Raw genomic sequence first — 57,671 nt, 5'->3', positions numbered from 1 at the left:
GATAACTCCTGGTCAAAGTTTGTGTGAATATAATGAAGGACGGATTCTAACATAGAAACCAGTTTTTAGTTCATATGACAAGTAATACTTATACATTTCCTGTGTTATCCATTATCCGGGCTTTTGCCATTGTTGCAATTATCAATTCTGCATTTAACTTTACTTATTCAAATATACAAACCAACTGCTATCCTTTCTCACCTTATTCCATGAAGCTAAAGTTTATCTTACTCTTTACTCTTACTATTATTTTCTGTCAGCTGGTTGCAGCTCAGTCTAAATTAAAAGCCATCAAAGCTGGAAAAGTCATTGATGTAGTCAGTGGTACGGTATTAAACCAACAGGTTATCCTGATTGATAGTAATACGATTGTCAATATAGGTACGGGACTGGCTATTCCTGCCAATGCTGAGGTTATTGATCTAAGCAATGCTACAGTGTTACCCGGTTTGATTGACTGTCATACCCACATTACTTCTCAACCGAGTGGTGACTATTATGGCGATATTTTTCGCAAAACGCCTATGGACTATGCTATAACAGCCCATATCTATGCCAAACGCACATTACAGGCAGGATTTACGACCTGCCGCGATGTGGGTGCTGCAGCCTTTATAGATGTAGCCCTGCGTAATGCTATCAATTCAGGTGAAATTGAAGGTCCCCGGTTGCAGGTTGCCACTTTATTTATTGGCTCTACAGGAAGTCATGGTGACTTAAATGGATTCTCTCCTTTCCTGAGTTTTCAGTTACCCAAAGAAATGATGGGAGTAGCCGATGGTGTTGATGCGCTTCGCAAACAAGTACGGTACAATATCAAATACGGCGCGGATGTAATTAAGTTTGGGGCTGGAGCTGGCGTGTTATCTGAAGAAGAAAGTGTGGGTGCACCTCAGTTTTCACTGGAGGAAATGAAAGCCATTGTAGAAGAAGCAAAAATGTGGGGACGGAAAACCTGTGCTCATGCTCATGGCACAGATGCTATCAAACAGGCTATCCGGGCAGGAGTAGCCTCTGTAGAACATGGCAGCTTTCTGGATGCTGAAGCAATACAGCTTATGAAACAGCAAGGTACTTATCTGGTTGCCGACATTTACAACGATGATTACATTATGAGTGAATACAAACGCTTGGGCTATCCGCAAAAGATTCTGGACAAAGAACAACTGGTAGGACGTACGCAACGCGAAAGTTTTGCCAAAGCAGTAAAAGGAGGTGTTAAAATAGCCTATGGAACAGATGCAGGTGTATACCCTCATGGCTGGAATGGAAAACAGTTTTATTACATGGTAAAGTATGGTCTTACTCCTATTCAGGCTATTCAGGCAGCGACTATCAATGCAGCAGATCTATTAGGATGGAAAGAACGTATAGGCTCAATTACCAAAGGCAAATGGGCTGATATTATTGCGATAGAAGGAAATCCGCTGGATGATGTTACTCTATTGGAGAAAGTTAAATTTGTAATGAAAGATGGTAAAGTTTATAAGAACGAACTAAAAAAATAACCATACTTCCTAAATACAGCAAAGGCAAAGAAGACTGACATTCATAGACTATTCAGTATTTCTTTACCTTTGTTTTTTATTTAATTCTAACCAGACATTGTATGGAATGGCATCTGATAGCAATGGCAATACTTTATATTATAGCGGGAATCCTTCACTTTGTGAAACCCCGTATGTATGAATCGATCATGCCCCCCTACATTCCGGCTCATCGTGCTATGGTGCTGCTCAGTGGATTTGCAGAATCTGCCTTAGGTATTGGTTTATTATTTTCACCAACCCGGGTTTGGTCTGCGTGGGGCATTGTACTTTTGCTGATTGCTATATTTCCTGCCAATATCTATATGGCTACCAGCCAAAAATTCCATCGCATTCCGTCCTGGCTACTATGGGCTCGCCTCCCACTACAGGCGGTCTTGATCGCATGGGCTTTACGATATACCTAACCGTATAAACCTGATAGGAATTATAATTTTTTCTCAGGCCCCTCTTTCTGATATCCTTTCCCATCTATAACAACTTTTTCTATAGTTCCGTCTGCACTGAGTATAAAATTGACAGTATCTTTTCCATACCATTTTTTTTCATACCACCCCCTAAACGTATTATAATGCCAATGTTCTACCGTAATCTTAACGAACTTATTGATTGTGACAGCTAATTGATTATTTGCAAGAGTAATCACTACATCTCCATACAAAGGATCTGAATACTTGCCAGTATAGGCTTCCAGAGGTAATGAAGGTTGTGTATTTAGTTTTCGGCTGCTTTCGAATTCTTTCTCTGCCGTTTTTGCTGCTTCAGCCAGACTCTGATATAGTGTCAAAAACTCAGCACTCCAATCACGGTTCCCTCCCAGAGTAAACAAGTCAAATGCCTTAAACATCAATGCATGACGTATCTCTGCATGATCATAGTTACCCAGAATATAGATACCTAACTTAGCCTCGGGCAATTGGCCATGAATAGCAATAGTACCTGGTAAGCTACCTGTATGAAAATTAACTTTCTTACCTTTATAGTCCTGTTGAAACCATCCTAGTCCATATGTTGTCCAGTTAGGTTGGGTCAGTCGCATGGTAGGATAAAACTGAGAGGGTGGCACCATTACCTGAGGTTTAAATAATTCCGCCCACGTTTGCGGATTTACTAACCTTCCACCTGTATACTTGCTACTATCGAGCATACAGGCAACCCATTTTGCCATATCATCCACACAAGACCAGATACTACCAGCCGGTCCAATAGCATCTGCTTTTAAATCTTCAATAGCAACGATAGTATTCTCTACTTTGAAATGGGGACGTGATCGATTGACATCCGTTACTTCTTTAAAGTAGGGTTTGGTACGGGTCATTCCCAGAGGCTGAAAAATACGTTGTTTCATAAATTCTCCCCAATTCATACCACTCACTTTCTCAATTACCTTCCCAGCTACCAGATAAAAAATATTCTGGTAAATAAAGCTTGCCCGAAACGAATAAGAAGGTTTGACCATTGCCATCTTTTGAAGAACCTCCTCTGAAGACCAATCCGTATCACCCCATAGAAAATCTGTATTACCTACACCTGAATTATGGGTAAACAGGTCCCGTATGGTCAGTTCTTTCGTTACATATGGATCATACAGATGAAAATCTGGCAGGTATTTAATTACAGGGTCATTCCAGTTTACCTTACCTGCATCTACCAACATTCCCATGCCTGTTGCTGTCAGTGCCTTAGTGGTAGAAGCACAGGCAAATAGTGTATGGGCATCTACAGGTTGAGCTGTTCCAATTTCACGTGTTCCATAGCCTTTCTTTACAATTACCTTTCCATCTTTTACAACAGCAATAGCAAGACCAGGAATTTGCCACTCCTTAACAGATTTTTGAATGTAGGCGTCAAATTCATTGAGTTGCTTAGTCGTTTGAGCAAACAGTAAGGGAGAAAGCAGATAAAGCAAAAATGGTAGTATTTTCTTCATAAAGGTTTGTATGGTTCAGGTTAGTGTTAGTATACATCTTCAAAAGATTTTTTTAAACAATTACTTAGCCCTATTTCTCATTTTTCACAATTTTCCCTCCTATCATCACAAATTTTACACGCTCCAGTTCTGTAATGTCTTTTAGTGGATCTCCCTTTACAGCTATAATATCAGCCAGCTTTCCAACCTCAACTGTACCTATTTCTTTCTCTTTTTTTAAAATCTCTGCATTTACTTTGGTAGCACACATAATAGCCTGCATAGGAGTAAACCCTAGTTTGAGGTACTCAGTAAACTCCTTAGCTGAAAAAGCAGATGGCCAGTCAATAAAGTCAGTCCCCAAACCAAACTTTACTCCTTTTTTTACAGCCAGCTGAAAATTTGTATAAGTGCCTTCTTTGGTTTTATTAGTTAGTGTTACTGCTTTTTGAAGAGCTTTTTGATCTGCAATTTCTTCTGTGTGATATAAGTGAATAGCTAATGTCGGAATCAAGTAGGTATTATGTTTCACCATCAGATCAATAGCATCATTTTCAAGAAAAGATCCGTGTTCAATGGTACGCACACCTGCTTCAACAGCCATCTTAATTCCTTCATTGCTATGGGCATGAGCCATGACAGGTACATCACGCCGAGCAGCTTCTTCCACAACAACTTTTAATTCTTCCGGACTAAAATGTACATTATTCGGATTGTCACCTGAACTCATGAAAGCCCCTGTAACCAGGATTTTAATCCAGTCACTGCCATATTTGATTTCATTACGAACAGCTTTTCGCAGTTGATCAGGTCCATCGGCGACAAGTCCATCAGCAATAACAGGTTGTTCATATGAAACAAAATTAATATCACCGCCGCCACCTGTTACCGAGAGATAATGTGCGGCTCCATATATTCGGGGACCACTAAACAATCCTTCATTTATGGCTTTGCGGATTTCCATATTAGCATAACCTACATCGCCATCTCCGGCAACACGGAGTGTTGTCCATCCGGCAGACAATAGATCCTGTACTCTGTGTAACCCAGCTAATGCTTTGTAAGCAGAAGATGTTTTTACATGATATACCTGGTAACCTTCTACACTCAGATTTGGATGTACATGCAGATCAATCAAGCCTGGAAGTAAAGTGTAGTCTCCCAGATCTGTAACAATACTATTTTTAGGTAGCTTATCTCTGGTAGTAATACCGACTATTTTATCCCTTTCAATAAGTATGGCAGGATTTGGAATAACTTTCCCTGTTCCATCAATAAGATTTTTTGCCAGTAAGACAGATTTTTGAGCAAAACAGGAAAGGTGTATAGACAGTAGAATGGCAATGAGTAAAGTTTGCTTCATAGAAAAGTGGTTTGTATAGCTAGGAGAAAGCGTAGAATCAGATTCTCACTTGACTAAAAATACAAAGTTTATGAGGAATACCAAACATACTCCCAAACCACAACTATGAATAATCCCATCTGTCTATAGAATTGGTAATCAACTATGTTGCCAATGCATAAATACCCCAACCTAAAAGTACGTAAAAGCTTATAGTACCAATTGAGACAGCAGAAACAACTATTGTGTGTACTAACTTTACTTTTTTCTGCTTTTTAAGGAAATCATCCTTTATGGGAGATGTTGTTTCAACGCTTTTCAGAGTAGTTACTATTTGTTTATCATAGTATAAAGATTGATACAATTTCTTTTTTAAATCAGGCGCAGCCTCCACCAATTCAAAAAAGTTCTGAGGATGCTGTTTGCTGAGAGCATGAGCAGCAGCATCAAAATAATTCTTTTCTTCATAACCAGATAATTCTCTGAACTTATCTTTCAGCTTGTCAGCAGATAAAATAGTAGCACTATCCAGTATACTTTGCATACTATTGACATTCTTAGCTTCTTTGGCTTCAATACTATCTCGTATTTGTTTCAATTTATTCATTGCAAATACCTGAAAGCTTTTGTGTGGCCCCCCTACATTTATAGATGCGGTCTCACTCTTGGTGAATGCCTGCCAATAACTAAAGGCATCAACTGGACCAATAGTAATCCAGGGATTTTTGAGATGTAGAGTATCATTCAGTTGTGAAAACCGGCTATACCAATAACCTTCATTCACCATATAATTGGCATTTTGGTTACTTATTGAATCTACTTTGATCTTTATAGATTTTTGTGGTCTACTTTTATCTACCAGATGTACCCTATTTTTAGAGTCTTTACCAAATTGAAACTTTTTACCAATGTACAAATCATCCTCTGATTTTGGTTGAAGTATAACTGTATCTTCAGCAATAAGCACATCTAAGACAACATGGAAGGAATGTTGTTCTAGTTTATAAACGAACCCTGAGTCATTTTTAATCTCAATGATGTAACGAAACTTGTGGCGTTTGGCAAAAAGAAAGGCACTGGAGTCAGTCTGAGCCCAGGTTGCTTGCAAACCATAAAAGAATACCAATAAAAGAAGTGGTTTTTTCATAGTTGTATTGAGAAACTTTAAACATAATTACTAAATATACAACAATACCAGCACTCCAAAAATGTTACTAAACTAGAATAGAAGTGTTTATCAGATAGTAAGGCTTCCTAAGTATTCTTCCCACTATCATAAATCAAAAATCCCATCTGCTTGTTGGCACAGATGGGATTTTATATTAGCAATTTGAATCTCATTATTGGGTGACACTATCCATCAGGGTAGCCTTGATTGCAAAGTCGGGAGATACCGGCAACTGAAAACCTATTACCAACATATCATCCATTTGCGATTCATGGCCTTTCCAATCATGTATGGTCTGTGTCAGTATCTGTTTTTGTTCTGTGGCTGGTTTAGCATGAATATCTACCAATAACTGACGGAAACGTTTTGCCATAAACTTCCGGTTGTCAGGTCCACCAAACTGATCTTCATATCCATCTGTAAACAGATAACAATGCGTATTAGCACTCACTGTAAAGGTATGATTGGTAAACAATCGTTCAGCTTCTTTCTGAACCCCACCAATTCCAAATTTATTGGCTTTTGTTTCAATCAGTTCGCCATTTTCAACAATATATAGTGAGTTATTAGCTCCTGCATACTGCAATAACAATGTACGTTTATTGAAAGTACAAAGTGCGATATCCATACCATCCTGCCTTTCACTATTATCCTCCTCCTGTTTCAACGCTTTACGCACTCCCTTGTGTAATAAATTCAGAATTTTCGCTGGCTCGGTAATGCCCTTCTCATTGACAATCTGGTTTAACAATGTATTACCAATCATGGACATAAATGCCCCTGGTACGCCATGTCCGGTACAGTCAACTGCCGCAATAATAACAACCTCTTCTTTTTCTGAGAACCAATAGAAGTCACCACTTACAGTATCCCGTGGCTGGAAAAATACAAACGATTCTGGCAATGCTTTTTCAATCTGGGACTCTAATGGTAAGATAGCATGTTGGATCTTCTGAGCATAATTGATACTTCCAGTAATGTGTTTGTTCTTTTTGGAAATATCTGTGTATGCCAGCTCCAGTTCATGCTTTTGCAATTCAATATCGTTTTTCTGAAGTTCAATCTGCTCTTTTTGCAAGCGTATTTCCAGTGTACGTTCTTCTACACGTTGCTCCAGAATGCGATTGGCTTGTTCCAAACGATAGGTACGGAAACGAACAAAGAATACAACGCCAGCAGCAATGGCAATCAGGACTATTCCCTGGAACCACCAGGTTTTCCAGAACGGAGGACGCACTACAAAGTCAAATTCGCTGACTTCACTTACTGTTCCTTGTGCATCACGGGCTCTTACCTGTAAAGTAAATGAACCATCAGGTAAAATAGGAAAACGAAATACAGGTGCTGTTTGCCATTCAGACCATTCATTGCCAATACCTGACACACGATACTGATATTGAATGGCTGCTTCCTGACCAAACTGACGAGGAGACACTACAAACTGAAGTGCATTCTGATCATATGGTACACTAACATCATCAATAGGCAGATTCTTACCCTTTTTGTCAGCTACTCGTTCAAGATATACATGCAATGCAGGAAGTGTACCAAAGTTAGGCTCCCCATTAATCTGATAAATCTGATTGGCAGCATCTACCACCCAGATGTTTTGTTTGCTGTCAATGTACACATCCCGCAAATCTGAAAACAGATTCAATAAAGCTGTACGTTGCTGATCTATTTTTTGTGTGCTGCTGATTTCTTGCCATCTTCCCTCCAAACGCATCCAGGTAAGATCCTTCTGTCCATAGACAGGAGCACGCAGATCTATTCCTTTCTTAGTCCAATCTCCATCAATCTCCAGCTTATTTTCAGAACTGTTAAAGCGATATAATTTATTGTCTATAATAAAGGAAGGCTTGCCTTCTGCCAGGAATACAGGAATAAGGTCAGAATAAGGAAGTCCGGTAGTATAAGGATGTGCCTTATGAACTTTGCCTTGTGTATTCAGTTCCAGCTTCCATACCTGATTCAGGCTACCCAGCCATACGGTATTTCCTTCCTGACACATAGAATGAACAGGTGTTGATACCTGACGGGTATAATTTTCGGGTTCCCACTTGTCTCCACGCAAATTCAGAGCATATAACCCGTTTTGAGCTCCAACCAGAATTCGTTTGTTAGTAGAAGCATATAAGGACTGTACATATACACCTGTCAACAATGGGGTTGAAGAGGTTCCACTAATCTGATATACACCATTACTTCCTGCTGCCAGTATCCGGCCTTCAAACAAAGAAAGCTGACGACACTTTCCAGCAAACCCTTCTATTTTCTTGAACAGATAAGGGATAGACTGTAATGCGTAGATTTCTTGTTGGCGATTGACATTCGTTGGTTTGTCTTCCAGTTCAATAACTTCTTTTTTCTGGTCTACCTTTACATCATCTTTCCCTCCAAATAGCTTTCCAAGCAAACCTTTGCGATTTTCTTTGATGGTAATGGTTTTTGTGATGCGTTCAATCTGACGTTTTTGCTTTACAAATCCGGAAACTTCCTGAAAAGAGTCGGATTTATCCAGATAGAAAATACCTTCTGTTGTTGCTACATACAGCATATTCTTATGTGAAAGAACCTGCGTAACATTACCAATCAATCCCGGATAAGTAGAGAAGTTGGATACCAAAAAATGAAAATCAGCACGGCTTACTCCCATGGAATGACTGATCCACAAGTTTCCTTGTCCATCTTTACTTACCGCCTGAATCTCATCTTCAGGTAATCCGGTCTGGAAGTTTACAACGTGACGTATCTTTCCTGTTTGCTTTTCAATAATAACACATCCACCCGAAACAGTAGCAAGGGCATACATAGAGGCTGATAAGTCTGTGCCACTTGATAACTGATTCGCATCCAGATAACTTTGTGCTTCAATAGATAAAGGAGACAACTGCTGACCGTTAAAGATCCACAGACGATTGTTGGATGTTCCCAGAATCTGCTTCTGTTCCGATAAAGGAATAGTCGCTACAATACGGGATTGTCCCAAAACCTCTGTTCCTGCAACGGTAGTCAATTGCTTCCCATTAATACGTTGCAAACCTTTTCCTGCTACGTTTATAAATACCTGATTATTCTGAACAAACAAATCCTGAAAGGTTGCAGAACCGGAGGCTTTCCATACATTACTTAACTGGTCTTCTTTTACATCCCACTCATATACAGCTGACTTATTTAACAGATATACATGATTTCCATTACTTTTTATCTGTGTAATAGCTCCTGTAATCTTTTGTTCCTTCCCATAACCAACAAACTGATTCTCTCCATTGGCGTTTGTCTGAACATAGCCAAATCCTTCCTGACACCCTACATATACACGCTCTGAATAATCAGGGTGTGTAGTCAATGATAAAGGTGTGGTAGCAGTCCGAACCAATATCCATTCTGATCCATTGTAAAATAAGACACCTTTGGTATTGGTTACATAAATATGCTGATCACCTCCAGACAGAATAGAAGTAAATGTGCGGGGTAAGTCATACCCTGGCAGATTAGCAGGTGTAATCGTATAATTGGTGATATAGGGATTACCTTGTTGGGCGTTGGCAACGAAGCTTCTTCCCAATAAGACAAATAGTAAGATAGATACTCTTAAAATATATGTAATTCGTGACATGATACTGAGAATAGTAGCGTTTTCTTTTACTTTTCAGTAAAAATACCTCCGCTATTTCAAAGGTTACATATCACTGGTAGAATGCTGTCTCTCAAATCAGTAAGGTTGTTCCGATTTGATAGTATGCATACATAGGATATCACATAAGCCAGCCAAACATTACAGGAATTCTTGTATGGAAGAATAATAGCAATCTGCTTTTTTATTATGTTACCGCTCCCATATCTATCAATATCAGAGAAAGTTACCAAACAAGTATGCAAAAACAATCTAGTATCAGAAACTATACTGTATCTATTTTTAGTACACAGTAAGCCCGGATAGGGTTTTATGAAAAAAAGTCTTTCACAACAAAAGCCCTTTTAGGATTCAACCAGGAATAGAATGCCTTATAACTATAAAATAGTCAGACAGGTGCAGAGTTTGCAGATGAAGTCAGGATAGGAATATTTCGTTGAGCCTGCACTATATGTCTTTCATTGTGTGCAATCAAAAACTGTAACACATCTCCTAGTTTTAGACGTATCCATTGCAGGATTGAGATAGGAATACGAATACAATTTAAGTCTACATGACGAGCCTGACGGATATAAGCCAATAGAGTCTCCTGTTGCTGGATAAATTCGGCTACTACAGCATAGGGGTTCAGGTTTTGATCAGGAATATGCCCTTTAAAAGCTTTGTATTTTCTCGTTCCTGTCTGTGGGTCCATCATTCTGGTAAAATACCTTCCTAACCAGGTACTACGAAAAGTTTCTACATTAGGCTTTAACTGCACCTTGGTCAATCCTTTCTGAATTTGAGGTAGATAATACTTGCCATAACTATTCAAATGCTCCAGACACTGTGCAATACTCCATCCTCCATTGGTAGCAGGAGCTAATAAAATGTCCTCACTAAGATTCTGAAACTGTTCAACACACTGCCGAAGATGTTTTTCCACTTGTTCTTCCAATGAATCTAATAGCTGGTCTTTTAATACAGGTTTCATTTCGTTAGTAATTAACAGCTAAAGTTCTTTTATGTAGAAACAACAAAATAATAGATATCCCAAACAGGATTGATTCAATGCATAACCATTGTGTCCCAAATGCGCCAAGGCTTCCTTCAGAAAAGATGGTTATCAAACGGGATAATGCATAAAACCCCCAAAGCATTGACAGGAAAATCAATCCCAGTTGTACATCTTTTCGCATAAGATAAAGCAGGCTAATAAAAATAGTCAATCCAACACCTCCATATACGCCTCGTATAGAACTAAATGCATCTGTATTAGGTAGATTAACCTGTACCAGATCCATGACAGATTGCGGGTTGACAAATGCCATCAAACTGACAGACAACAAGCTTAAAGCTGAAAAGAGGATAAAACCTCTTGAGAGGATAGTTACTAAATTAGTTTTCATAGTGTTATGTAATAAGATATACAAAGATGAATGTATTTATACACAACACTCTTGGTATTTACCAAGATTTCAGATTTTCACTTTGTTTATCAGCTTGCTAAAATTAGTTGGATCAATACCCAGATAATTAGCCAGGTATTTATGAGGCACCCGCTGCAAAATGTGCGGACTCCGTTGCAAAAGCTTTCTAAACTTTTCTTCTGACGAGTAGCATTGCAACTCAGCCAGTCTCTCCAGTACTCCGGCCAAAGCCTGCACAAGACCTTGTCTTACCAATAATTCTATTGCACGACTCTGCTCAGTTAATGCCAGCAAATCAGTTGCTGAGGCCCGTAAAAATACTGATGGAGTCAGAGTTTCATAAAAATAGCGGGATGGTTGTTGCAGAAGTAATGCATCCAGCACTCCACCAAAAGAAGGTGAATAGGTAAATACTAATGTGGCTTCTCTGTCCTGATCGTCAAAGTAATATACCCGCTGCACGCCATCTACTACAAAATACAGATACTTTTCCTTTTCACCTGCATGGGTAAGTACCTCTTTTCGTTTAGCCGAAAAAGATGTCCATATCTTTGAAAAAATTTCCCAATCCTTATCAGGAAGTGGATAGCTGTAATCAATGAGTTGTTTTAAAAGATCAATAGGTGGTATCATAACAAAGTAATGTTCTATCTATTTTAAACATTACTTCAGGCAAGTTACCTCTTCCGTGTTATCAATCAAACATTTAGGTATCATGCTTGCAGGATAAGGGGTAGAGTCACCATAAACTGACCATCCTGCTCTTCAATTCTGGGAGAAGCCTGCCCCAGCATTCTGTATTTGGTCAGAATATTATTTAATCCAACTCCATTGCTAAGCACTCTTACTTTTTTGCGTTGCAAATTATTACTTACCAGCAGTTCTCCATTTTCATCGGTTCGAATTTGTACAACCAGTTCCTGATCTGGTAGAATAATATTGTGTTTTACTGCATTCTCAACCAAAAGTTGTAGTGTCAGAGGAGGAATTTGGTGTTGATGAAATGATGGATCTATATCCATTACCAATTGCAAAGAACTCCCATGCCGGGTATGCAAGAGATTAAAGTACGATTGGATAAATTGAATTTCGGTATGTAACTCTACCAGATCCTGATCATTGGTGCGCAGAAGGTAACGATATACCGAAGAGAGTTCATCCAGAAAACGACTGGCTTGTTTGGGATCTTCCTCAATCAAAGAGCCCAAAGAGTTTAGACTATTGAATAAAAAGTGAGGATTGACCTGGTTCTTAAGAACCTCTAACTGACTTTGTAGTTGTGCTTTCTTTAACGATTCTGACTCAATAAAATATTTTTTCCACTGCTCCAATGCATTCGTCCCTTCATAAATACTGGCAACCAGAATAACTACTCCCAACACAAATCCAAATGCCCATACTTGCCTTTCATATACAAGTGTATAACCCACCAACTTGTATAGCTGAAAAATAACAAAAGTTATAGTCGAGGAACTACAGCTTACCAGGATATATGAAACCAAAGCACGTAAGGCAAATTGGTGGTAAGAAGGATAGAGACGATGAATCCATAATGCAATGGCATTATTAGTAAACCAGTGAAAGTAATAGATAAAGGAAGAGATAGCTGTTGTAATAATAAATAGCCTCCAGTCATGCCAGTATATACTTTCCAGCAGTATAGAATTAAGAATAAGTACAAATATAGGTAAAACTATTCCCCGAATCAGGTGATCTTGCCGAGTATAAGCAAATCTGTTCACAACGTCTGGAAGTTCTTTAACGACTAAATACAATACTATAAGATGAATAGCTTACTAGCTATAACATAGCTCTTAAAGTCATAAAAATATTTAGCACAAAGAAAAGGTAGGCTCACTAGTAACAACTTATCTGATTAAACATATTTCCCATTATCGAACAAACAACGTTCAGTCCCGGACGCTATGTTTTTTGAATTTGCAGCGAGCCTGCTAAAAAATACACATTTGGGCTCTGGCACTTCATTTGTATCGAAACTACTATACCAGAGCAGTGCGAAGATATACAATAATCAGTTATATATCAATCCATTATTGCTATTCAAATAGAATATATCCTGTTGCAGAAACAGGAAGTTTACACTGAATAAACTGTCTGAATTATGACTACAACTACCAGCACTCAAAAAAGTAAAGGTCAACTGTTGCCTGGCCTACTTATAGTGTTCTTTATAGCAGTACTTTTTGCAGTAGGACAATCGTTAAAAGAACGATTTAAACCTGATAGTATCTATTTCGTTATTAAGCCACAAATCTCTCATGAGACATTAACAACCATTGCCAAAAAATTGAAAGACAGAGGTATTCAGGTTACCTATCATGATATGGTGTTTGAAAACAATCGATTAACATCCATAAATGTATCTATTCAGGTATCGGTTCCAGGCAGGTCCACTACCTCTTTTACATTACAGGAGAACGGAAAATCACATGAATTTGAACCACTTATCTTTTACTATGAAGATGGAGGGGAGAAAGTTGGCTTTGTCAAACAAACACCGGATGAATTGTCAGAAACCGGTAAGAAAATAGTCAATGAAAATCTTATAGGTTTACTTATTCAGCAAAGAAACAGTAAAGAAACAATCGGTAGCTGGCATGTCGATTGAACCGACCTTCAGGCTCAAAAGCGTTTTTCTTAATCTTCTGAGCCTGTATGCCTTTTCATGAAAAGAGCTTATTTTGCCCGGGCAGTCTCTACATTATGTTTTTGATTTCGAAGAATGTTCTCCAACGTCCATTCGAAACGATTTTCAAAAGAATGTTTGCGTACCTGGCAATCATCTTTTGTACAGATACTACATGAAAAGTCTTCACATGCATCCATATGTACAAACATCTCGACACTTTCACCGAAGTTATCTCTAACCAGTTTCTCCAATGCAGCTACTTCTTTATGAGCCTCCAGTACAGTAAGATACCAGGGTACAGTAAGATGGCAATCCAGATGCAGCCGGCTTCCATATTTAATGATACGGAGATTGTGCATATCAATCCAGTTTTCTCTACGGGATTTTTGTAACAGGGCAACTACCTTGTTTAGCAATTCCTCATCAGCTTCATCCATTATACCCGCCAGTGACCCTCTGATAATCTTATACCCTGTATACAAAATTAATCCGGCAAACACCAGTGCAACAACACTATCTAACCAGGCTAGCCTGGTTAGGTATAACAAAATCAGTCCAACTACAATACCAATGGTAGAATAGGTATCTGACTGCAAATGCTTTCCACTGGCTATTAAAGCCAGCGAATTATTCTTCTTTCCTCTCTGAACAGCCACATACCCCACTCCATAATTAACTAATGCAGTAATACTAACCAGCAATATACCATAATCCAGCTTCCCTACCGGATGAGGTTCTGTGAGATTAATAATAGCCTCATAGATAATGACAAGTCCTGCCACAAAAATCAAAGTTCCTTCAACAGCTGCTGATATAAACTCTATCTTCCCATGTCCATATGGATGATTCCGATCCCGCGGTTGTGCTGAAATATATAAGCTATACAATCCAATGAATCCACTGATTACATTGATGGTACTCTCCAGCGCATCTGTAAGAATAGCTACTGAGTTAGTCAAATACCAGGCAACTATTTTAAATGCAAATAGTACAACCCCAACAATGGCTATAATCTTTTGATAATTAAGATTTTCTTTAGCTTCGGTCATATATATTCAATATTCTCCTGAAATTCTTTTGCATAATAATCTTCCATGCAAAAGAAACAGTTTGTCTCAACACCCGTTTAGCAGGTAAAGTTCTCTTCTATTCATAAGATTCTTTGTTGGCTTTCTTATTTTTTTACTTTTGTAAAAACTAAAACCATAGTACAAATGAAGAAACTTTTCCTGCTTGCAGCAACTACACTTCTAACTTCTGCGGTATTTGCTCAGAAAGATGACAAAAAAATCACAGATGCTACAGTCAATAAGGCAAAGATAGAATCCCATATTTATTTTCTGGCGTCAGACGAACTCAAGGGACGGCAAACGCCTTCTCCTGAACAACTCATTGCAGCCCGCTATCTGACGACACAGCTACAAAGTTATGGAGTGAAACCTCTTCCAGCCTATCCGGATTATCTACAGCCAGTAGCTATGCGCACAGTATCTGCTCCTAGTGAAGTAACTGTTGCCTACAACAATACTACTTTCCTACTTAAAGAAAGTACGCTGAAACTGGATGGAGAGAATGTTTCTTTAGATGCAGAAGGTATCTTTCTGAACTATGGAACAGAAGAAGATTTTAAAAGTGCGGATGTAAAAGGCAAAGTTATTATTGTAAAAGCAGGTCTGCCTCAACAAACCAATCCCCGGGCATGGATGTCTGCCAGACAGGAGAAAGCCAAAAGAGCAACAGAAAAAGGAGCTGTGGGAATTATAGAACTATATGCCAATCAACAACTGCCATGGAAACTATTAACAAGTTATTTCAAAGGAGGCTCTGTTGAGTTGGATGAATCCACTACTAAGGCAAAACCATCACTTACACATATCTGGCTGCATGATCCGGAAGGTAAAGAAGCCGTTTACTGGACAGATAGTAAAAAAGCCAAAGTACAGATCAAAATCAGCGGCATCGCAGAGAAAAAGTTTAACACCTATAATATTGTGGGGTATGTAGAAGGAACGGATGCTAAATTAAAGAACGAATACATTGCCTACTCTGCCCACTATGACCATATCGGTGTGGGCAATCCCAACGAAAAAGGCGATACCATTTACAATGGTGCTCGTGATAATGCAGTTGGCTCTGTAACTGTTCTCTCAGCAGCTGAAAACCTCGCGAAATATCCAACCAAAAGATCTGCCTTATTTATTCTTTTCACAGGTGAAGAAAAAGGCTTACTGGGAAGCAGATGGTTTGTGGAACATTCACCGCTGGAACTGAATAAGATTGTATACTGCTTTAACAGTGACAATGCTGGTTATAATGATACATCAATTGCCACAATTATTGGTCTGGGACGTACCACAGCAGAGGGATTCATAAAAAAAGCATGTGAGACATATGGACTGAAGGCTACCGATGATCCGGCACCTGAGCAGGGGTTGTTTGACCGTTCAGATAACGTAAACTTTGCCAAGAAAGGGATTCCTGCTCCTACTTTTAGTATGGGCTTTACTTCTTTTAGTGGAGACGTTACCAAATTCTATCATCAGGCTTCTGACGAACCCAGTACACTGGATTATAACTATCTGTACAAATTCTTCTCTGCCTATGTTTACTCCTGTCGTATGATAGGCAATGCTCCGGCACGTCCATTTTGGAAAACAGGAGATAAATACTTTGATGCAGGTACACAACTTTATAAATAAGCATTTTCACTTATATAAGAACAGGAGGTTTGAATCCTCCTGTTTAACTTTCTTTTGTTACTCCACCTGAGCCTGTAGAACGTTTGTTTATTGATTTAGGATTACCTTTGTATCGGACATCTCCACTGCCACTTGTGTGCACTTTCAGACTTTCCTGAACATTTACTCTACAGTTTCCACTACCAGTGATAGAAGCATCTACATTTCCTGCTACTAAGTCAAATGCATTTGCATTTCCTGAACCAGAAATATGTACATCAAGGGCATTACAGTTACCTCCCAGTGTCATATTACCAGAACCCGAGATAGATGATTTTACCTGATCTGCCTCACGAATCTTCAGTTGCATGTTCCCGGAACCGGATATTTTGCTCTCAAAATCTTCATGCCGCAAATCCCATACAGATTCACTTTTGACAGAAGAAGAGCCAGAGATATGTACGGATGTCAGCATTGCAGTAGTAACATACACCTTCACTGGCTCGTGTTTACGAACATTGATCCGTCCATAGTGAATCTTCAATCTTTTTCCCTCTACTTCTGTCTTAAGAACATCAAGAATATTCTGCTGCCCTTCAACCCGTATAGACGGAGAAGAGCCTTGTGTAATATAAACATCGGCATCATTTGACACATCAATAGCATCAAAGGCCTGAGTTGAACGATTTTGGGTAATTACGGGGCCTTCTCCTTTTACTCCAAGTAAACTATTTTGCGCGTAAGCAAATCCAACAGATGAACAAATAAACAAAACTATCAGATGTAGCGTTTTCATAGTATAATCATTAAATGAATGGTTCATATCTTTTTGATTGAGTTGTAATTCTGGTTATTAGATACAAATAATCCTGAGCAGGTTGCATTCTGTTCAGGATTATTTTCTAAAAGACCTATTACTCTGCATTGATTACTTTTCCAGATCCGGAAATATTTGTTCGGATAGTTGGATGGCCTTTATATCGGACAGTTCCACTTCCACTGATATGTGCTTCCAGCTGGCTTTGTACAGTTAGTTCACAATTCCCGCTTCCGCTTATATGTACATTCGCATCTTTACTGATTAGATCAAAAGCATGTACATCCCCAGAACCTGATATCTCAATATCATGCTCTCTACAATCTCCTTGTAAATAAATATTACCGGAACCAGAGATATCTGTTTCTACTTCATCTGCATCCAGTAGTGTCATTTCCATTTTTCCTGAGCCAGATACCGACAAATCAAAATCATTGACAGTCCAGTTAGTCATACCTTCCACATAGGCAGATCCACTAACATGTATTTCTTCCAGTTGAGGAGTAGTAATATAAATACGTACAGGCTCATGTGATCGTACAGTGACACCACGCTGATATTGAATAACCAGCTTATTGTTTCTGACATAAGTTTCCAGTACATTTAGAATGTTGTCTTGTCCTTCTACATGTAATGGTTGTCCAGGTCCCTGTGTCAGATATACTTCAATATCGCTGCTTACATCTATTTGATTAAATGTTCCAACAGATCGGGTTTCTGTGATAACAGCTCCACTACCTCTTACAACTTCCCATGGTTCACAAGCAGTGAATGACAGTAAGACGAACAAGCAAATGCTATAAATTAAAGACTTCGTTTTCATAGTTGAAATGGATAAATTGCGTATTTAATGTGTTAACTCAATGAGTTTCTTTTTCTTTGTCTTTCTGATAAACAGCTCCAGGACGGCCAAAAAGATACACCCAGGCTTCTTTTAGTGATTGTGCCTTGCGAAGGTCCTGGTACAGACTGATATATTCATGAAATACCAGGTATACAGGATTTGAAGATTCTACTGGATGGGTAATACCATATTCAGGCTCTTCGTCTTCTATCTGAAATGTTCCAAACAGGCGGTCCCAGATAATCAGGCAGGCACCATAGTTTTTATCAATGTAGCGAGGGTTTTTGCCATGATGTACCCGATGATGGGAAGGAGTTACAAGCACATATTCAATCAGGGGATGTAGCTTGCCTACCATACCCGCATGTGTCCAGAACTGATACAATAAGGAAACCTGACTGGTTAGATAGAAGATTGCAGGATGAAAACCACAAACCAACACAGGTACAAAAAATACCAGTTTCAGTTGCTGCACCCATGATTGTCGGAACGATACCGCCAGGTTAAAGCTTTCAGCTGAGTGATGCGTTACGTGTGTAGCCCACCAAAATCGTTGTTCATGGGCGATCCGATGTGCCCAGTAGCTGCAAAAGTCAAAAGTAACCAGACAAGTTACCAATGACCAGGCTGTGGCAGGAATGTGCCAGGGTATCCAGTTATATACAAATAAAAAGAAAGCGAATAAAGCTACTTTCGTTAAAGCACTAGATCCTAAATTACCGATTCCGATAGCTAGAGAAGTCCAGAAATCTTTCTTGTTGTATAACTCTCTGTTTTCTTTGATACTAAGCCCCCACTCAAGTGCTACCAATGCAAAGATCATAGGTGCGGCATACAATACAATAGGCGGCAAGGCCGATGGATGAACCGGAATGCTCAGAAGTCTCATAGTTGTAGAAGTGTAACAGTGTTAGTTGTAAGTTGTAGTAGCAAAATCAGTGTGAAGCCATAATCCGGGTGGAATGAGTCTCAGTAGGAATGGTTTCCTTTGCTGGGCTTTCTATGCGGTTAAACTCGATTGTTTTGCCCAGCAGTGGAGTACCAATATACACCCGTACTTTCATTATGGAAGGGTTGTGGAGTGTGCAGCGGCAGTCATACCAGCTATTGGTTCTGGGATAAAAGATCCGGCCTTCTTCCCAGCTGTTTTTTTGTGTATAGAGCAGTCCTTCCAATACATGAGAACCTAATCGGGCAATGCTCTCGTCTTTCAGCCAGACAATACGTGCATTGTAGGTATTGCATTTTTTGTATACCTGTATTCGAACCGTTTTTTTCTCATCCAACCATTCTCCCAGAATAGCATCTGCATTTTTTTCTGAGTAGGACGTGTTGGCTACACGTGTGACAGGCTGGCCTTTTAGATGAGTATTTTGGGCTCCTGCCGAAAAAATCGGGCAAAGCAGTAGCCAGCCAAGGATAATTAAAGCCTTCATAGTTGTAGTTGTAAGTAAGTGTTTGTATTGAGTGTAAAGGTGTTGTGCTAGAAACGAATACCAACGTTAAAGCCTGGCCACATTACAACATTGGTATTACCGTGTGTTTCATCATATACTTTCCAGGGAGTGAGTGGAATGCCATAGCGTTCCTTCTCCGCATCGTATAACCTCGAAACATATACATTAAAGGTAGGTCCGGCAAAGATTTGTGTTCTTCTACCTACCCGAAAACTCATATTGGCACGAAACTGATTCAGCATATTTAATTCATCAGTCCAGGTACTACCTTCGTTTATCTGCCATGCTATCAAATCCAGGTTTAATGCCAGACGATTGCTGGCAGTTATTTCTGTACCCATACCATAACCATACGCAATGTAGTTTTTACTTCCTTCGGATCTGTATCCAACTGCAAAGATACTGTGCAGTTGACGGGTCCCCATTTTAAAAGCTGCGTTGGCATACATGGTTTCACTGCCCCAAACTTCTACTCTATAGTACCCATGCTTGGCAATATTCAAAAATCCTATTTGCACTCCGTCTACACTATCTGCAATATTGATAAAACCTATCTGCACGCCATGTACTTTACGTGCCACATTCAGAAATCCACCAATCTGTGCACCATGAAGATTTCTAGCCACATTTGTAAATCCGGCGATTTGGGGTCCTCTGGCATCTCCTTTGATAACATTGGCGAATCCGGCAGCCTGTGCGCCATGTATATCGCCTTGAGCCACATTGATAAAACCGGCAGCCTGCATCGAGGAGACAGATCCTTTTGATACATTAATAAATCCAGCAAACTGTCCCCCCTTAGTCACACTTCCTTTTGTCACATTGGCAATACCGGCAAACTGGACTCCTTCTACAGGCTCTTTCACAATATTCGTAATTCCGGCAAACTGTGCACCTGTTACTGCCCCACCTACAATATTAGTAATGCCTGCAAACTGAACACCTTTCACATAGGATTTCTCAAGGTTGGCAATTCCACCAAACTCAACCCCTTCTAGTCCACCTGCATAGCCTGAGAGTATGTTAAAAGAGACTTTGTTCACATATTTGTACCCTTGAGCGCCGTTGGTACTAAGAGGATACACAAACGAAATCTGGAATGGACGATGTTCTAACTCTTCTGAATCTGTTTCTGTACTATCTGTTTTAGTCATCACAGAATCCTGAGTTATTTCTTCTTTTTTGTTGGCTGAAGCAACCGAGTCTTTTGTATTAAGTGTGTCGTTTCCGGCCCCTTCCGCATTTTCCACTCTCACAGACCCATCTAGTGGTATATTGGACGGAGGAGGTATATTAGCGTCTTTAGTCAGCTTCTGTAAATTTTTATCAATATTTTTTGCGGCCTGAGTTGTTTTATCTGCCACTTTCCGGGCTGCATCGCTTACTTTATCTGATACTTCTTTCAGTGCTTCCTGGTTTCTACGTCTCCGCTCTGCCTTATAATCAGTTTGTGGTACAGGTATAGGTTCCATCTTGATTTCCCGAACCGGTGCTACTGTTGTGACAGATGCTACAGGAGGTGTACTAATTTGAATACGGGATACAGGTGGATATACGGGCCGTTTACCGGATAAATCCTCGGTTTGCTTAGTGGGATCACTGCTTAAAACAATATGATCTCCCACAACTTTATATTTTATAGAGGCATCTTTCAATAACTGATCCAGTACAGATCTTAAAGGTTGGTTCTTTACAGAGATATTTATCTTTCTGTCCAGTTGGATCTGACTATTTGAATAGGAAAAATGGAATCCATATCGTTGTTTCAATAGTTTCAGTGCTTGCTCCAGTGTTTGATCCTTCAACTCCAGATTCACTTTTTTCTCCAATATTGTGGTTTGTGCTCCTGCAATATTCAGGCAAAAGAATAGCAGGGCAATTATAATTAATTGTCTCATTTTCAAAATAGTATTATAAAACCGTTAATTTTCCATACATCCACCGCCGAAGAGAACATAGCGGTCAGATTGCTTCTCGTATCTATATTGCAGGTTCGTTGCTTCCGCCAGCACTTTAAGAATATTTTCAAGAGCAGGTTTCTCGAAATCTCCTGTATAGCGGCAGTTCCACAACTGAGGGTTTTGTACTTCAATTGTCACACCAAAATAAGCTTCCATGGCTGGTACCACCGATGAAAGTCTTGTATTATCAAAGACCAGCTTATCTACCTGCCAGGCCCGAAAATTCAGGTCTTCTATTCGGGCAGTGGACAATCCTTGTTTGGTGTTAAGAATCCCTCTGAATCCAGGTCTCAGATACAATCGTGTTGTATCAGCAGGCTTGAGACTGGAGAAAGCCACTTTTCCGGTTACTACATCCACCTCTGTGATTTGCTTTGCTGTGTCTTCCCGCACTGTAAATGAAGTGCCCAATACTTCTACCCGCGACTGTGAAGTATAAATGACAAAAGGTCGTTTAGGGTTGCGTTTAACATCAAAAAAAGCTTCTCCCTTGAGATGAATAACCCGTTGGTCACCCTTTAATTCTTTTTCATAGCTAATACTACTATATCTGTTCAGAAAAACGTGACTGCCATCTGGTAGATAGAAGTCTTTCTTCTCATTATCAGCAGACTTTGCTATTACCTGAACTTCTTTAGAAGAATTGACTATATACATTCCATACCCAATTCCTATCAGCACCAGGAATACGGCAGCTACCCGCATCCATAGTGAAAAGATTTTTGTTTCTGGTTTGCTAGTAAGAGGAAGTGTTTTAGCTTCCTTTTGTACGGTTTCTTCCTTTACCGTTTGAGACTCATTCATTGTCTTTTGCAAACGCTGCCAGGCATTATCCACATTCGGCTGAAAAGCGTCGCGAGCCTTACCAGTTAACTGCCACAAATGAGATGCTCTGAAAAATACCTCCTTGTTCTCGGGTTCCTGCTCAACCCATTCAAACAGGGCAGTTTTTTCCTCTTCTGAAATTTCATCTTTCAGATATCTGGCTACCAGCTCCCAATATCTTTCGTTCCTCTCATCCATGGATTTTTGTGACTTTCTATAACTAAGACAGGCATACCCCTAAAGTACCCCTATACGATTTTGAAAAAAAAATAAAATATTTTTTATATTCACTCTATCACTTAACTAACACATTCATGAAATTAACATCAACCAAGATTGCCTGGGCAGTAATTGCCATGGGAAGTGCCTTTATATTTTACGCTTGCTTTACTAAGTTAGGAGCAGAGCCTGAATATGAAGCTTGTAGTCAAAACAACAGTACCATCATATTCCGGACATAAATACTCAGGTAGTCCCTCATAAGTTTGAGGGCTTTACCCATCTGGTTTTCGATGGTCTTAGGTGAAAGCTGCAAAGATTCCGCAATTTCACGGTAACTCATGTCTTCATAACGGCTTAAAACAAAAATAGCCTTACAGGCAGGGGGAAGGTTGTTAAGGGCATCCTGGATGTGTGTTTCCACTTCCTTTAGATTAAACGTTTCTTCCACATCCGAATGAGAAGGCTCTGGCATAGAATCTGATTCTAATGTCACAGTCTTCTTACTTTTTTCCAGATAATTCAAGGCTGAATTAATGGCAGAGCGGTACAGGTATGCCTTGATAGAGAAGTTAAACTGAAGGTTTTCCCTATTGTTCCAGATCTTGATAAAAACTTCCTGAACAATGTCTTCTGTAGCATCCTGGTCATTCAACATGCGGTTCACTGTACGGCCCAGAGGAACATAAAAACGCTTAAAAACCACTTCCATAAACTTCGATTGGTCTGTTTGCCAGAGGTGAAGCCAGGTAGCTTCTTCCTCAGAAAGAGACTTTGGTGATATATCTGGCGTAGTTTCCAAGTTAGGTTAGCATGGTTTCTGCAAAAATAGGAGGAATATTTTGAATCTGCCGCTAATATTTATTTTTTCAGCTTTTTTAACAAAGAAGTTGTAACAAACGGGCATTCAAAGGGATAAAAGGTTAAACTCTTTTAACACTTTTATCCCTGACTACATAAAAATGAAGAATGTAGCTGTATTTATTACATTACTTATGCCTCTTTATTGCCAACAATCAGTCAGGCATTGGTAAGGTTTGCAGAAGAAACAGCTTTTACCAGTTTCTCACGCTGGGGTTTCAATCCAAATAGAACTCTGGTCAATTTCCAGCGTCTTATACCAAACTCATAAATCAACGCAGTAATTACAAACATACCTACTGCAATCAGAAAGAACTTAGGTATTACACTCATATTCCATTGAATGATATAATACCCAATAATTAACATCACAGTCTGATGCAGAATATAGAAAGGATAAACAGCCTCATTGGCATAGGTCAAAAACCGGTTTGAAAAATTCAGAGAATGTAATGCATATCCTATAATAGCTAGTATCCAGAACCATAAGTTAAAACTCTTCAAAGTAAAATAAACCAGAAAGGATGCATCGTATGGTTCAATAGGGAATTTAGGTATGAAAGTTATATAGTCCCGGTAAGGCATAAATACAAAGACCAGCATAGTCAGAAAAGACACAATACCACCAATCAGAGAGACTTTACGAATGTTTTTGATAGACTCCAGTAAAGCAGGTTGTAAAGCCAGAATATATCCATATACAAACATCGTAAAGGAAAAAGCATGATTAAACCAATCATCTGTCAATCCATGTGTAATCTCAAATTTTGGATAGAGAGTAATGTAATACACCTCAATAGGAACTGCTAATAGAAAAAGGCTCAATGGATATTTTTGGACAAACGAAGTAACTTTCGCCATCAGCCGTTGACCATCTGGTTTGCGCAGGTATAAAAATAAAGGTAGTCCAATCAGACAATAGAAAAACAGGTAGACAATAAACCATAGATGATGCCAGCTAAGACTGCCTCCTTCTGGATAAGGAACAAAATTAAATACAGAAGGATAAAAATCCAGATACGAACCTGTAAACTCATGTTTATACAACCGCTCCATATAAATCTGCGGAGGCACAACAACCAGCATACCAAATACTATAGGAATAAAAAGACGTACAAAGCGTTCTTTGGTAAATTGCCAGCCACTTCGTTTTTTCAATGCAAAGCTTACTCCTGCGCCTGAAATCAGAAATAACAAAGGGAGTCGCCATTGATTCATAAACAACATCCACAGTTCCATGCTTTTGCTAGTGTCTGGATTCTTAAAGTGGAAATCCCAGGTAACAAAGAACATTCCTGTATGATAAAAGATAAGAAGTGAAAAAGCACTAACCCGGACCCAGTCTAGTCCATATTGCCGTGTTGATGTTTTTGCAAGTGTTTCCATGCGATTTTTGTAGTAGTGAATGATTACACAAAACTAGACGGACCCTATGCAACAGAAGACAATTCCGATAATTCAGGCGTTCGGAATTATCGGAACGAACGTTTTAAGCCACTTTTTCGGAGGTATCGTTGATCGGTGAGGTAGATTTTCGGAACTGGGATGGGGTTAGGCCTGTCATTTTTTTAAAGGCCGTATTAAAAACGGATTTGGAATTGAAGCCGCTCTCAAAGGCTAGTTCTTCAATCTTAATATGCATACTGGCTGGGTCTTGCAAACGCTTCTTCAATTCTTCTACCCGATATTCATTTATAAAATCAGAGAAGTTCTTTCCAATCTGTTCATTGACCAGTTGTGAAAGGTGATGTGTAGAAAGCTTTAATTTATCAGCCAGTTCATTTAATGTCAGATCACCATTCAGATAAGGTCGTTCTGTTACCATAAAGGACAGGAGTTTTTGTACAAGTACAGGAGTTTCTTTATCATCCAGACTCGACTTCTCATATTTTCTCTTCTCTCCTTCATGAATCAAACTTTGCGCAGCAAACATTCGTGAATCTTGGATGACCCAGAAACTGATAAAGTAATAACTGAGTGAAGCAATATCTGCAATATAAATATCTCCCAGATCATCTACTGAGATTAGAGAGATAACACCCACAATGATATGAACGACACCAATAAATATAATCAAACGACTAAATCGTTTCAGATACAAATTGGAGATAGTCCAGAAGGATTCGTTTCTTTCTCTGGCAAAACGATAAATCATATACAATGCCCATCCCTGGTATAAAAGTTTACTGGGACTTACCATAAGGTCCATCCAGAATCCGCCAAAATGGTATTTGGGAAACCAGAGTATAGGCTTGCAATGGATAGGATTAAAAGGGATACGATGGTAGACTTCATTTACATCCTGTAATTTAAACTCACTACTTTGCAGCATATAGGGCATGCGGAGTGTCAGAAATACAACAGCAGGAATCACGTGCACCCATTGCCCTTTCCAGGTAAAGTCAGGCTTTATCAATGCCAGCGTATACCAATAGATTAATGGCCCCATTACGAAATCCAAAAACTCTGTGGTATTGATGGCAGCAGGAAAATAGGCAACTAATCCTGTATAGGAAGCAAATATCTCAAAGGTTGTGAATACGCCTGTTAATACTAATAATCCGAGTAATCTATTGGCTCTCTTATTTCCCTGATTGGTTGCAAAAAAAACAACCGACAATAGAAGTCCCTGAATTACACCCAACAAATTGACAATCGCCCAGAAATCGATAGTGACGTTCATACAAAAGATCGCATAGTCTATACAAAGTTGCTGTAAAATACACAAATCTTCTGGCATTGACTCAATATCTATTCATGGATTTACATATAGGCAACTATGATAAGCAGTCGGGAACTACCGCATTTTATCATACTTTTGCAGAAACTACAGCATTCGATGGGCAAAAACTCTTTCTTTCAATTTAAACAATTTCGTATTAATCAGGATCAGTGTGCAATGAAGGTGTGTACGGATTCCTGTGTGCTGGGTGCCTATACTGCTGTAGAAACGGCAACCCGCATATTGGACATTGGCACAGGCACAGGCTTACTGGCACTGATGCTGGCACAACGTACCGATAGTACAATCGATGCAGTTGAAATTGACGAAGCAGCTGCCCAACAAGCAAACGAGAATGTAAAAAATAGCCCCTGGAGCCATCAGATAAAAGTAATACAACAGGATATTATACAGTTTAGTCAGACAACACTTTTACCCTATGACCTGATTGTCTGTAATCCCCCCTTCTTCAGCAATCACCTAAAGCGAAAACATAGCACACAGAATGTAGCTATGCATGGAGAAGCGCTTCAATTACCGGAACTAGCTCAGGTCGTGTCAACATTACTTGCCTCAACAGGTCGCTTCATTACACTACTACCCCCTTATGAAAGTAGCCAGCTTGAAAAGAATTGTTTTGATTATGGTTTGTATAAATACGAAGAGTTACAGCTATTTGATTATATAGAAGGCAAGCAAATCCGAACTATAAATAGTTTTTCCTTTACAAAGGAGTCTACTCCACAAACAAAGACTCTGTATATAAAGACTTCTGTAGATGGTACTTATACGGATGATTTTATACAGCTACTCAAACCTTACTATCTAAATCTATAAATAGTATCCATTCCCAAGTTTGACGAAATGAATGCATCTACTTGGTAGAGGGATCAAGAGGGCAAATGATACAAATAGTGTAGCGGTTATACTGGATATTAATCCTTTTATTCTGGAAGGATGACAGAAGAATAGTAAGAGTAATATCCAGAAATAATAAACGTTTCTAAAAAATACATTTTGTATTAAGTTGCAGCTTTACAACGAACTTTTTAATCTCACCTATATCTTTTATACTACAGTATACTGCAATTTACTATTTTTATAATACAAAATACCATATCATACCAATAAATCAATATTTACTATTGCATTTCTCTATAAAAACCAACTTGTTGTTTTTGGAAATTATTCTATATTTGGTAAAAAATTCTCCACTCTGCCTAATGCCTATCAAGCATGATCAACCTGAAAAATCTTTCGGATGATGAGCTTACTATTTTAATGAAAAATGGAATAGAAGGCGCATTTGATGAAATTTACAACCGTTATTGGGATAAACTTTTCTATGCAGCCTATCGAATGGTTAAATCAACTCAAGTTGCGGAGGAAATCACCCAGGACACATTCATGCTTGTCTGGACCAAAAGACAAACACTAGACATTCAATCATTAAAGCCCTATCTGGCGGCGATGCTCCGTTATGAAGTCTATCGATATTTAGCCAAATCGAAACAAGCGGAACAAACCCAAAGTCTCATTCAACATACTGAGCCTAAGTCTGTATCTATAGAAGAAGAGATAGAAAACAAACTATTACTTGAAATCATTACCAAACTCACCAATCAACTTCCCGAAAAATGTCGGCTTGTGTTTCAATACAACAAACTACAGGACAAGCCCTTGTCTGATGTTTGCGAAGAGATGAAAATTTCCCAAAAAACAGCTGAAGCACACTTGACCAAAGCATTAAAGGTGATACGAATCAATCTTAGTAATGCCATGCATATGCTCCTACAACTTATGCTCTTACTGCTCTTCTCATAAAATTTCCTTTCTACGATTTCAAAATTTCATCGTTAGACAAGATCCAATTCCCAAGGTTGGTTTTACTAATTTAGTATCTGTTCCAGAATACAAACCATTGGTTTCAAGACACACTAATACACTCACTATCAACAACATTCGCCGCTAACACATCCAATCATTCAAAAAAATAGTATTTTTTTGAATTTCTGACTAAGGGGTTTTCATTCTATTTCTACTCTAGAAGTGAAAAAGGGCAATACCCTATCCTTTATGACAGAAGAATACATTCAACAACTCGCACAAAAGTTCCTGAATGGGACAGCCACAGAACAAGAAAAGCAGGTATTGCATGCATGGTATGATCATGAAACTAGTGAAGCAGAGGAGTCTGAAGTATTTCTGAATCAAACAAGTGATGAATTAAAACAGCGCATTCACACCAAACTAAAAACAGCAGGAATGGGAACAGACACCCATCCTCGGGTAAAGCGACTGTCTGTGCAGTCTATCAGAAAGCTTTCTCTTTGGTCAGGTATTGCGGCTGCTTGTGTTGTGATCATATTCTGGTTTTCACAACAGACTACTCCTCGAGTAAAATCTAAAACTAAGATCATACAAGTCCCACTTGCTCAAACACAAAAGCTCAAATTATCGGATGGTTCTACTATCTGGCTCAATGCAGGGTCCAAACTTAGTTATCCTGATTCGTTTGCAGGCAAAACCCGGGAAGTTGTTTTACTGGAAGGCCAAGCATTCTTTGATATTGCCCATAGGACAGACAAACCATTTATTGTTCATGCTAAAACACTGGATATTACCGTCTTTGGAACCAGCTTTGATGTGAAAGCATATGAAAAAGACGCTACAATAAAAGTGAGTGTCCGGACTGGAAAAGTAGGTGTGCAATTACGTAAAAATCCCGAAAAGCCAGCACAAATAGTACTTCCTGCAGAGCAGGTAGTACTAGTCCACAATACTGATCACATGCAAGTAGTGCCCATCAGTAAGCCTGCCATAGCCCCCTGGAAAGAGAACCGACTGGTATTTGAGGACGAGACTTTGCCTGAAGTTTTTTTTGCACTTGAAAGAAAATACAAACAACATATTTTAATTAAAAACCCAGACTTGCTCACTGAAAAAATAACAATAACTCTTGATAATCAGCCTATGGAAGATGTATTGAAAGTACTCAGCTTTTCCAAAAAATTCAATTATTCACAAGTAAATGATACAACAATAGTCATCAAATAAAGGAAAATAAAACCAAACGAGTCGGTTTTCAAGGAGAGCGGGCTCAAAAATTCCGGGAACACGGCAAATGTCCCCGGTATATACTTTCCTACTGTTATCCAATGCTTCGAACCATCAATAGCAGACAGGAACCAGTTTAACAACTACGTATTAAACCTTAGACAAATATGGCAAATTATTACCATAAGGGCATTCCCTTGTTCAAAAAATGTATGCGCATTTCTACATTAATTCTGGGCGTGAGCTTACTAAGTAGTACTTTCTTAATGGCAGATCCCTCCAGTGCTCAGCATGTCACGATGGATATAAGAGCAAGCCGGGTACGGATGGTTTTCAAAGCTATTGAACAACAAACTGGCGTTACATTTGCTTTTGATGAAAAGCTGGTACGGAATTCTCCCCCAATCACACTGTATGCAAATCGCTTGCCCCTTGCGGATATCCTGCAAATGATCGAAAAGCAAACTACTCTTCAATTTCATCGTGAAGGCAATTTGATTGGGGTAACTGAAAAACTGAAAGAAGAACAGAGGCTAGAAACAGATGAACCACAGCCATTACAAAGAGTGGGCTGGACAGTAAAAGGAAAAGTTACCGATGATAAAGGAGAACCTCTACCCTCTGTTTCCGTTCGTGTCAAAGGTACCACCCAAGGTACGCTAACCAATAGTGACGGAAGCTATAGTATTGAGGTAGAAGGAAGCGAAACAATACTGATTTACAGTTTCATTGGCTTTCTGGCAGAAGAAGTGATGGTAGGCACACGCACCACTATCGATTTGCAGTTACAGCCAGATATTTCCACACTTACAGAAGTAGTAGTAACGGGTTATGGGGCTCAACGCAAAAAAGACTTGATTGGTGCAGTATCGGTGGTAGACGTAGATCAACTGAAACAAAGTACAGATGGACAGGTAACCAATCAATTACAAGGTCGAGCTTCTGGTGTAACCGTAGTTACGTCAGGACAACCGGGTGATGCTCCTCAGGTACGCATTCGGGGACTGAATACATTCGGCAATAACAACCCACTCTATGTGGTGGATGGGGTTCCAACTACCTCTATTGCGGACTTGAATACCAATGACATAGCCAGTATGCAAGTACTGAAAGATGCCGGATCTGCTTCTATATATGGTTCACGCGCGGCCAACGGGGTTGTTATTATCACTACTAAAAAAGGCAAAGATAAGGTAAAAATAGTGTATAGTGCCTGGTTTGGTATACAGACACCACCCAAAGGTAATATCTGGAATACATTGAACCCGCAAGAACAGGCGCAGTTAAAATTTCAGGTGCAAAAGAATTCCGGCTTAACTGTCGGCGACGATCAGTATGGTGACGGACCAAGTCCGGTGCTACCTGACTACATTCTACCAACAGGTACAAAAGAAGGCGATCCCCGTACAAACCCTGACCTGTATTATGTTAACCCCAATTATACCTCACCAAATGACCTTAATACATTTAACCAGATTGTAAAAGCCAACAAGAGTGGTACAGACTGGTTTCATGAGATTTTTAAACCAGCACCCTCTACTAGTCACAATATTTCACTTAGTGGTGGGAGTGAACAGGGAAATTATTTATTTTCTTTAAATTACTTCAATCAGCAGGGAGCTCTGACCAATACCTACCTAAAGCGCTACACAATTCGTTCCAACAGTCAATACAACTTTGGCAAACACATTCGAATTGGAGAAAACCTGGTATATACGATCACCGACAACCCCAAATCCTCCACTTCCGATGCGGGTTCAGCTATTGGCTTTTCCTTCCGAATGCAACCCATTGTACCTGTATATGACATCATGGGGAATTATGCCGGAAGTCGGGCTACCGGCATGGGAGATGCCTTTAATCCGGTAGCAATACGAGACAGAACCCGCTATGACAAAGGTCTTGACAATCGTTTGTTTGGAAATGTCTTCGCCGAAGCTGATGTGTTAAAAAACTTTACACTACGCACCAGCTTTGGGGGAGAGAGCTATTCAGGAAGATGGAATTCTTTTGCTTTCCCAACCTACGAAAACAAAGAAAATACACCTACCAATACCTATTCGGAAGGCTCTTATAGTGGATTTAACTGGACATGGACCAACTTATTAACCTTCCACAAACTATTTGGAAAGCACGAATTGACCGTTGTGGCGGGTACAGAAGCCTATAATTCCAAATCATGGGAAGTTGGAGGCAGCACACAAGGCTATTTCTCTTTTGACCCCAATTATGTAAATCTGGGTAATGGTTCTGGAACGCGAAGCAGCTACAGCAGCCGTTCACTGGATGCGCTGTATTCACTTTTCAGTCGTGTAGATTACATCTATAATGACAAATATCTGTTGGGTGCCATTTTGAGACGTGATGGTTCTTCCAAGTTTATCAACCAACGATATGGTTATTTTCCTGCTGTAAGTGCAGGCTGGCGGATTTCCAAAGAAAACTTTATGGCTAGCATTGCCTGGGTTGATGAGTTAAAATTACGTGCCAATTATGGTGTAATGGGTAATCAGATTAATGTTAAAACCGGAAATGCCTTTACTACCTATAGTCCCAATCTTAGAAGCTCTTACTATGACCTTGCTGGCACCAGCGGTAGTGGTGCATACGAAGGTTTTGAGAAAAACCAGATAGGCAACCCTAATGCCATTTGGGAAAAAGACATTAGTACAAATATTGGCATTGATGCTTCTTTTTTTAATGGCCGCTTAGACATAATTGCAGACTATTATATAAAGGACATCAAAGATCTGCTCTTTAATCCCCCTCTAATTGGTACGGCAGGTGGAGGTACAGTCCCTTTTGTCAATATAGGACAAATGAAAAACAAGGGCATTGACTTACAAATCAATTCCATCTTTAACATAGGTCAGGATCTGAAATTAAGGACAACACTAACATTTACCAGTTACAACAATAAGATCATCAAAGTAAGTAACTCTGCCAATTATTTCGATGTAGAAAGTCGCGATTTTGACGGGTCATTCATTGTACATAACCAGGTTGGCAATTCTATTGGTCAGTTTTATGGATATAAAGTGATTGGATTCTGGAACTCTAATGAGGAAATTACAGCTGCCAATGCAGAAGCTGCCCAAAAAACCGGTAACCCCAATGCTGTGTATCAGGAAGGTACTGCACCGGGACGTTTCAAATATGCTGACAATAACGGAGATGGCCAGATCACTGCAGCTGATCGCCAGATGCTTGGAAACCCCAACCCGGATTTTAGTTATGGTCTTAACCTGGCATTTACGTATAAGCAATGGGACCTGAGCACGTTTTTTTATGGAGTGCAGGGCAACCAGATATGGAATCAGACTTTATGGTGGACCGATTTTAACTCCTCCCGTCCAGGAGCCAAAAGTAAAACAGCCTTATATAATTCCTGGACACCTGAAAATCATAATGCAAAAGCTCCTATTCAGGAAAACGCAAGTTCTTTTAGCACGATCAGCGTCCCTAATTCTTATTTTGTAGAGAATGGGTCGTATCTGCGGGCCAAAAATATACAATTAGGATATACTCTCACCCCTACATTGCTGACCAAGTTGCGGATACAGCAGTTGCGCTTTTATGTACAGGCGACCAATTTATTCACCCTAACCAAGTACTCTGGTCTTGATCCGGAAGTGAGCCGCAACACCAATGGTAGCCCAATAGTATTTGGTCTTGATGAAGGATCTTACCCGTCTGCCAAACAGTATACAGTTGGACTTAATCTTACTTTTTGATCACCGCTGAAGAACCTACATATGAAAAAAATAATTAAATATATTGTTGCTCTTTCATTCGTGAGTAGTCTGGCCTTCCTGCCAGGTTGTAAAGATAACTTTTTAGATAAGCCAGCTCAGGGAGCGTTAGGTGATCAGGTACTGGCCAATGCCAAAGGAATTGATGAGCTTTTGACAGGGGCGTATGCCGTACTGGATGGACAGGGAGACTTTACAGGAGGGAATGGATGGGAATCTGCCCCTGATAACTGGATTTATGGCTCCATTACGGGAGGTGAAGCTCATAAAGGGAGTGATGGAGGAGACCAAACACCCATTACTGCCATTGCAACTTTTGCAACAGGTGGAGATAATGGCTTTTTCAATACCAAATGGAAGGCTTTGTATGAAGGTGTTTCCCGCTCCAATGCGGTACTGAGAATATTGCCACAGGTAAAAGATTTACCTGATCCGGAAAAAGTCAACACCGAAGCACAAGCCCGATTTTTAAGAGGTCACTATTACTTTGAACTCAAGAAAATGTGGAATATGGTGCCTTGGATCGACGAATCTACAACGGACTTTAACCAGCCAAATGACAAAGACATATGGCCTATGATTGAGGCAGACTTCAAATTTGCATACGAGAACTTACCTGAAACACAAACACTTGTGGGACGTGCGAATAAATGGGCCGCGGGTGCGTATTTGGGTAAAACCTACCTCTATGAGCAAAAATTTGCGGATGCAGTGACTGTGTTTACAGATGTCATCACCAATGGTGTTACCACCAATGGACTCAAATATGATCTTGTACCCTTTAAAGATAACTTTGATGCGGCTACCAAAAATAATGCAGAATCTGTTTTTGCCATTCAGATGGTAGCGAATGATGGCACACTCGACATTACCAATGCCAACCAGGGAGGAATGCTTAACTTTCCTTATGGAGAAGGAGCACCATTCAGCTGTTGCGGTTTTTTTCAGCCCTCACAAATGCTTGCCAATATGTACCGTACAGATGGAACCGGGTTACCTTATCTGACTGATTATGATAGTCATCCTATCAAAAATGACATGAATCTATCTTCTTCTACACCCTTTACGCCAGATGCAGGCCCTCTAGATCCACGGATAGACTGGACAATCGGACGCAGGGGAATTCCGTATCACGATTGGGGCTTGTTTCCAGGTAAGGATTGGGTACGTGATCAGGCATTTGCCGGGCCTTATGCCCCTAAAAAGAATGTTCATCGTCAAAAGACACAGGATTTGTATGCCGATTTGAGCTCATGGGCACCCGGAAATGCGATTAACGTACTGATTATCCGTTTTGCAGATGTGTTATTGATGGCTGCCGAAGCTGAAGCAAATGCTGGAAGCTTGGTTAAAGCGGAAGAATATGTAAATAGAATAAGGACCCGGGCTGCTGATAAAACGGGCTGGTTATATACCTATATCGATGATGAAAATCCACTAACAGGTTATTCCACTACACCAGCAGCTAATTATCAAGTAAAACCCTATCCAACAGGAACGTTAGCAGGGAAAGGTAAAGAAGATGTTTTACAAGCCATTTACTATGAGCGTGGTATTGAGCTTGCTATGGAGGGACATCGCTTTTTTGATCTGGTCAGATGGGGCCAGGCCGGGCAGTCTCTCACAAACTATTTTAGTTATGAATCAAAAATAACAACAGACCTGTCAGGAGGAAAATATGTTAATGGCAAAAACAACTACTTTCCTATTCCTCAATATCAAATTGACTTGAGTGTGGTGAATGGAACACCGTTATTAAAACAGAATCCGGGATACAATTAAGTTCCGAGTAACCAGAAACAAATAAAAGCCTCTATATCTACTAGATATAGAGGCTTTATTGTATCACTATCATAATTACACTATTCCCCCTACTCTTTCCAGCAAAGCTTTTGTTTTGCGGATCCCTTCCTCCTCAGTTAATGTACTACCTTCATATTCAATCCCCACAATACCTTTAAAACCTGCTTGTTTCACAATTTTGAGCAATTTTGCATAATCCATATCTTTCTCATTTCCCTTCTCATCAAAGTTATACGTCTTGGCACTTACACCTTTGGCAAAAGGCATCAACTCTTCTGTTCCTTTGTAACGGTCATACGATTCGTCACATCCAGCATGATTAGCCTGCCATTTCAAACAGAAATTGCCAAAGTCAGGTAATGTACCACAGTTCTTCATATTAACAGCCTTCATCACTTTAGATAACCATTGTCCATCTGAAGAATAGCCCCCGTGATTTTCAACAATTACATTGATTTTAGACTTAGCCGCAAACTCTGATAGCCGTCCCAATCCATCTGTAGCGGCTTTGGCTACTTCATCAGCAGTACCTTCGCCAGCAGCATTCACACGAATAGTGGCGCAACCCAGAAATTTAGCAGCTTCTACCCATTTGTAGTGATTTTCAACAGCCTGTTTCCGTTTAGCATCATCCAAATCTCCCAAATTACCTTCCGCATCACACATAATCAGGTGATTACGTACACCATTGTCTTTGCAACGCATCAGTAGCTCCTTCAGATACGTCTGATTGGTAGCATTTTCCTTAAATGTATGTGTACCATCAAAGAAACAGGTATTTACATACTCAACGATAGTAATTCCAAAGTCTTTTTTTGCTTTAACGGGAAAATCCAGGTTAGAAAGTTGTTTTCCAAAAATTGCTTTATGCAATGACCATTCTGCCAGAGATATCTCAAAAAACATCTTTTTTGGAGATGCAGCCAATGCATCACCTAATACAGGTAAGAAAGCAGCCGCAGCCGAGGCTTGTCCCAACTGCTTCAGAAAATCACGACGATGTAGTGACATAAGTGGTAAATAGTTAATAAGCGGAAAGAATAGGAAAGGGATTTACTTATGTAGTAGATTCCGACTTAAATATAGGACTATTTGAATTAATACATGTACAAATTGGATTCACTTTTATGTTTATTTTATACCTTATCTCCTTCACGCAATTTTACCTCTCTGACCGTCTCCCTCATTTCATAAACTTCTAGTAGATAGAGGAGTCAAAAATAGTTATCCTTTTTTAAAGTAATCCTTCTGTGTGCTACGTCTTCTCTTATATAAACCCTATTTATCTATTTCTAAACAACTAAGAAAATGACTGCACAAATTTTTAAATCCATTTTGTTTGGTGCCTTGTTTGGAGCTGCACTCTTTTTTATGCCGTTCTTTTTACTACGCATTGTAGTGTTCATTGTGATCATCGGAGCACTTTTCCGGATCTTTGCACGCAGACGGTTTGGACCACATGGGCATCGCAGATCCTTTACCCATTTTACGGATCGCATTCGGAGTATGAGTGAGGAAGAATATACAGCTTTTAAACAACGTTCTCAGGATCGTTGCGGATTTTATCGTAGCAAACCCGCAGAAAGTTTATAAAGGAATATGACCTCTGACAGAGCAAAATTTCTATTCACATAAAATAAAGATATATAACTATGAAACGAAGCACAAGATTTCTGATTGCCTTTACTGCCGCAGCCCTTACATTCGGGACATTACGAGCATTTGTAGGTCCAGCTCACTGGCACAGATGGCATAATCACCCCCATCATTGTTATGAAGATTCGCACAAACGTCATCACTGGCGAGACCATAAACATGGACATTCTCCAGATGCACAGACTCCGGAAAACGACCTCAATAATCATCCGGATAGTTCCCGTCAGTAACAAGTCGTTACAATAAAATTTTGGATTTTTTTTCCCAGATTCAGTTAAGTAAAAATCCAGTTGTAGACTTATTTACGTACATATAGTAATCGTAAATTAAAACATAGAGTAATTAAAAAAGAGCAGATATTCTTATTTGCTCTTTTTTTTATACAGGCATATTTTTTTAGGGGGAATACAAACCGTTTCTCTGTAATCTATAGCAATGACAATCAAAATCGCAACCAATACAAAACAATGGGAATCTTACTAACTTACGACATCAGTTCAGATAATAAAATCGTTAAGCAGGAACTAAAAAAGAAAGGATACAAAGACCAGTTTATTTCTGATAATACAGTTTATTATCTTCCCAACAAAACTCTTTGGCATGATAAGGAAACCCTGACTCCCAAAAAGGCGTTAAAAGACCTACACGATATTATTCAGATGCAAAATCTGACTACATCGCCCAAGATTGAAGTTATTCGTGTATTTGCTGTTTCTTTTCCGCTATCATCCTGGGCTGCCATACAAGGCACACAACCAACTTTATAAGAATTTATACAAAGCAAAATTATCACTTTCTCTGTCTATCAGCATAATACATCTCTACATCTTACGTTATAGAATCAAAAATACTATTTTTCTTCCTGTGAAAACAGGTTACCTTTTCATACAACCGCCATTAACTATTAAAATTTGGTATAGATTTTGCACGTCTATAAAACATTCTTAATTACTACAACTATGATGACTGCCGCCGCTATTGTATCTTTCCTATTGGTAAATGGTTTTCTTGTATTTCAAAACCGTTCAGAAAAAGAAGCATTAAATGCCTCCAATTCTGGCAATCACCATTTGGACTGATTCGTTACCACTTATACTAAAAAGATCTAACACAGACTATAAGTCTGACACTTAAAACAACAATCATCCAATTATAACGTTATTGAGCTAAATAGAGTCATTTAGAGACGTGAAAGGGCTCTTGTTTAGTCAAAGGAAAAGAATCGATACATTGTCGGTTCTTTTTTTATTTTCTGCTAAAGCAAGATTACATACTACCAATTGTGGGTTTGAGATTAGGTAAAATGATAGTAAAAGTAGTCCCTTTATCTATTTCGCTCATAAGCATAATCTTTCCCCCATTCGTTCTATCGCTTGTTTAACAATGTATAAACCAAGCCCTGAACCATCCGTTCTTTCTGATGCACGAAAGAACATAGCAAAAATTTTTTCTTTGTATGCATCTTCAATTCCTTGCCCATTGTCTTTTAAGGTAATAGTTGCTTCCTGATTTATGTGGCCTGCTTCGTTCTGATTGTACCATAACTTCTTATTCATGTTATTGTTTCTTTAAGATCAAGTATCTCATGGTAATTTGATACTAAATTAGACTACATAGAATAACATACCTGGACAGATAACAAGATAAAAGGCTCAGGAATAGCACCTAAGTTTATATAAGAGTTTTGCAGCATCCGATTTGAAAAACTTAGCTGTTTTTTGTTATACCTTTGTACCCTATTTTATTTTTCATTTTTCACATTCAATTATGAAACAGTATTTCAGAAGTATGTCTTTTGTAGCAATGCTGGCTTTTGCTGCAAGTTGTGCTTCACACACTGAAGAGTCGACAGCAACAACAGAATCGACTGCAGACACAGTAGCCACACTAGTAGAGGATACAACAGCTTCTACTGCCACAGAAGACAGTACAAAAACCCAGCTTGAATCTATTTCGGGAGAAGTAAAAGAAGTAACACCAGGCAAGGATGGTTATACAGCCAAGCTAGTAACCAGTGACAACAAAACATATTTTGCTACAGTTAGCCACGCCAATCTGAAAGAAAATGCAAGTCAATATCGGGCTGTAAAGGTGGGAGAAACTATTCAGATTACAGGAGAAGTATGGAAAATGGGCGAAGAAGATCATGTAACTGTTCGTTCTCTGAAATAAACCACTCTTTTTCCCAATACAAGGGATTGGGGATATAAGTAAATACCCCAGCGTCTACACTTTTGAAAAGGCTGTAGGCGCTGGAGTATTGTGATTACTTTTTAACCTCTTTTTCTTAAACTGATATCATACGAATGAGAAACAAAAAAATTGCAGGAGTTATCATGCTCTTACTATCCTGTTTGTATTCATGTGATCCAGGCATTGGTGTAGCAATACACAACAAGACAAACCAAGATAAAACCATTCAAGTCCTTTATCCAGCTAATTTCAGGTTTCCTGGTGATAGTGGCCAGTCACAGTACAACCTTTGCATCCGCGACTCGATAAAGACTTTTAATTTAATGGTGCAAGATAACGACTTGCCTCCTATTGTAATCCCAATGGCCAACTGGGATACAGTTGTCAGAACCTATTCATTCATTCTTAAAGCCAATCATGGAGCAGTGATTGAAAGCCGCTTCTTAGCCGCATTCCCGACGTTTGGTCAGGTTTTTATAATCAACCAATCTGATACCATCAAACTTAACAAGGATAGCAAAGATTTCATCAAACGACCAAAACTATTCCTGGGAGGCTCGTGGACGCATAGTATTAAAGATTAGCTATTACACATGTTTCCTGACAGCCTTATTAAAAAACGAATCCTATGCCTTTTTACTATTCAGATAAATACGGATTAGAATTTTCTCTTCCCTCATTTCTGTATAGTCCTTTTAGTTACTTTCCAAGTTCTGCTTAGCTAACCACCTCAGTGGAAACAAAGAGCTTTTCCAGATGTTGGGTATAGGCTATCATATCCCGTTTTATGTCTGCGTTTTTCTCCACATCATGAAAATGAAAGCTTTCCAGAGGATTCATGCCCGTAAAGGCATTCATTCTGTGAAAGCCAAATAAAGGGCCATTGTCTACACTGGTTTCCATGAAAAATTCATTGGGTAGTGTAAAAGCCTCCTTGGGGGCGTTCCATGAAGTAGTCAGCATATATTGTCTGCCATGTAATAACCCTCCTGTGCCATAGTTAATAGCTGGATTCTGAGAAGAACGTCCATCACTGCGATAAATCCCGTTGTTGTGTCCTTCTGTAAAGACAACATCAATGTATTTTTTGAATCCATGAGGCAACTGAAACCACCAGACAGGTGTGTGATAAATTACTATATCAGCCCATTTGTATTTTTCTACCTCCTCTTTCGGATTATAATTTTCACTCACATGGGTCGTTTTTACTTCAAAGCCAGGCTGGTTTTTGAAGAATGTTTCTGTAACAGCAGTAAGAGTTTCGTTAAACTGTCCGCCTGAATGCGCAAATGACTGCCCTCCGTTTATAATGAATATCTTTTTCATATCTGTTTTGTTTACTGATACAAAAATACTACAGCTATATGTATCAGTAAAATAACTTAAATTATACCTTCGTATCAGAATTATAATACTTTAACTATGGTAAATCTGGAATGGTACCGCACCTTTAAAGCGATATACAAAACCGGCACACTGAGTGGTGCTGCTGAAAGCCTGTTCATTTCCCAACCGGGAGTGAGTCTACATCTGAGCTCGCTGGAAAGTTATATGGGCTACAAGCTATTTGAACGCACAGGTCGTAAGATGATACCTACCGAAAAGGGAAAGATTTTCTATAACTTTATCAGTGAGCCTTTACAGAAGCTGGAGGAGGCAGAAAAAAACTTTCAGAAAAGTACCGAGAAACATACGCCTACAGTAAGTATCGGGATGTGTTTTGAAACATTTCAGATTACATTGGAGCAGTATATTTCATCACTTCCCTTCAATGTCATTATCCGGTTTGGTGATTATCCTGAAATGCTGGATAATCTGGAAAAAGGAATACTTGATCTCATCATTACACCCCAGCAAGGCTTGTCCTCTCAGATTGATCATGAAGCATTCTCATCTGAAACGCTTGTACTTGTAGGCGGTGCGGATATAGACGATTTGCCTTTTCAGCACTTAGTCAAAAAGAAAGACAAACAAAGCATGCAGGATTGGCTCATACAACAAAAATGGTATGGGACTACAGGAGATATGGAACATCTGTTTCGCTTCTGGCAGCTAAACTTTAAAAAACATCCGGATTTCAGACCCAATTACATTGTTCCCAATTTAAACTCTATTGTGCGTTGTTTATCCGGAGGGAAAGGACTGGCTGTCATTCCTGACTTCCTTTGTCGGGAGGAAATCAGGAATGGACAAATCAAGCTTATATGGGAGGGATCACCCAAACTAACCAATACGCTCTATTTTGCTACCCGCAAAAAAACAATGTATCAGGAAGAGATTGAGAGGATCAAACAGCTATTCAAAAGAGTAATGCTACCTCTACAGAATGAAGTTGAGAATTAATAGCCAGGCTGGGCATTGTGCTGAAGCCTGTCAAACTTATTGGTAAGCCAAAGCAATAGCAAGGTCTCAAAAATCAACGTAAAGGGAATTACAGACAAGTTCTTTAGAAACAAAAGTATTGTCCATTCAGAAGCAGAGCTAACCAGAATACCACCTTCTTTCAATTTTAAATAAAAGCAGGTCTCATAAGCAGCCTGATCTATCAGATAGTTAAAAACCCAGGCAATAACCATAAACAATATTAAATTGAATACAAGGGATATCCATTGTTGCTTAAACTTTTGAACAGCGGTTCTCCATTGTTGCTTGCGATTGCCTTTGCTTGTAAAGAATCGTTTTATACGCAGCAGACCATTCTTTACATTGGCAAATCCTAATACATATATACATAAGAGAATACGGGCAGATTCGATTACAACCTCCAGCACGATATGCAACCATGTACTTATTGCACCAAATCCTCCCAATTGAATAACTCTGCCAAAGGCAGCAATGAGGCTAAGACTGACGACTACCAAAAAATGTTTCCTGATAAAGTAGGCAGTGCTTTGTATCAGATTGAAATGATGGGATAATGTAGCAGACAGGTTCATAGGATTGTAGTTTATGAGTAAAAACCATGATTCACTACAAGATAAAAAGAAACACACTTATCTACCTATAAAGATCTGAATATCTACACATTAATTCGAGCTTTTCATCAATAGAACTTTGTTATTGAGAAACCACAATTTTCCTGTTGGTCCCAGTCCAAAAAAGTAATCCCTATGCCCATGATAGCTTGTATCACTTTTATGCAACTCTTCTTTGGCTGTAGCATCCAGCCAGTCAAAATCAAACTCCTGGAAAGTATAACCTGGAGAAGTATATTCTATTGTATGATAGCGTTTTTGTAAACTATCAAATGTAACAGTATCAAAATACAAAACAGCCTGTAAATAACTATCTGAAGGCCCTGGTACAGATAGTCGTTCGTTTTGCCCGGAGTTATCAATAAATGTGTAGTAATATTTTACATGAGTAGGCTTAAATACACTCAGATTAATCAACTTTGCCAGTTTTGCTTTAGTTGTATCGAGTGTTGTCTGCACATTTGTCTTTGATGCATCTGTATCCTTAGTCTCTTGTCGACAACCTGCGACTAAGAACATGGCTCCAATAAAGATTGCCACCATACATTTTGCCATAATATAAAATTGTCTGAATGATTTTACTCTGAGTCTAATTCACTGTAAAAACTGGATTTCCTGAACTTGCGAATAAAATATTCACGAGTGGCATGTTCACCATTTTTGATGCCAGATGCATCTAATTGAATAGATTTACCAAACAAAGTCATTGTAGCTACTCCTGAATAAAAAACAATTGTATCTGTTCTTTCAGCATTATCTGATGTAGCAAAATGTGTACTGTAAAAATAAGAAGGCAAGGTGTCCAAAAAAAATTGCATAGATTGCTCTGCTTTCTGCAAACTATCTGCAATAGCTTTGGGTGTAAATAACTTTTTTATCACCCGAACACTTATCTCATCATGGCGATTCAGACATTCGGGAAGTAATAGCTCCAATACCTGTTTATACTGGCTTAAACCTTCATAACAACTCGCATATAGAAAATCATATTCATTCTTCTGCTGCAAGAATCCTGTTCCACAGGTGTATGTAGCCTTATATTTTTTAACAGCATCTTCCAGATACTGATAGGCATCCTTAAATCTTTGTTGCTTCAAACAAATCTTCGTCAGAAGAATAGCAGCGGCATTTCGGTGATCTGTCGTAAAACTCCCATAACCATATGATCCAACAGTAGTATCGCCGGCAATATCAGAGGGATAGTAATAAGTGTCTGTATAATAGGGATCAGATGAATGGATGATTTTCAAACACGCTCTTTCTGCTTCTTCCAGCTTGTTTTCTGCCTACAATGCATATATGAGTTGACTATATCTCTGGTTATTGAGTGAATCTGGTTCTTTATGAAGCAAGTAGTGATACTTTCGACAAACTTCTTTGTTGCTTTATCTGGTGATTGAGATACATAATCAAAGGGCATTTGAAAATCCCATAAAGAAGGAGTTGTACTTATGTTTACACTAAAAGGTGGTAATTCTTCAATAACTTTTAAAGAAAAAGAAAGCGAATCCTGGCTATATACAGGAGCAAGATGAGTCCATATACAGGCTAAAATAATTAGTGGTATGCGATACATAAAAACAGGAAAGTGTATAAGCAATTATTCACATAAAAATAGTACATCCCAGAGTATTCAAACAATAGTAGTTTCAAAACAAAATATACTATTTCCAAATACATTAAAAAACTAACTTCATTTTTGTTACTATCAATCTTTTTACTAGCTTAGCTAACAGGTTCTGTTTCTGATCTGTCGACAGAAATATGACTGCTGATATTTCACCTGTTTACACACAACTCCTTTCAAAAAGTATACTGATTTCATCATTTTACAAATGAATGCTTTATGAAAAGGATTTTACTTTTTTCTATTCTCTCTCTCCTCCTATTCTCCTGTAAGAATACAGAACCTGATCCAATTGCTAGCGCTGATTTTTTTCCTCTTCAGGTAGGTAATTACTGGAAAGTAGATGACAACGACTATCTGGAAATTACGAATACAAAAGTCATTGATGGACATACATACTACCAGATGTATACAAAATCTCCCCTAGGAGGAGAAGGAAACCTTTATATCAGAATTGACAAAGATCTCAATCTGATACAAGTCTATGAAAATGCACCTGGCTACAGTAAAACCATTGCTAACTTTAGAATGAAAAAAGGCAAAAAGGTTGCGGGCACTCCGGAAGAACCGACTGTTATTGAACGAGATAATGACAAAATAACATTCCGTTATCTATGTGTAATTTGTGGCAGATCAAATGCAATGTTTGATATTAGCTTCCATAAAGGCAAAGGCATTCTATCCAGAAATTCTCTTTTCCGGGGATATTTTGAAAATAATCCGCCTTTCACTGAAATCCGGATTAACGGGCAGGTATACAAACTGTAGTTGTGTTAGATAAACACCTTACTCTCTGCTTTTTTCAGGTTCCTTTGTAATTGCCCGATTTCAGATAGTGTGACAGTCTGCATTCTTACAGGCAGGCAGACATGTTGTCTGGAATTGTTATTTTGTAGAGGTTGTCTGTGCGATTGAACCAGAGAAACTATCCGTGGAGATAAATGCACTTTGGCATTAAACGGACTAACAACCTGATTTACAGCTATAGTACTCTCTTCTTTTTTAGCTAGCTGCACCACTTTGAAAGCATTAAAATCAGCTTCTTCCTGCTGTTCGATCTGTTCAAACTTTTTCCATGTCTTATACGCAGCCTGAATACGGACTGTCACATCATCCCGTTTGGCTTCTTTGAGGATATACTTAGCTGCATTGTCTTTATCCTTTTTCTTTTCCAGTACAGCCAGATGGTATTCATTGCGTTTGTATTTCGCATTGACTTCTTTAAATTCTTTTTCCGCTTTTTTGAGTTGCTTATTTCTTTCTTTAGAAGCTGGTTGGACTTCCAGTTTGGCTTTTCGCTGGGTTGCATGTGCCAGTAACACAACAAGAATGGCTTGAGTGGCAAGAGATTGCTCTTCATCCTGCTGGATTTGTCTGATTCGTTTCTTCATGTGATGAAGCTGCTCATTCAAACGAGCTTCATACGCTCTCAGGCGATAGTATTTAGATCTGTATTTGCGGATACTAGTTGAATTAGTATGATATTTTGACATAGGAATGCTTCGATTTAGAGTTGTAATTTTATACCCTAAAGATACCCAACTTCAAAGCAGCATCCAAAAATATTCAAACTACGCTCAGAACTCATTATGAGGCAATTACAGACATTTTAAAAAATGTTTTTTGCTTGTCTTACTTACTAAAGAAGCCTATCCTTTTTAAGAGATTGTTTGGGCGTTTTCCTGAATGTGTTCAACAAAACCTGTTTTATAGCCTTTGTCTGCTTTAAAATCTTCAAACGAGTTGATTTTCCCTTTAGTCTTTGCGCTAGTTGTTCTCCACTTTCACTATCAGATACGTTAGCCGCTGTCACTACAATTGCCTAAGGAATACCCAGTTTATCTACAGCAAGCCGATGCAACACTCGTAACAGGTAGTGTCGTTTTCTCCTATTCACCCATTTAGCTCCATCAATCCCTTTATCTTCACTAGTAAATTGGGTAATTTTCACACTCTGGCTATCGATAACTAGCATACTTGGAGTAGATTTACAATCCATTTTCATGTGGGCTTCTATGGCCAATTTATTTAAAATTTCTTCTGAAATACCCGATTTCTTCCACTGACTAAAATGATAATAGACTGTCTGCCTATGAAGCAGATACGCTTCATCAGGAAACCTGCTTTCCAGGTTACACCATTGACTTCCTGTCGCTAAAATCCATAAAATTGCATTGAAGATAGTCCGCTTTTCGTGTTTGACTTTTCGTTGTGTTTCTAAAATGGATTTTATATTTTGCCATTGATCAGAGCAAAGATGGTCAATCGGTGAGATCGCAGAACTTTTCTTGCATAGAACTTGGGCATAGACACCACAAGTTTACTCACTGATTCTCTTTTTTATGCTATTTCTATCCTTTCCCAAACATACCTAATGAAAGACAATATGAGTCGGATCTTACAATGCAACAGAGATTTTTGTAACCAAGTAAGTAAACTCCCCTTATCATAAATTTCTATTTTTATTCCTACCTACACTATGCAAAACGCTTACAAAGCCTGTTTTAAAGTGCTGCTTTTAGTTACTCTATTCATCTCAATCTCCTGTAAAAAAGATGACGTAGAGAAAGAACATAAGGTACATGTGCTTGGAATTGTTTATGAGCTTTCTCCTTCTGATCCATATGTTACAAATACGCGTATTGCTTACTGGATAAATGGAGCGGTAGACACTATTAGTGATTTACGATTCAAGGTACTACCTACTTCTATGTATGTCTCAGATGATGATGTATATGTGACGGGATTTGGAGACATCAATAATGTATATTGGAAAAATGGAAGTCCTGTCTATCTGAAATCTGATATAGAGGATGGGTATGTTCATACTAGTTCTGTTTTTGTATCAGATAAGGATGTGTATGTGGCAGGTTATGTTAGAGTTCTCTCTCAAATACCAGGTGATCCATTAGGTAGTTACAGAGATATACCCATGTACTGGAAAAATGGCATACAATACCAATTACCTACTAGTACTGGAAATGCTCCAACTACTTCCATATATGTGTCTGGAAATGACGTATATGTATTGGGGGTAGAACTTAAACGTAGCAATATTAATGAATCCTATACCACTACGGCTTTGTATTGGAAAAATGGTGTAGTGACCAAGCTATCAAATGAAAGAAGCTCAACCCTTGCTACCTCTTTATTTGTGTCTGGCAATGATGTGTATGTGGCAGGTTATGAGCGAAAAGAAAATGAGGAACTCTTTGCTAAATATTGGAAAAATGGAATAGAAGTCAACATTGCAGATGAAAAAAGCAATGCAATTGTTACATCTATTTTTGTCTCTGGAAATGATGTCTATCTGGCTGGTTCTGTAAATGAAGGAACTCGCACAAAAGCTACATACTGGAAAAATGGAACACCTGTTTATCTGGATGGAGGATCTCCTTTTTCTACGGCAAGTTCTATTTATGTGTTAGACAATGAAGTGTATGTAGCTGGAATTAGAAGCCGAGAGCAAGGTACTCCTAATGGTACTTATTGGAAGAATGGAGTTGAAGTAGCATTACCCATCAATGATACAAGATTTATCGTTGTAACCAAGTAGGTAAACTCTCCTTATCATCAATGTCTATTTTTATACCTACCTACACTATACAAAGCTTGCTTTAAAGCGCTGCTTTTACTCTCAATTCTAATTATTACTTCCTATAAGAAGGATGAAGTAGATAGAGAGCCTAAAGTTTATGTAGTTAGAACTGTTTATGAGGCTTATCCCTCTAATCCACCTGTTAGCTATAATTATATTACTTGTTGGAAAATGGTATTGTAGATAAAATGTAAGCATCCAAGCTACACCGTTTTTACAGATAGCACTTCAATTTCTAGTTTTGTAAGTAAAGAATAACCGTCCGATCAGGGCCGTTTTGCTAGCTTACTTAATTATAAATACTTGGTATGCCTTAAGTAAAGATGGGGTTGTTCGGACGATTACTAATATTGATCGTCACAATCACAACCCCTATGTATATGCTTTGTGATTGTGACGGTGTTTAAAGTCGGACTTTTTCTATAGTTTACCATTTCTTTTAACCTTGCATTTTTAAATATGTTTCGATTCCATTTTACAAAAAGAATAACTGTTTTATTTATAAGCATTTTGACTTTATGTCAATCCTGTCAGAATTATGTAGAGATCTCAAGAAAACATAGGAATGAACATTATCACTTTAAGGTAGTGAAAAAGTACATGGAAGAGAGTAAGTATAACGTTTTTGAAGGCTCTAATCAAAAGTATAGGATTATGTGGTGGGAAATGGATGCTCAGGTAAAGGTTGGATATTTCAGAAAGAGAAAGGAAGTACTGTTATTAAAATAATTAAAAAGGATACAACAAATGAGTTTTCTCTACAATGTGGCGGTTTATTCATGGAACAATATATAAGATAAAAAGTATCCATTCGATTAGCCACAGTTTAGCTATTTTCTAACCGGATTTTCCACTGGGGCGCTCCACCGATTCGGTAGCAAGTCAGTAAACTTTCCTTCGAAGTTGGGGTGGAATATTATTGCACTTGCAAGAGCCTAGAAACGAAATTACTAATCTAAAAAACAAATCCAACCACAAAATCAAATAACCTTTCGACGAAGACATATGCATATATTTAGCAACAAAAAGGCCTGTCCTTTTTAAGAGAACAGGCTTCTACTTCTCTACTCAAAGAAGTTACTCTTAAGACTCGTTATACACACCAAACTCAGCAATGGATGGGGCGCTTTCGTAGGATTGAATAATAATCCGGACTTTGCTTCCCTGTACTTTAGTAAAACGGTGTAGTTTTACCCGACCTTGGGTTTCACCTTCAAACAATGGTTTCCAGGTACCGTTTGCCCAGTATTCCAGTTTGTATTTTTTGATGTTCGGTTTACGTTCAAACACAGTTATGGTAGTAAATGCCTGAGAAGTTTTCAGATCAACTTCATACCAAGGCTCTTTTATTTCTGGGTTAGACTGCCAGGAGCTCTGAAAATCATCGTCGTTGGCAAAATCCATAATATCCATATCATAACTCCAGCTAGAATTGGATGGCTTGTTTTTTGCCAGATTGGAAGAAATAATCGGTGCACCTGTAGCTTTAATTTTGCCAACAGATCCCTGATTTGTCCAGATCTTTCCTATTTCTTTTAGGGCAGTTAGTGCATTTTCATCGAACAATCCCTCACGATTGGGAGCCACATTCAGGATAAAATTACAGTTTGCTTTGTTCAATGGCTCCAGTGTCTCACTTATCAGCTTGGCAGGATCTTTCACGGCTGTTGTCGGGAAGTTTGTTTTCCAGAACCAGGAGCTTTGCAATGGTAAACAAGCCAGTGCAGGCATTTCATTTTTGTCACCTGACAAATGTTGTCCTGCTCCCATTTCATACGTCTTGATATCTGTATAATATAAACCATCAGCAGGATACTTTGCCCCATTCAGATCCATCAGAATACAATTGGGCTGGAGTTTTTTCACCAGCTTATAAATCTGTTCAAAGGAGATTTCATCATAGGATATCCGTGACCAGGGAGCATCCCATCCATCAATAATCAGAGCTTCAATATCTCCGTATTTAGTTAACAACTCTGTCAATTGAGCCTTTATAAAATCTGTATGTTTCGGTTCTATTTCATTGGGACGTATTTTATGATGTGTATCCAATATGGAATAATACAACATCACCTTTATTCCGTTTTTACGAAAGGCATCCACATATTCCTTTACTACATCTTTTTTATAGGGACTTTTCATCACACTATAGTCTGTAGTCTTTGTATCCCAGATACAAAAGCCACTATGATGTTTGGTTGTCAGGCAGCCATACGACATATGGGCATCTTTGGCAGCTTTTGCCCACTGATTGGCATCAAGCTTTGTAGGATTAAACAGAGAAGCGGAAGCTTCCGGATCAGGCCAGTCCTGGTTATAATAGGTAGGCATACCAAAATGGATAAACATGCCAAAACGCATATCTACAAAGGTTTGCTGAAGTTCGGCTAATGAACGTTGTGGTTTTGTCTGTCCATTTACTTTCAATAAAATACTGCTAATGAAAAAAAGAAGGATGAGAATAAAATTTTGTTTCATTGGATAAATAAATAGTTTGTATGATGTTGCGGCATCCCAAGATACTAGAATCTCTACAAACAGACTTACTCATTGCATAAAGTTTTGCAAAAAGAAGTTGTCACAGAATTATGCAGAAAACAATATCCTCTTCTACAAATACAATCTTCTAACATAGAGATCCAAACATCCAATCAATAACCAACTCATTTTTAAATACTTAAAAAATAGTTAAAATATTTTCAACTATTTCTGTAACATTTCGGTGTCTGTGTTCCCTAAATGAAAAACAAAACAAACACAGACATGAAAAAAATAACACTCACACTCATTCTATCTTTTTTTACAGCTATTGGTATCAGTTGTGTAGCCCAAAATGCTTCTCCATTTCAGGTAACTGTTACAGGTAAAGGCAAACAAGCCATCTTATTTATTCCAGGATATTCCTGTTCCGGAGATGTATGGAAAGAAACAATTCAGCAGTTAGGTCCCAATTACACATCACATGTATTCACCTTTGCGGGCTTTGCAGGTATAACCCCTCAAGCTAACCCAAGCCTGAACGAATGGGTACAGGCAATAGGACACTATATACAAACACAAAAGTTGAACAAACCTATTGTGGTTGGGCACAGTCTGGGAGGTGTTGCAGCCATGTGGTTAGCTTCTGAGTATCCGGATAAAATAGGCAAACTGATTGTAGTAGATGCCCTACCTTGTCTGACAGCAATTTACAATTCAAACTTCCAAAGCCAAGCCACTCCGGATTGTAGTGCCTTTATCCAACAATTTGAAAAAATGGACCCACAAACCTTCAAAACGACCCAGTATACTGCCATGCGATCTATGGTAGCAGATACCTCAAAACTGGAAACTGTAGTACAATGGAGCCTAAAATCAGACAAGGCAACATTAGGTAAAATCTATTGTGACTTCTCCAATACAGATATGCGAGAAAAGATTGCAGCTATCACCTGTCCTTCACTGATCTTACTGGAAGCCAGCTTCAAAGCCTATCAGGACACAATGAATTCCCAATATAAGAACCTAAAAACAGCACGAATCGAATATTCCACTAAAGGTCTCCACTTCATCATGTACGACGACAAAGACTGGTACTATAACCAACTCCGCACATTTCTAAGCCAAGGCAACTTCTAAAGGAAAAATTATTTTTAACAACTACTTGTAGTCCTCAAAAGGCTATATGCGACAAAAAGAGTTAAGATGAAGTCAATCGTGGAAGGTAGTGTGGGTAGAGTCTTTTTCTATGAGGCTGGTCTTTATCTTGTACCATAACTTTTCTGGAAAATGAGGTCTGTAAATAAAGAAAGAATATTCTTTTTGCCCTCATGAAAGCACCATGCACCCTCTGTCCTCCTGAAAGGATCTCGTGACAAATAGAGCCATGTTCTCTTTATGAGAGACAAATAAACTCCAGTTGGAAAGGCCGCCGGTCTTGTCACGAGATCCTTTCAGGAGGACAAAAAATGAAAATCTTTCCCTATCACCCTCAAGAGTGAAAAAGTTATGGAACAAGATAAGGGTTGGACATGCAAACAGAAATATTGAGGAAAGTGCTCTTTTGTTTATCACACAGTGTTTTGACACAAAAGCAGCAAGCTGTAGGAAGAAAAATGAAAGGGGCTACGAAAGACTAAAATGAACCAGGATGTATAGAGCGTATTTTCTAAAACGTTACCAAACACTACACTATTTAAATTATTGTACATTAGCCAATGCTAACGATCCATCATGACCTTTGAAGAAATCTATACCCAGTATTCACCTAAAGTATACCGCCTGTGTATGGGGTATGTCAATGACCCGGATCAGGCCAAAGACCTGGTGCAGGATACATTTATTCAGGTATGGGACTATTTACCCGGCTTTCGGAACGAATCTGGTGTTGGTACATGGGTATTTACCATTGCAACCAATACCTGCTTACGACAACTGAAAAAAGAAAAAAAGCAAGTCAGAACAGAAATGCCTCTGCAACTGGAAGAAAAACCAGCAGATACAATGGACGAACAAGTTGCTTTTTTGTATAAGTGTATTGCATCACTGGAAGAAAACGAACGTTTGATTATCTCATTGGTACTCGAGGAAGTTCCTCAGAAACAGATTGCCGATATTATTGGTATCTCCGAAGGAAACATTCGGGTACGTATTCACCGGATCAAAGAAAAACTCAGCTCAATCATGAAATACCATGGACAACTTTGATGACTTAAAGAAGCTCTGGCAGCAAATGCCTGCTTCAGATCTTCCCTCAGCACAAGAAATGAATCAGAAAGTACATACCTATCAACGAAAGATGAAACAGAAATATATTATCTCCATAGCCTATATGGCAGTCACGTTTATCTTTATCGGCATTATTGGGTATTTTATTGAGCCTGTCTATGCTACCACCCGAATAGGTGTAGTGATTATCATGGGAGGCATTGTGATGGTTATTATATCTCAAAGTAAACTTATCTCCCTACTTTCCAATGAAAAGTCTGAAGTAACCGATAGTCGTCAGTATTTACAACAAATGATCGTATATCAAAAAAACCTGCAACGTATACAAACTACCACTATGTCGTTCTATTTTCTGCTGCTTAGTATAGGTCTTGGATTGTATATGTTTGAATTTATTATGCGAATGGGCATGATTCCCCGTATCATAACAGCCTCCGTAACAGCGATATGGATTGCCTTTAACTGGTTTTATATCCGTCCAAAACAGATTGCGAAACACCAATCCAAAACCAATGAAATGATTACTCAGTTGGAAAAGGTTTGTGGACAATTTGAATAGCATAGTCCGGATATAATATAGTCAGAATTGTAATCCTTTGTTACACCCTAAACTTGTAGCATTTAATCAAATACTTTGCATATTTGTGCTTTACAATTCTGACTATATTATATCCGGACTATGTACAAACTAAGTTTACTTATTTGCGTAGTGGCTTTTGTAGCCTGTACGTCAAACTCAAAAGAAACAAATACACAAACAGATTCAACAACTGTTACAGCTTCATCAACAGACTCAGCGGCAGTAACAAACCCCAAGTTGTCAGAATATGTACAGTATCTGGCGAATCTAAATGACTCGACAGCTGAATCGGCTACAAAAGCTGCACAAAAGTTTCAGGAAATTTTCAAAGGATCATCTCCTGCTCTTTGTGATTCCGCATTCGTGTTCTTCAACACCTTCTATGAAAAGTTAGGAACCCGATTAGATGAAGTCCACGCATCCGATACTACCAATTACGATTCCCTGATTGTAGACCCCACAGCCAAGCCTGTACCTTTGTCTGCAAAATTGACTGCTTATAACCAGAAGTTAACTCAGAATGGCTTTCAGGTAGCAATGACCGAAGGAACAACCTACATAAAACAAGACCGAGAGTTGATTGCAAAATGGTTTTACACAATGGTTTCTCCTACCATGAAATCATATCTGACTCAATTGAATAAAGAAAATAAGGAAGGATTTGCCGAAGATGCAGGCATTAATATTCCTATTACCTCACTAGCCGACCGGGTTATCTGGTGGGAAAAGTTCAACCAGACAAATCCTACCTTTGTATTTGCAGAAAGAAGCAAGGATCTCTATCAAAACTATTTGTTTTACCTTCTCAAAGGGATGGACAACACGGCATCTTACTACCAGGATGAGGCTGGTAAAGTTACTCCTGATCAAGAGTTTATGAATGCCTATACATACGTATTGTCTAAACATCCCAATACAGAAACAGCAAAATTGGTCAAACCTTTTCAGGCTGCCCTTGCTCAACATGATGTTAAAAAAGCGGAAAGTCTTCTGAAACAATATCAGGATCAAAAAATCATTCAATAAAAGAAGTAGATAGATTATAATCTGGGTTACGTATTTCGTTTGATGCCGGTAGAGAATGTAAAATCCAGACAATAGTACAAAAAGAAAGGGCTGATGATCAGCCCTTTCTTTTTGTACTATTGTTGAACATTTCTCTTTAACAAAGGTCTCAGTGATGCTCCGGATAAGGAGATATTAGCACTATCACCTACAATTGGATCGATTGTTTTGAATGGAATATCATCAGCGTTAAAACTACTTTTATCCTTAAGAGTCAATTTTAAATGATTAATATATGATTGAGTAACGTTATTATCTTCAATTTGGGAATGAAGATCACTATTCAAATCACAACTACTATTATCAGATTCTTCTATTGTTAAATTATCAATTTGGCTACTAAATATTCTAAATTCTCCAGAACCTTTTAGAATGACAGCAAGATTAGTCAATTTAAACCCACTCACATACCCATCCATACCTTGTAAATCAACCAACTGCAAAGAAGGACACTTAATAAATAATTTTCCTCCATCAACTTCCACACTATCTGGTATTTTCTCAAAGTTCACTAGCAATGTATCACCATTGAAACGAATTTTGGCAAACTTTTCTATCTCCTGCAAGGAAGAGATCTCGTAATTAGTAGCAAACTCAATTGACACCCTACTCTCAATAGCAGCGTTTCTCCCGTCTACTCTAATGTATTTAAAAGGATTTTTACTCAGAGTACGAAATTCATCAGTTGCTATCTTCTCAGTTTTTATCCTCTCATACTCTGCTTTGAGAATAAAATTACAGGTTAGCATTCCTGCAAATAATACTCCTACAAAGCCAAGTAATAGTTTATTGCTTGTTTTCATTGTCAAATCAGATAAGTGTTTTTACTTTTTAAAGTTTTCTTCTTTGTATTTTTCAAACTGCACTTCCAACTCTTCTACTTCAATATTAAGCAGATACATATTCCGAAAAAGAACTGGTAACTCATGCTGTACAAACTGTTCCTTGCGGTAGACAAGGATAGCCTGCTCTGCATCTTCGTTTACGAAATAGCCAATGCCCCGTTTATTCTGAATAATATCCCGGCTTTGCAGAAAATCATAAGCTCTGGTCACCGTATTGGGGTTCACCTGCAACTCAACAGCAAGTTCCCGAATGGACAAAATCCGATCATTGGGCAGCCACTTCTTCAGCAAAATATTCTCACATATATAATCTGCTATCTGCACATAGATCGCTTGTTGTTCCCTGAATTCCATATCTTAAATAATCTAATTTGCGTGTCTTAATTTTAATTACAACTCCTTCTCTGCAACTTTCAGATAGGTTATAAACCATAAAAAAGGCGTCACACAGTATTTAGCAATAAATTCTATTACACTCATAATAGATTCTGGTAATCTGGCCGTTATATAACTATGTCTCAGCAAATGAAAAGGGATAGCAGTTATAGATTCCTCGCCTATTAAAATTCTACCTATTATATAATTAACAAACGTAAACAACGCCACTATCAGCAATCCACTTATCGCTGTTTTAATAAAGCTAAATCTTTCAAACCATACAGATCCCAGCAGAAAAGCAGCCTGTATAAAGAAGTAAGGAAAAAAGAGGTAATAGAATTCTTTCTCTGACTGAAAAAAATTCAATACCTGAATGCGACTATCATGTCTTACTAGTTCATCTGCATTATAGCTTTGGCTTACTTTAACAAATGGAATAGCAATAGCATAAAAGATAAGGGAATATACAATGACAAAACCTATAGTAGCATAAAGCCATAAAGACAGAAACTTTTCCAGTGATGATCCAGGTAATGTTAGAAACAGGATTCCTTTAGGTTTCTGTGAGAAGTCATTGAATATGTAGCTGGTAAAAATAGTACCACACAAAAACAATCCGGCAGAATAGTAACCCATCTGGAATATGTCTTCAATTTTTCCATCTTCGGTATAAAAGACCAACAGAAATATAAGAATAGTAAACCCAGCTATTATTGCCATCCCCATCAGATATATGCGGTAATTTTCAATCCAGTGTTTTCGTAGTAATAATCCTAATCTTTTAAAACTTAACATAGTATGAGATTTTTGTAGTGTATGGGTATATACTACCCTTTTGAGTGCAAACAGTTATCCTTTATAAAACCGACTAAAGTCTATATATCCGGCAATGGTGATGATTACAAAATAGCCCAGACTGTATAATTCATGGGAGGCCAACACCTTAACGGACTTATCTGATGAAAAAATAGTATACATGGTAAAGGTATAGGGATAGTAAATTGCATATTCCCATCTTTTAAACAGAATAGTTGCCGTAACAATACAGATCAGCCCTACTCCAATTGCAGCAATCATATTTTTTAGACGGATACTCAGCCAGTAGTGAATTGCCAGCATAGCCAATGTTGAGGCAAAAGACCGAAATGCCAGTTTTAGCAGTCCATCCAATGCCAGCGTCTGATCTAAAAAACCAAGTTTAGGTCTGAGTATGCCTAATACTACGCCAGCAGCAAGCAGAAAGACAATGAACAACACATAGGTCAATACAGTAAGCGTAAGGATGATTGACAGCTTATTGACATATATTGACAATCGTGAAACCGGAAGGGTTAACAAGTATTTCCAGGTATTAGACTTGTGCTCAATATTCATTACCAGACTGCAAAGCAATACCACAAAGAAGGGAATGAAAAAAAAAGACACTCCCTGAAAATTGGCAAAAGAAAATTGATTCCAGGAATTTGCGCCTTTCTGAGGAACGAAAGTCTCCCATTTGGTTAGATATACCACAAACATCAGTGCAGGCATAAACCCTGCTCCCAGACAAGCCAGCCACAATGCAAATGTATTTTTGGATTTAATAAGTTCGGTTTGATAGACAGTGCCAAGTGTTGCCATAAAATGATCTGTTTACGATTGTTTACAATAGTTTTATAGTTGTAGTAGCAGATGTTATACAGCAGATTCCTCTGTAATCTGCAGAAACAGTTTTTCCAGATCATTGTCCATCACTGCCAGTTGATACACATCTATCTCATTCTGAACCAGCAATCTGTTGATATGAGCAGCCTGCTCTCTATCCTGGAAGGAAGTTTTTAATCCATTGCCATTCAGCGTTACCTGAAAGTGAGGATTTAATAGTTCCAATGCCTTGAGGTTGTTGCTGGTATCAAAACATAACATCGCCTGGCGGGATTTTAAGGTTCCCAGTTCCTGGATAGTCCCCTGAAACAGCATACTTCCCTTATGAATAATTCCAACATGAGTTGCCATCTTCTCTACTTCAGACAGCAAGTGGCTTGACAGAAAAATGGTAGTACCAGCTTCTTTATTGAGACGAATCAGTAGTTCGCGTGTCTCAATCATTCCATTAGGGTCTAGTCCATTGGTAGGTTCATCCAGAATCAATAGTTCAGGTTCAGAAAGTAAGGCAACAGCCAATCCTATGCGTTGTTTCATCCCTAAGGAATAAGCTTTTACCTTCTTATGGGCAGCATGTGTCAGTTTTACCAGTTCCAGAGTTTCGTCAATACGCTTTTTGGAAACGCCTTTAATCCGGCGGGTTATTTCCAGATTGTCCCACCCTGTCAGATGTTCATAGAGAGAAGGAATCTCTATCATACTGCCAATGCGTGAAAATATATCTAACCTATTGTCGGATAAGGTTTTGCCGAAAATCCGGATGTTGTTTTCAGGATTGGGTAACAATCCCAAAATAAGTCGCATAGTTGTAGTTTTACCTGCCCCATTAGGTCCTAAGAAGCCATAGATAGAACCTTTCTCTACATTCAGGTTCAGATCCTTAATAATAGGTTGATCTTTCTTAAAGCCAAATTGCAGGTTTTGTGTCTGAATAATCATAAGAGTGGCGTGTTGGGTATTACCGTTTACATAGTTGAAGATGTATTCTATTTCTCCACATTAGCGGATACTGTGTTGGCAAACAATTGTCGCATCTTTTCTTTCGTAGCAAGTGCTGCATTAAACAAAAGTTCCAGATCTACCTTACTGTCCTCACCTTCCACATTCTCCTGCACCAAAGAAATCCCACGTACCGTACTTTCTGAATAGAGAACAGACTCAGGTTCCTCTACTTTAGATACAGTTTTAAAGCAAAGCTTCTCTGTAATCTGCTCAATGCTGGCATATAGTAAAATCTCACTTCCATCCAGAATAATGATAGGATCAATCAGACTCTCCAGATCCCTCACCTGGTGCGTAGAAATAATAATGATACGATCTTCGGTAGCGGCTGAAGCAATGATCTTTCTGAACTGGGTTTTAGAAGGAATATCTAGTCCATTAGTTGGTTCATCCATAATCAGGACACTGGTATTCGTAGCAAGTCCAAACCCAATCAAGACCTTCTTTTTTTGGCCGTATGATAACTCTGTCAGAGTCTGGCTATCATCAATACCAAACTCTTTGAGATAGTTCTGAAACTGTACGGCATTAAAAGAAGGATAAAAGGGCGCATACGTTTTCACAAAACTCCGGATAGGAACTGAAGGCACATAAAACTCTTCAGGAATGAAAAATATATCCTGCAAAAACTCAGGCTCACGCTTCTTTGCTTCCCTCCCATTGACCAAACACTTGCCTGATACCGGAAAAAGCAAACCAGCCATATTTTTGAGTAAGCTTGACTTCCCTGCTCCATTTTTACC

57 protein-coding genes and 1 pseudogene (2 of these 58 only partly in view) are annotated in these 57,671 nt (G+C 38.7%); 22 read left to right on the top strand and 36 right to left on the bottom strand.

Features of this window, described 5'->3' with window-relative positions; translation table 11 throughout:
• A protein-coding gene (locus QNI15_RS18930; RefSeq protein WP_314033021.1) for a helix-turn-helix domain-containing protein crosses the window boundary here: on the bottom strand, nt 1–53 show its 5' portion. It extends 775 nt beyond the left edge of the window; only the first 53 of its 828 coding nucleotides appear in the window; the start codon lies at nt 51–53; its stop codon lies beyond the left edge, outside the window.
• 21 nt (nt 54–74) lie between these two features.
• Here QNI15_RS18930 and QNI15_RS18925 point away from each other — a divergent pair, with 21 nt between their 5' ends.
• Both QNI15_RS18925 and QNI15_RS18920 read left to right on the top strand, forming a co-directional pair.
• On the top strand, nt 75–1,508 hold the full coding sequence (locus QNI15_RS18925) for a Xaa-Pro dipeptidase (protein ID WP_314033019.1): 1,434 nt from the start codon (nt 75–77) through the stop codon (nt 1,506–1,508).
• Nucleotides 1,509–1,630: 122 nt separating this feature from the next.
• Entirely contained in the window at nt 1,631–1,954 is a 324-nt protein-coding gene (locus tag QNI15_RS18920) for a DoxX family protein (RefSeq protein WP_314033018.1), read from the top strand.
• Between the two features lie 20 nt (nt 1,955–1,974).
• Here the strand turns inward: QNI15_RS18920 and QNI15_RS18915 are convergent, their stop codons facing one another.
• The 8 genes from QNI15_RS18915 to QNI15_RS18880 form a co-directional block, all read right to left on the bottom strand.
• Nucleotides 1,975–3,477, bottom strand: coding sequence for a serine hydrolase (locus tag QNI15_RS18915; RefSeq protein ID WP_314033016.1), 1,503 nt, complete (start codon nt 3,475–3,477; stop codon nt 1,975–1,977).
• Nucleotides 3,478–3,547: 70 nt separating this feature from the next.
• Entirely contained in the window at nt 3,548–4,819 is a 1,272-nt protein-coding gene (locus QNI15_RS18910; RefSeq protein WP_314033014.1) for a metal-dependent hydrolase family protein, read from the bottom strand.
• A 142-nt stretch (nt 4,820–4,961) separates the two neighbouring features.
• Nucleotides 4,962–5,945, bottom strand: a complete 984-nt coding sequence (locus tag QNI15_RS18905; RefSeq protein ID WP_314033012.1) for a hypothetical protein — start codon at nt 5,943–5,945, stop codon at nt 4,962–4,964.
• Between the two features lie 193 nt (nt 5,946–6,138).
• Nucleotides 6,139–9,585 carry a SpoIIE family protein phosphatase gene (locus QNI15_RS18900; RefSeq protein ID WP_314033010.1) on the bottom strand — a complete coding sequence of 1,149 codons (3,447 nt, stop codon included), beginning with the start codon at nt 9,583–9,585 and terminating at the stop codon, nt 6,139–6,141.
• A gap of 406 nt (nt 9,586–9,991) precedes the next feature.
• The gene (locus QNI15_RS18895) at nt 9,992–10,576 is read right to left on the bottom strand and encodes a DinB family protein (RefSeq protein WP_314033008.1); all 585 of its coding nucleotides are present in this window, start codon (nt 10,574–10,576) and stop codon (nt 9,992–9,994) included.
• A 4-nt stretch (nt 10,577–10,580) separates the two neighbouring features.
• Nucleotides 10,581–10,991 (bottom strand): DUF4345 domain-containing protein, encoded by a 411-nt coding sequence (locus tag QNI15_RS18890; protein WP_314033006.1) that lies wholly within the window; start codon nt 10,989–10,991, stop codon nt 10,581–10,583.
• Nucleotides 10,992–11,060: 69 nt separating this feature from the next.
• On the bottom strand, nt 11,061–11,645 hold the full coding sequence (locus QNI15_RS18885; RefSeq protein WP_313997575.1) for a Crp/Fnr family transcriptional regulator: 585 nt from the start codon (nt 11,643–11,645) through the stop codon (nt 11,061–11,063).
• A gap of 80 nt (nt 11,646–11,725) precedes the next feature.
• Nucleotides 11,726–12,754, bottom strand: coding sequence for a sensor histidine kinase (locus QNI15_RS18880; protein ID WP_314033004.1), 1,029 nt, complete (start codon nt 12,752–12,754; stop codon nt 11,726–11,728).
• A gap of 380 nt (nt 12,755–13,134) precedes the next feature.
• On the opposite strand from QNI15_RS18880, the gene QNI15_RS18875 reads away from it, so the two are divergent.
• Nucleotides 13,135–13,641 carry a hypothetical protein gene (locus QNI15_RS18875; RefSeq protein ID WP_313997570.1) on the top strand — a complete coding sequence of 169 codons (507 nt, stop codon included), beginning with the start codon at nt 13,135–13,137 and terminating at the stop codon, nt 13,639–13,641.
• Nucleotides 13,642–13,709: 68 nt separating this feature from the next.
• Here QNI15_RS18875 and QNI15_RS18870 read toward each other — a convergent pair whose 3' ends face one another.
• Complete coding sequence (locus tag QNI15_RS18870) at nt 13,710–14,711, bottom strand: cation diffusion facilitator family transporter (RefSeq protein WP_313983043.1); 1,002 nt, start codon at nt 14,709–14,711, stop codon at nt 13,710–13,712.
• A 165-nt stretch (nt 14,712–14,876) separates the two neighbouring features.
• On the opposite strand from QNI15_RS18870, the gene QNI15_RS18865 reads away from it, so the two are divergent.
• Complete coding sequence (locus QNI15_RS18865; protein WP_314033002.1) at nt 14,877–16,361, top strand: M28 family peptidase; 1,485 nt, start codon at nt 14,877–14,879, stop codon at nt 16,359–16,361.
• A gap of 43 nt (nt 16,362–16,404) precedes the next feature.
• Here QNI15_RS18865 and QNI15_RS18860 read toward each other — a convergent pair whose 3' ends face one another.
• From QNI15_RS18860 to QNI15_RS18835, 6 genes are all read right to left on the bottom strand, one after another.
• Nucleotides 16,405–17,136: a head GIN domain-containing protein gene (locus QNI15_RS18860; RefSeq protein ID WP_313997565.1), complete on the bottom strand. Its 732-nt coding sequence runs from the start codon at nt 17,134–17,136 to the stop codon at nt 16,405–16,407.
• 118 nt (nt 17,137–17,254) lie between these two features.
• On the bottom strand, nt 17,255–17,980 hold the full coding sequence (locus QNI15_RS18855) for a head GIN domain-containing protein (RefSeq protein ID WP_313983037.1): 726 nt from the start codon (nt 17,978–17,980) through the stop codon (nt 17,255–17,257).
• Between the two features lie 37 nt (nt 17,981–18,017).
• Nucleotides 18,018–18,890 (bottom strand): sterol desaturase family protein, encoded by an 873-nt coding sequence (locus QNI15_RS18850; RefSeq protein WP_314033001.1) that lies wholly within the window; start codon nt 18,888–18,890, stop codon nt 18,018–18,020.
• A 46-nt stretch (nt 18,891–18,936) separates the two neighbouring features.
• Nucleotides 18,937–19,437: a DUF2147 domain-containing protein gene (locus QNI15_RS18845; RefSeq protein WP_314032999.1), complete on the bottom strand. Its 501-nt coding sequence runs from the start codon at nt 19,435–19,437 to the stop codon at nt 18,937–18,939.
• A 47-nt stretch (nt 19,438–19,484) separates the two neighbouring features.
• Nucleotides 19,485–21,356 carry a DUF4974 domain-containing protein gene (locus QNI15_RS18840; RefSeq protein WP_314032997.1) on the bottom strand — a complete coding sequence of 624 codons (1,872 nt, stop codon included), beginning with the start codon at nt 21,354–21,356 and terminating at the stop codon, nt 19,485–19,487.
• A 24-nt stretch (nt 21,357–21,380) separates the two neighbouring features.
• Nucleotides 21,381–22,442 (bottom strand): FecR family protein, encoded by a 1,062-nt coding sequence (locus tag QNI15_RS18835; protein ID WP_314032995.1) that lies wholly within the window; start codon nt 22,440–22,442, stop codon nt 21,381–21,383.
• Nucleotides 22,443–22,558: 116 nt separating this feature from the next.
• Here QNI15_RS18835 and QNI15_RS18830 point away from each other — a divergent pair, with 116 nt between their 5' ends.
• Entirely contained in the window at nt 22,559–22,705 is a 147-nt protein-coding gene (locus tag QNI15_RS18830; protein WP_313997553.1) for a hypothetical protein, read from the top strand.
• On the opposite strand, the gene QNI15_RS18825 is transcribed toward QNI15_RS18830, so the two are convergent.
• The 3 genes from QNI15_RS18825 to QNI15_RS18815 form a co-directional block, all read right to left on the bottom strand.
• Nucleotides 22,672–23,265 (bottom strand): RNA polymerase sigma-70 factor, encoded by a 594-nt coding sequence (locus QNI15_RS18825; protein ID WP_313983029.1) that lies wholly within the window; start codon nt 23,263–23,265, stop codon nt 22,672–22,674. The two genes, QNI15_RS18830 and QNI15_RS18825, sit on opposite strands and share 34 nt — an antisense overlap.
• A 218-nt stretch (nt 23,266–23,483) precedes the next feature.
• On the bottom strand, nt 23,484–24,710 hold the full coding sequence (locus QNI15_RS18820) for an acyltransferase family protein (RefSeq protein WP_314032992.1): 1,227 nt from the start codon (nt 24,708–24,710) through the stop codon (nt 23,484–23,486).
• 103 nt (nt 24,711–24,813) lie between these two features.
• The gene (locus QNI15_RS18815) at nt 24,814–26,007 is read right to left on the bottom strand and encodes a helix-turn-helix domain-containing protein (protein ID WP_314032990.1); all 1,194 of its coding nucleotides are present in this window, start codon (nt 26,005–26,007) and stop codon (nt 24,814–24,816) included.
• Between the two features lie 96 nt (nt 26,008–26,103).
• Here QNI15_RS18815 and QNI15_RS18810 point away from each other — a divergent pair, with 96 nt between their 5' ends.
• The 5 genes from QNI15_RS18810 to QNI15_RS18790 all read left to right on the top strand — a co-directional run bounded on the left by QNI15_RS18810 (nt 26,104) and on the right by QNI15_RS18790 (nt 34,637).
• Nucleotides 26,104–26,883 carry a tRNA1(Val) (adenine(37)-N6)-methyltransferase gene (locus tag QNI15_RS18810; RefSeq protein ID WP_314032988.1) on the top strand — a complete coding sequence of 260 codons (780 nt, stop codon included), beginning with the start codon at nt 26,104–26,106 and terminating at the stop codon, nt 26,881–26,883.
• Nucleotides 26,884–27,282: 399 nt separating this feature from the next.
• On the top strand, nt 27,283–27,870 hold the full coding sequence (locus QNI15_RS18805; protein ID WP_313983022.1) for an RNA polymerase sigma factor: 588 nt from the start codon (nt 27,283–27,285) through the stop codon (nt 27,868–27,870).
• Nucleotides 27,871–28,122: 252 nt separating this feature from the next.
• On the top strand, nt 28,123–29,103 hold the full coding sequence (locus tag QNI15_RS18800; protein WP_313997543.1) for a FecR family protein: 981 nt from the start codon (nt 28,123–28,125) through the stop codon (nt 29,101–29,103).
• A gap of 167 nt (nt 29,104–29,270) precedes the next feature.
• Nucleotides 29,271–32,837 (top strand): TonB-dependent receptor, encoded by a 3,567-nt coding sequence (locus QNI15_RS18795; RefSeq protein ID WP_313997540.1) that lies wholly within the window; start codon nt 29,271–29,273, stop codon nt 32,835–32,837.
• Between the two features lie 21 nt (nt 32,838–32,858).
• Nucleotides 32,859–34,637 carry a RagB/SusD family nutrient uptake outer membrane protein gene (locus QNI15_RS18790; RefSeq protein WP_313997538.1) on the top strand — a complete coding sequence of 593 codons (1,779 nt, stop codon included), beginning with the start codon at nt 32,859–32,861 and terminating at the stop codon, nt 34,635–34,637.
• A 75-nt stretch (nt 34,638–34,712) separates the two neighbouring features.
• On the opposite strand, the gene QNI15_RS18785 is transcribed toward QNI15_RS18790, so the two are convergent.
• The gene (locus QNI15_RS18785; protein ID WP_313997536.1) at nt 34,713–35,669 is read right to left on the bottom strand and encodes a sugar phosphate isomerase/epimerase family protein; all 957 of its coding nucleotides are present in this window, start codon (nt 35,667–35,669) and stop codon (nt 34,713–34,715) included.
• 297 nt (nt 35,670–35,966) lie between these two features.
• Between QNI15_RS18785 and QNI15_RS18780 the strand changes: the two genes are divergently transcribed.
• From QNI15_RS18780 to QNI15_RS18770, 3 genes are all read left to right on the top strand, one after another.
• Entirely contained in the window at nt 35,967–36,251 is a 285-nt protein-coding gene (locus QNI15_RS18780; RefSeq protein WP_313983014.1) for a hypothetical protein, read from the top strand.
• Between the two features lie 59 nt (nt 36,252–36,310).
• A complete protein-coding gene (locus tag QNI15_RS18775) occupies nt 36,311–36,544 on the top strand; it encodes a hypothetical protein (protein WP_313997535.1) in 234 nt (77 codons plus the stop codon).
• A gap of 237 nt (nt 36,545–36,781) precedes the next feature.
• Entirely contained in the window at nt 36,782–37,081 is a 300-nt protein-coding gene (locus QNI15_RS18770; protein WP_313983010.1) for a hypothetical protein, read from the top strand.
• Between the two features lie 570 nt (nt 37,082–37,651).
• On the opposite strand, the gene QNI15_RS18765 is transcribed toward QNI15_RS18770, so the two are convergent.
• Complete coding sequence (locus tag QNI15_RS18765) at nt 37,652–37,870, bottom strand: sensor histidine kinase (RefSeq protein ID WP_314032986.1); 219 nt, start codon at nt 37,868–37,870, stop codon at nt 37,652–37,654.
• A gap of 211 nt (nt 37,871–38,081) precedes the next feature.
• On the opposite strand from QNI15_RS18765, the gene QNI15_RS18760 reads away from it, so the two are divergent.
• Complete coding sequence (locus QNI15_RS18760; RefSeq protein WP_313983006.1) at nt 38,082–38,486, top strand: hypothetical protein; 405 nt, start codon at nt 38,082–38,084, stop codon at nt 38,484–38,486.
• Nucleotides 38,487–38,830: 344 nt separating this feature from the next.
• A complete protein-coding gene (locus tag QNI15_RS18755) occupies nt 38,831–39,091 on the top strand; it encodes a hypothetical protein (protein WP_314032984.1) in 261 nt (86 codons plus the stop codon).
• Between the two features lie 133 nt (nt 39,092–39,224).
• Here the strand turns inward: QNI15_RS18755 and QNI15_RS18750 are convergent, their stop codons facing one another.
• The gene (locus QNI15_RS18750) at nt 39,225–39,833 is read right to left on the bottom strand and encodes an NAD(P)H-dependent oxidoreductase (protein WP_314032983.1); all 609 of its coding nucleotides are present in this window, start codon (nt 39,831–39,833) and stop codon (nt 39,225–39,227) included.
• Nucleotides 39,834–39,929: 96 nt separating this feature from the next.
• On the opposite strand from QNI15_RS18750, the gene QNI15_RS18745 reads away from it, so the two are divergent.
• A complete protein-coding gene (locus QNI15_RS18745; RefSeq protein WP_314032982.1) occupies nt 39,930–40,850 on the top strand; it encodes a LysR family transcriptional regulator in 921 nt (306 codons plus the stop codon).
• Here QNI15_RS18745 and QNI15_RS18740 read toward each other — a convergent pair.
• The 4 genes from QNI15_RS18740 to QNI15_RS18725 all read right to left on the bottom strand — a co-directional run bounded on the left by QNI15_RS18740 (nt 40,847) and on the right by QNI15_RS18725 (nt 43,058).
• Nucleotides 40,847–41,443: a hypothetical protein gene (locus tag QNI15_RS18740; protein ID WP_314032980.1), complete on the bottom strand. Its 597-nt coding sequence runs from the start codon at nt 41,441–41,443 to the stop codon at nt 40,847–40,849. The genes QNI15_RS18745 and QNI15_RS18740 overlap by 4 nt on opposite strands.
• A gap of 90 nt (nt 41,444–41,533) precedes the next feature.
• The gene (locus tag QNI15_RS18735; protein WP_314032978.1) at nt 41,534–42,037 is read right to left on the bottom strand and encodes a hypothetical protein; all 504 of its coding nucleotides are present in this window, start codon (nt 42,035–42,037) and stop codon (nt 41,534–41,536) included.
• Between the two features lie 23 nt (nt 42,038–42,060).
• Nucleotides 42,061–42,732 carry a hypothetical protein gene (locus QNI15_RS18730; RefSeq protein WP_314032976.1) on the bottom strand — a complete coding sequence of 224 codons (672 nt, stop codon included), beginning with the start codon at nt 42,730–42,732 and terminating at the stop codon, nt 42,061–42,063.
• A complete protein-coding gene (locus tag QNI15_RS18725) occupies nt 42,729–43,058 on the bottom strand; it encodes a hypothetical protein (protein WP_314032974.1) in 330 nt (109 codons plus the stop codon). The genes QNI15_RS18730 and QNI15_RS18725 overlap by 4 nt, the downstream gene beginning before the upstream one ends.
• A gap of 270 nt (nt 43,059–43,328) precedes the next feature.
• Between QNI15_RS18725 and QNI15_RS18720 the strand changes: the two genes are divergently transcribed.
• The gene (locus QNI15_RS18720; RefSeq protein ID WP_314032972.1) at nt 43,329–43,877 is read left to right on the top strand and encodes a hypothetical protein; all 549 of its coding nucleotides are present in this window, start codon (nt 43,329–43,331) and stop codon (nt 43,875–43,877) included.
• A gap of 5 nt (nt 43,878–43,882) precedes the next feature.
• On the opposite strand, the gene QNI15_RS18715 is transcribed toward QNI15_RS18720, so the two are convergent.
• The 3 genes and pseudogenes from QNI15_RS18715 to QNI15_RS38980 form a co-directional block, all read right to left on the bottom strand.
• Nucleotides 43,883–44,602 carry a hypothetical protein gene (locus QNI15_RS18715; RefSeq protein WP_314032970.1) on the bottom strand — a complete coding sequence of 240 codons (720 nt, stop codon included), beginning with the start codon at nt 44,600–44,602 and terminating at the stop codon, nt 43,883–43,885.
• Nucleotides 44,603–44,931: 329 nt separating this feature from the next.
• The gene (locus tag QNI15_RS18710) at nt 44,932–45,084 is read right to left on the bottom strand and encodes a hypothetical protein (RefSeq protein WP_314032969.1); all 153 of its coding nucleotides are present in this window, start codon (nt 45,082–45,084) and stop codon (nt 44,932–44,934) included.
• Between the two features lie 69 nt (nt 45,085–45,153).
• Nucleotides 45,154–45,375, bottom strand: a pseudogene (locus QNI15_RS38980) (transposase); the annotation flags it as partial.
• 213 nt (nt 45,376–45,588) lie between these two features.
• Here QNI15_RS38980 and QNI15_RS18705 point away from each other — a divergent pair.
• On the top strand, nt 45,589–46,665 hold the full coding sequence (locus QNI15_RS18705; protein WP_314032967.1) for a hypothetical protein: 1,077 nt from the start codon (nt 45,589–45,591) through the stop codon (nt 46,663–46,665).
• 1,125 nt (nt 46,666–47,790) lie between these two features.
• On the opposite strand, the gene QNI15_RS18700 is transcribed toward QNI15_RS18705, so the two are convergent.
• Complete coding sequence (locus QNI15_RS18700; RefSeq protein WP_313997509.1) at nt 47,791–49,185, bottom strand: alpha-L-fucosidase; 1,395 nt, start codon at nt 49,183–49,185, stop codon at nt 47,791–47,793.
• Nucleotides 49,186–49,470: 285 nt separating this feature from the next.
• Here QNI15_RS18700 and QNI15_RS18695 point away from each other — a divergent pair, with 285 nt between their 5' ends.
• The 4 genes from QNI15_RS18695 (at nt 49,471) to QNI15_RS18680 (ending at nt 53,020) form a co-directional block, all read left to right on the top strand.
• Entirely contained in the window at nt 49,471–50,325 is an 855-nt protein-coding gene (locus QNI15_RS18695) for an alpha/beta fold hydrolase (protein ID WP_313997507.1), read from the top strand.
• 594 nt (nt 50,326–50,919) lie between these two features.
• Entirely contained in the window at nt 50,920–51,393 is a 474-nt protein-coding gene (locus tag QNI15_RS18690; RefSeq protein ID WP_313997505.1) for an RNA polymerase sigma factor, read from the top strand.
• Nucleotides 51,380–51,973, top strand: coding sequence for a hypothetical protein (locus QNI15_RS18685; RefSeq protein ID WP_313997503.1), 594 nt, complete (start codon nt 51,380–51,382; stop codon nt 51,971–51,973). The genes QNI15_RS18690 and QNI15_RS18685 overlap by 14 nt, the downstream gene beginning before the upstream one ends.
• 120 nt (nt 51,974–52,093) lie before the next feature.
• A complete protein-coding gene (locus tag QNI15_RS18680; protein WP_314032965.1) occupies nt 52,094–53,020 on the top strand; it encodes a hypothetical protein in 927 nt (308 codons plus the stop codon).
• Between the two features lie 116 nt (nt 53,021–53,136).
• Here QNI15_RS18680 and QNI15_RS18675 read toward each other — a convergent pair whose 3' ends face one another.
• The 6 genes in view from QNI15_RS18675 to QNI15_RS18650 are tightly spaced (at most 54 nt apart) and all read right to left on the bottom strand, a layout consistent with a single transcriptional unit that may run on beyond the window.
• A complete protein-coding gene (locus tag QNI15_RS18675; protein WP_313997500.1) occupies nt 53,137–53,862 on the bottom strand; it encodes a hypothetical protein in 726 nt (241 codons plus the stop codon).
• A gap of 21 nt (nt 53,863–53,883) precedes the next feature.
• A complete protein-coding gene (locus QNI15_RS18670) occupies nt 53,884–54,258 on the bottom strand; it encodes a GntR family transcriptional regulator (RefSeq protein ID WP_313997498.1) in 375 nt (124 codons plus the stop codon).
• Nucleotides 54,259–54,294: 36 nt separating this feature from the next.
• The gene (locus QNI15_RS18665; RefSeq protein WP_314032963.1) at nt 54,295–55,077 is read right to left on the bottom strand and encodes a hypothetical protein; all 783 of its coding nucleotides are present in this window, start codon (nt 55,075–55,077) and stop codon (nt 54,295–54,297) included.
• A 54-nt stretch (nt 55,078–55,131) separates the two neighbouring features.
• Nucleotides 55,132–55,902, bottom strand: coding sequence for an ABC transporter permease (locus tag QNI15_RS18660; RefSeq protein ID WP_313997493.1), 771 nt, complete (start codon nt 55,900–55,902; stop codon nt 55,132–55,134).
• Between the two features lie 54 nt (nt 55,903–55,956).
• Nucleotides 55,957–56,865, bottom strand: coding sequence for an ABC transporter ATP-binding protein (locus tag QNI15_RS18655; protein ID WP_314032961.1), 909 nt, complete (start codon nt 56,863–56,865; stop codon nt 55,957–55,959).
• A 47-nt stretch (nt 56,866–56,912) separates the two neighbouring features.
• On the bottom strand, nt 56,913–57,671 hold the 3' portion of the coding sequence (locus QNI15_RS18650) for an ABC transporter ATP-binding protein (protein ID WP_313997489.1). The gene runs 102 nt beyond the window's last position; 759 of the gene's 861 nt are visible here — the last part of the coding sequence; its start codon lies beyond the right edge, outside the window; its stop codon occupies nt 56,913–56,915.

This window comes from Xanthocytophaga flava (genome assembly GCF_030068545.1).
GTDB lineage: Bacteria > Bacteroidota > Bacteroidia > Cytophagales > 172606-1 > Xanthocytophaga > Xanthocytophaga flava.
The sequence above is the reverse complement of the archived record's forward strand: the minus strand, read 5'-3'. Positions and strand labels throughout refer to the sequence as shown.

What these genes read in the sequence shown, in the direction of transcription:
- QNI15_RS18925 (WP_314033019.1), top strand. Translation starts at nt 75, where the DNA reads ATGACAAGTAATACTTATACATTTCCTGTGTTATCCATTATCCGGGCT.
- QNI15_RS18920 (WP_314033018.1), top strand. Translation starts at nt 1,631, where the DNA reads ATGGCAATACTTTATATTATAGCGGGAATCCTTCACTTTGTGAAACCC.
- QNI15_RS18915 (WP_314033016.1), bottom strand. Translation starts at nt 3,477, where the DNA reads ATGAAGAAAATACTACCATTTTTGCTTTATCTGCTTTCTCCCTTACTG.
- QNI15_RS18910 (WP_314033014.1), bottom strand. Translation starts at nt 4,819, where the DNA reads ATGAAGCAAACTTTACTCATTGCCATTCTACTGTCTATACACCTTTCC.
- QNI15_RS18905 (WP_314033012.1), bottom strand. Translation starts at nt 5,945, where the DNA reads ATGAAAAAACCACTTCTTTTATTGGTATTCTTTTATGGTTTGCAAGCA.
- QNI15_RS18900 (WP_314033010.1), bottom strand. Translation starts at nt 9,585, where the DNA reads ATGTCACGAATTACATATATTTTAAGAGTATCTATCTTACTATTTGTC.
- QNI15_RS18895 (WP_314033008.1), bottom strand. Translation starts at nt 10,576, where the DNA reads ATGAAACCTGTATTAAAAGACCAGCTATTAGATTCATTGGAAGAACAA.
- QNI15_RS18890 (WP_314033006.1), bottom strand. Translation starts at nt 10,991, where the DNA reads ATGAAAACTAATTTAGTAACTATCCTCTCAAGAGGTTTTATCCTCTTT.
- QNI15_RS18885 (WP_313997575.1), bottom strand. Translation starts at nt 11,645, where the DNA reads ATGATACCACCTATTGATCTTTTAAAACAACTCATTGATTACAGCTAT.
- QNI15_RS18875 (WP_313997570.1), top strand. Translation starts at nt 13,135, where the DNA reads ATGACTACAACTACCAGCACTCAAAAAAGTAAAGGTCAACTGTTGCCT.
- QNI15_RS18870 (WP_313983043.1), bottom strand. Translation starts at nt 14,711, where the DNA reads ATGACCGAAGCTAAAGAAAATCTTAATTATCAAAAGATTATAGCCATT.
- QNI15_RS18865 (WP_314033002.1), top strand. Translation starts at nt 14,877, where the DNA reads ATGAAGAAACTTTTCCTGCTTGCAGCAACTACACTTCTAACTTCTGCG.
- QNI15_RS18860 (WP_313997565.1), bottom strand. Translation starts at nt 17,136, where the DNA reads ATGAAAACGCTACATCTGATAGTTTTGTTTATTTGTTCATCTGTTGGA.
- QNI15_RS18855 (WP_313983037.1), bottom strand. Translation starts at nt 17,980, where the DNA reads ATGAAAACGAAGTCTTTAATTTATAGCATTTGCTTGTTCGTCTTACTG.
- QNI15_RS18850 (WP_314033001.1), bottom strand. Translation starts at nt 18,890, where the DNA reads ATGAGACTTCTGAGCATTCCGGTTCATCCATCGGCCTTGCCGCCTATT.
- QNI15_RS18845 (WP_314032999.1), bottom strand. Translation starts at nt 19,437, where the DNA reads ATGAAGGCTTTAATTATCCTTGGCTGGCTACTGCTTTGCCCGATTTTT.
- QNI15_RS18840 (WP_314032997.1), bottom strand. Translation starts at nt 21,356, where the DNA reads ATGAGACAATTAATTATAATTGCCCTGCTATTCTTTTGCCTGAATATT.
- QNI15_RS18835 (WP_314032995.1), bottom strand. Translation starts at nt 22,442, where the DNA reads ATGGATGAGAGGAACGAAAGATATTGGGAGCTGGTAGCCAGATATCTG.
- QNI15_RS18830 (WP_313997553.1), top strand. Translation starts at nt 22,559, where the DNA reads ATGAAATTAACATCAACCAAGATTGCCTGGGCAGTAATTGCCATGGGA.
- QNI15_RS18820 (WP_314032992.1), bottom strand. Translation starts at nt 24,710, where the DNA reads ATGGAAACACTTGCAAAAACATCAACACGGCAATATGGACTAGACTGG.
- QNI15_RS18815 (WP_314032990.1), bottom strand. Translation starts at nt 26,007, where the DNA reads ATGAACGTCACTATCGATTTCTGGGCGATTGTCAATTTGTTGGGTGTA.
- QNI15_RS18810 (WP_314032988.1), top strand. Translation starts at nt 26,104, where the DNA reads ATGATAAGCAGTCGGGAACTACCGCATTTTATCATACTTTTGCAGAAA.
- QNI15_RS18805 (WP_313983022.1), top strand. Translation starts at nt 27,283, where the DNA reads ATGATCAACCTGAAAAATCTTTCGGATGATGAGCTTACTATTTTAATG.
- QNI15_RS18800 (WP_313997543.1), top strand. Translation starts at nt 28,123, where the DNA reads ATGACAGAAGAATACATTCAACAACTCGCACAAAAGTTCCTGAATGGG.
- QNI15_RS18795 (WP_313997540.1), top strand. Translation starts at nt 29,271, where the DNA reads ATGGCAAATTATTACCATAAGGGCATTCCCTTGTTCAAAAAATGTATG.
- QNI15_RS18790 (WP_313997538.1), top strand. Translation starts at nt 32,859, where the DNA reads ATGAAAAAAATAATTAAATATATTGTTGCTCTTTCATTCGTGAGTAGT.
- QNI15_RS18785 (WP_313997536.1), bottom strand. Translation starts at nt 35,669, where the DNA reads ATGTCACTACATCGTCGTGATTTTCTGAAGCAGTTGGGACAAGCCTCG.
- QNI15_RS18780 (WP_313983014.1), top strand. Translation starts at nt 35,967, where the DNA reads ATGACTGCACAAATTTTTAAATCCATTTTGTTTGGTGCCTTGTTTGGA.
- QNI15_RS18775 (WP_313997535.1), top strand. Translation starts at nt 36,311, where the DNA reads ATGAAACGAAGCACAAGATTTCTGATTGCCTTTACTGCCGCAGCCCTT.
- QNI15_RS18770 (WP_313983010.1), top strand. Translation starts at nt 36,782, where the DNA reads ATGGGAATCTTACTAACTTACGACATCAGTTCAGATAATAAAATCGTT.
- QNI15_RS18765 (WP_314032986.1), bottom strand. Translation starts at nt 37,870, where the DNA reads ATGAATAAGAAGTTATGGTACAATCAGAACGAAGCAGGCCACATAAAT.
- QNI15_RS18760 (WP_313983006.1), top strand. Translation starts at nt 38,082, where the DNA reads ATGAAACAGTATTTCAGAAGTATGTCTTTTGTAGCAATGCTGGCTTTT.
- QNI15_RS18755 (WP_314032984.1), top strand. Translation starts at nt 38,831, where the DNA reads ATGGTGCAAGATAACGACTTGCCTCCTATTGTAATCCCAATGGCCAAC.
- QNI15_RS18750 (WP_314032983.1), bottom strand. Translation starts at nt 39,833, where the DNA reads ATGAAAAAGATATTCATTATAAACGGAGGGCAGTCATTTGCGCATTCA.
- QNI15_RS18745 (WP_314032982.1), top strand. Translation starts at nt 39,930, where the DNA reads ATGGTAAATCTGGAATGGTACCGCACCTTTAAAGCGATATACAAAACC.
- QNI15_RS18740 (WP_314032980.1), bottom strand. Translation starts at nt 41,443, where the DNA reads ATGAACCTGTCTGCTACATTATCCCATCATTTCAATCTGATACAAAGC.
- QNI15_RS18735 (WP_314032978.1), bottom strand. Translation starts at nt 42,037, where the DNA reads ATGGCAAAATGTATGGTGGCAATCTTTATTGGAGCCATGTTCTTAGTC.
- QNI15_RS18725 (WP_314032974.1), bottom strand. Translation starts at nt 43,058, where the DNA reads ATGTATCGCATACCACTAATTATTTTAGCCTGTATATGGACTCATCTT.
- QNI15_RS18720 (WP_314032972.1), top strand. Translation starts at nt 43,329, where the DNA reads ATGAAAAGGATTTTACTTTTTTCTATTCTCTCTCTCCTCCTATTCTCC.
- QNI15_RS18715 (WP_314032970.1), bottom strand. Translation starts at nt 44,602, where the DNA reads ATGTCAAAATATCATACTAATTCAACTAGTATCCGCAAATACAGATCT.
- QNI15_RS18710 (WP_314032969.1), bottom strand. Translation starts at nt 45,084, where the DNA reads ATGCTAGTTATCGATAGCCAGAGTGTGAAAATTACCCAATTTACTAGT.
- QNI15_RS18705 (WP_314032967.1), top strand. Translation starts at nt 45,589, where the DNA reads ATGCAAAACGCTTACAAAGCCTGTTTTAAAGTGCTGCTTTTAGTTACT.
- QNI15_RS18700 (WP_313997509.1), bottom strand. Translation starts at nt 49,185, where the DNA reads ATGAAACAAAATTTTATTCTCATCCTTCTTTTTTTCATTAGCAGTATT.
- QNI15_RS18695 (WP_313997507.1), top strand. Translation starts at nt 49,471, where the DNA reads ATGAAAAAAATAACACTCACACTCATTCTATCTTTTTTTACAGCTATT.
- QNI15_RS18690 (WP_313997505.1), top strand. Translation starts at nt 50,920, where the DNA reads ATGACCTTTGAAGAAATCTATACCCAGTATTCACCTAAAGTATACCGC.
- QNI15_RS18685 (WP_313997503.1), top strand. Translation starts at nt 51,380, where the DNA reads ATGGACAACTTTGATGACTTAAAGAAGCTCTGGCAGCAAATGCCTGCT.
- QNI15_RS18680 (WP_314032965.1), top strand. Translation starts at nt 52,094, where the DNA reads ATGTACAAACTAAGTTTACTTATTTGCGTAGTGGCTTTTGTAGCCTGT.
- QNI15_RS18675 (WP_313997500.1), bottom strand. Translation starts at nt 53,862, where the DNA reads ATGAAAACAAGCAATAAACTATTACTTGGCTTTGTAGGAGTATTATTT.
- QNI15_RS18670 (WP_313997498.1), bottom strand. Translation starts at nt 54,258, where the DNA reads ATGGAATTCAGGGAACAACAAGCGATCTATGTGCAGATAGCAGATTAT.
- QNI15_RS18665 (WP_314032963.1), bottom strand. Translation starts at nt 55,077, where the DNA reads ATGTTAAGTTTTAAAAGATTAGGATTATTACTACGAAAACACTGGATT.
- QNI15_RS18660 (WP_313997493.1), bottom strand. Translation starts at nt 55,902, where the DNA reads ATGGCAACACTTGGCACTGTCTATCAAACCGAACTTATTAAATCCAAA.
- QNI15_RS18655 (WP_314032961.1), bottom strand. Translation starts at nt 56,865, where the DNA reads ATGATTATTCAGACACAAAACCTGCAATTTGGCTTTAAGAAAGATCAA.